The sequence below is a fragment of the Salipiger bermudensis HTCC2601 genome, assembly GCF_000153725.1.
GTDB classification, from domain to species: Bacteria; Pseudomonadota; Alphaproteobacteria; order Rhodobacterales; family Rhodobacteraceae; genus Salipiger; species Salipiger bermudensis.
Window position 1 is genome coordinate 480587 of record NZ_DS022276.1, and the last position, 51046, is coordinate 531632.

The following is a 51046-nucleotide window of genomic DNA, read 5'->3' on the forward strand; positions in this document are numbered from 1 at the left end:
GCTCCCGCGAAACGCACAACGCAGTAGACGGGGCGAACAAAGGCGCGCCCCCTCCGCCCCGCCGAACGCCCCTGGCTTCTCTTCGTCAAAAATACTCCCGCCGGAGGCATCCGCCGCGGACACGCGCGCAGCGCCGGGTCGAAACGCCCCGCCCCACCAAACCGACGAGACCAAGCGCGCTGCCCGCGGCTCAGCCGCAGATCGGGCAGCCCTCGCGCCGTTTCAACCCGATCTTCCGGGTCTCGCCCCAGAGCGCGTCATAGATCAGCATCTCGCACAGCAGCGGCTGGCCCGCCCCGGCGATCAGCTTGACCGTCTCCACCGCCATCATCGCGCCCACCACGCCCGGCAGGGGCCCCAGCACACCGGCCTCGGCGCAGGAGGGCGCCAGCCCCGGCGCCGGGGCCTCGGGGAACAGGCACTGGTAGCAAGGCGTGCCCCTGGCGGGATCAAAGACCGAAAGCTGCCCCTCCCACTGGCTCAGCGCGCCCGAGACCAGAGGCTTGCCCGCCGCGACCGCTGCCCGGTTGCTGAGGTAGCGGGTCTCGAAATTGTCGGTGCCGTCGAGGATCACGTCATACTCGGCAAAAAGCAGCGCGGCGCTCTCCGCGTCGAGCCGCCGGTGATAGGGCCGCACCTCGACGTAGGGGTTCTGCGCCTCCATCGCCGCCTGCGCCGAGAACACCTTGGGCATGCCGATCCGGTCATCGGTGTGGATCACCTGCCGCTGCAGGTTGGCGTTCTCGACGACGTCGTCATCGACCACCCCGATGGTGCCGACCCCGGCGGCCGCGAGGTATTGCAGCGCCGGCGCGCCGAGGCCCCCGGCCCCGATCACCAGCACCTTGGCCTCGCGCAACGCCTTCTGCCCGGGTCCACCCAGCTCGCGCAGCACGATATGGCGGGCGTAGCGCTCGAGCTCCGCCTCGCCGAACCGCCCCCGCTTCTCCGGCACAGCGGGTGCCCGCTCCTCCTCCTGCGCCACGGCCCGCGCCTTGACCCGGCGCAGCACCTGCGCATAGGCCAGCGCCAGCGCCACGAAGCCTCCGAGAATGGCCCAGAGCGCCGGGCTCTCACCGGTGGCCATGCGCAGCGGGTGGCCGTCAGGCAGCACGAGGTGCAGTGCCAGAAGCGCCACGTAGAGCAGCCCCAACATATAGAGCCGCGCCTGCCGCGAGGCGCCCATCAGCCGCCCCAGCCCCCAGATCGCCGCGGCGATGACGAGGACCAGAAGCATCAGGAGACGCCCGTCGAGCCGAAGCCGCCAGCGCCGCGCGCGGTCTCGGGCAGGGTCTCGACCAGATCGAAGCCCGCCTGCACCACCGGCGCCGCCACCATCTGCGCGATGCGGTCGCCATGGGCGATGGTAAAGGGCGCCTCGCCCGCATTCATCACAATCACCCCGAGCGGGCCGCGATAGTCGCTGTCGATGGTGCCAGGGCTGTTGGGCAGGGTGATGCCATGCTTCAGCGCCAGCCCCGAGCGTGGCCGGATCTGCACCTCCCAGCCTTCGGGGATCGCCAGCCGAAGTCCGGTGGGCACCAGCGCCCGCGCCCCCGGCGCCAGTTTGATCTCGCCCCGGTCGGGCAGGTTGGCGCGCAGATCCGCGCCCGCCGCCCCCGAGGTCTCATAGCCCGGCAGACCCAGCGCCCGGTCGGCGCCCTCGTCCCACATCACTGCAATCGTCACCACGTCCGCATGTCCTCTTGGTCGTTCTGTCCCCGCGGGGACGTGTTCAGGATCGGTTCCGCCCCCGCGGGGACAGGGTCAGGCGCCCAGCGCCTCGGCAATGCGCGCCGCCAGCCGCTCGGCCACCGCGCGCTTGCCCATGCGCGGCCACGCCTCGGCGCCCGCGTCCGAGATCAGCACCACGGCGTTCTCGCTGCCGCCCATGATGCCCGTCGCCGGGCTGACGTCATTGGCGACGATCCAGTCGCAGCCCTTGCGCTGCCGCTTGGCGGTGGCATGGGCCACCACGTCGTCGGTCTCGGCGGCAAAGCCCACAACAAGGCCGGGCCGTTCCTCGCCCAGTCCCGAGACCTCGGCAAGGATGTCGGGGTTCTCGGAGAACTCGAGCACCGGCAGCCGGCCCGCCTGTTTCTTGATCTTCGAGCTAGATGCCTGCGCCACCCGCCAATCCGCCACCGCGGCGGCGAACACGGCCGCCGCGACCGGCAGCGCGCCCAGCACCGCGGCGCGCATCTCGAGCGCGCTTTCGACCTCGATGACCTCGACCCCGGTGGGCCGGGCTTTCTCGGCCGGGCCGGTGACGAAGACCACCTCGGCACCGAGATCGCGCAGCGCCTCGGCGATCGCCGTGCCCTGCGCGCCCGAGGAGCGGTTGGCGATATAGCGCACCGGGTCGATGGGCTCATGGGTGGGGCCGGAGGTGACCAGCACCCGCCGGCCCTTCAACGGGCCGTCCGCCAGCGCCCGCTCCACCGCCGCCACGATCTGCGGCACCTCGACCAGACGCCCTGGCCCGTATTCGCCGCAGGCCATGTCGCCCGCGTCGGGGCCGACCACGGTGACGCCGTCGCCCCTCAAGGTCGCGAGATTGCGCTGCGTGGCCGGGTGCTCCCACATCCGCACGTTCATGGCGGGGGCGATCATCACCGGCGTGTCGGTGGCCAAGAGCAGCGTCGACGCGAGATCGCCCGCAAAGCCGTGTGCCATCTTGGCCATCAGGTCCGCCGTGGCAGGTGCGACCAGCACCAGATCGGCCACGCGCGAGAGCTGGATATGGCCCATCTCGGCCTCGTCGGTCAAATCGAAGAGATCGGTATAGACCTTCTCGCCGGCCAGCGCGCTTACCGAAAGCGGGGTGACGAACTCCCGCGCCGACGGCGTCAGCACCGGCGTGACCGCGGAACCGCGCTCGCGCAGGCGGCGGATCAGCTCGAGCGCCTTGTAGGCCGCAATGCCGCCGCTGATGATGAGAAGAATTCGCTTGCCCGACAGCATCCCGCGCCACTCCCTTGCCCGTCACCTCTCCTGTTAAGGCGCGGGCGGGGAAAACTCAATTGGCCGGAGGCTCGGGGCTCTCGAAGGCCGCGCAGGGGTCGTCGCGCTCGACCGCCTCGGTTTCTTCCAGCAGATCGAAACGGCCATCTGGCGCATCGCGCCCGGCCTCGCCCTGCCCGAGCGCAGCTACAGGCACTTCGGGGGCGGCCATGGCAATGAGCGCAGGCGCGCCCCAGTCGGTGCGGGCATGGCCATTCCCGGTGATAACGACCACCGGCGCGCCATGCATCGACAGTGCCTCGAGCGCGGTCTCGGCAAGCCGCGCGTCGCGCAGGCGCTGGATGCCGACCATCACCGGCAGCATGTCGGCCGGCAGCGCATCACAATGTGCTGCCATCTGCATCGCCTCGCGCTCGGCCTGCTGCTCCGGCGGCAAGCCTTCATCAAGCCCGTAGAACCCGGCACTCGGGCCGAAGACGCGGTCGAGCGGCTCGTTGCGGGCACGACGGGCTTCCTCGCGGGGCATCGCGGCACCAAAAATGGCGGCCTCGCCGGCCGCCTGGAAAATCGGGTAATACATCGAGAAGTCCGGCCAACCGGACTCGTCCCACGCGAGCCGATCGGCCAGCGCGGCTTCATCTGCCAGGTATTCCGGTTGAATCGACGCCGCCTGTTCGTTGGTCAGCATCTCGAACACCACGGCCACCGGCCGGATCTCGGCCACGAGCTCTGCCTGGCGGGCATGATGAGCGGGGTTGTCATGCACCTCGCCCAGAAACACCACCTGCGCTTCCTCCAGCCTCTGAGCGTCAGCCTCGCTCTCCTGCGACAGAGCCGCGGAGGCAACCAGGGTCAGGGAGAGAAGCGGGGCGCAGAGCTGGACAGATCGCATCATGCGAGGAACTGTGCCACCTCACGCGACTGGGCTTCAAGCGACTTCCGCATTTTCACGAAGGCGGCGGCCTCAAGTTGCCGGACCCGCTCTTTCGACAGGCCAAGCTCCTGCCCAAGGCTCTCGAGCGTGCGGGTCTCGTCGCGCAGCTTGCGCTCGCGCACGATGAAGCGTTCCCGGTCATTCAGCCCGGTCAACGCCACCACCAGCCACTCGCGCAGCTGATCGTTGTCGAGCTTGCCCTCGACCAGAGATGCGCTCTGCTCGCCGTCATCCTCAAGCGTGTCGATCCATTCGCGGCCATCCTCGTCGGTCGACTGCGTCGCGTTGAGCGAAAAGTCCGAGCCCGAGAGGCGCCCGTCCATCATCTCGACATCGTGCAGCGGCACGCCCACTTCCTTGGCGATGGCAGCGTGCAGCGAGTGCCGCTCCAGCGCGCGACCCTCGGCCGCCGCCTCGCGCTCGAGCCGAGCCTGGACCCGGCGCATGTTGAAGAACAGCGATTTCTGAGAGGAGGTCGAGCCGGTGCGCACCATCGACCAGTTTCGCATCACATAGTCCTGGATGCTGGCCTTGATCCACCAGACCGCGTAGGTCGAGAAGCGCACGCCCCGATCGGGATCGAACTTGTCGGCGGCCTTCATCAGGCCAAGACCGGCCTCTTGGATCAGGTCGCCCATCGGCGCGCCGTATCGCTTGAACTTCGCCGCCATCGAGATCGCGAGCCGCATGTAGGCGTTGATCAGCCGATGCAATGCCGCCTCGTCTCGATGGTCGCGCCAGGCATAAGCAAGCTGCAACTCGGTTTCGGCGTCCAGAAGCTCGGCCTTCATCGCCTTGCGGGAGAGGGTCTGATCGTTGAAAGACTCGACTGCCATTCGGGTTCCCCATCGGTTTCTTGGACGGGCTGCCCCGCCGTCTCGCACACGCTTGTTCCTTAAGAACGCGACAAATCGGCAAATGGTTGCTGAGGCAGACAGGATTTTTTGCCCGGCACGGGAACCGAGGCGCAACATGGGGGGCCATGCGACGGTTCACGAGCTGCCGTGGCGCGCCCCGGCCGCTGACGCAACCTTGACGTTCATCGTAGGATTTAGTCTTCCCGGACGCGCTGTCCAGACAATCCAAGCTATTGAAAAATAGTATCTTCACCCCAAACTCCAGTCGCCCAGCGCGAAGGGCGAAGCGTGTTGGTCAGAACCTTGCCTGCCTCAAGGCATCGAGCCTGCAACCCTAGAGAGAACCGACCATCACGTTTTTGCGAGCCCCGCGCGGGATCGCCTCGTATGAGCCCACCGAAAGGCCGCGCCTCGAGCGGCGAAATGCCAAGAGCCTTTCAACACCAGTGGCTGCGTTAACCTCTTGCTAACCAACTTTGCCCCATCTTCTCCCGATCTCAGAGGAAGGACCGCGCGTGACCGCCCATGCCTACACGGTGGCTTTCGAGGGCGTCGAGGCCCGCCCGGTAGAGGTGCAATGCGCGGTGAGCGCCGGCGTGCCGGCCTTTGCCATCGTGGGGCTGCCGGACAAGGCCGTCTCGGAAGCGCGTGAGCGGGTGCGCGCCGCGCTCACCGCCATGGCGATTGCCCTCCCCTCGAAGCGGATCACCGTGAACCTCTCGCCCGCCGACCTGCCCAAGGAGGGCTCGCATTTCGATCTTCCCATCGCGCTCGCCCTGCTCGCCGCGCTGGAAATTCTGCCCCGGGACGAGGTCGCGCGGACCATGGCGCTCGGGGAACTTGCGCTCGACGGCACGCTGGTGGCTGTGCCGGGCGCACTGCCCGCCGCGATGACCGCCGCCGAGGAAGAGCGCTCCCTGCTTTGCCCGCTCGCGTCCGGCCCCGAGGCCGCCTGGGTGGGAGCCTGCCGGGTGCTCGCCGCACGCAGCCTGACCGAGGTGGTGCGTCATTACAGCGGTGCCGCCCCCATGGCCCCCGCAGAGCCGGGCGAACGCCCCGCCGTCACCGGCCACCGCGACCTGCGTGACGTCAAGGGACAGGAGCGCGCCAAGCGCGCGCTCGAGATCGCCGCCGCCGGTCGGCACCACCTGATCCTCGTCGGCACGCCGGGCTCAGGCAAATCGATGCTGGCCTCGCGCATGGCAGGCATCCTGCCGCCGCTCACCGCCCCGGAGGCGCTCGAGACCTCTATGATTCATTCGCTTGCCGGGCTGCTCGACGAAGGCGGCATCTCGCGGGCGCGCCCCTACCGCGCGCCGCATCACACCGCCTCGATGGCGGCGATCATCGGCGGCGGGCGGCGGGCCAGCCCCGGCGAGGTCAGCCTCGCTCATAACGGCGTGCTCTTCATGGACGAATTCCCAGAGTTCCCCCGCACCGTGCTCGAGACCCTGCGCCAGCCGATCGAGAGCGGCGAGGTCATGGTGTCGCGGGCGAACGCCCATGTGAGCTACCCCTGCCGCTTCCTGCTGGTCGCCGCCGCCAACCCCTGCCGCTGCGGCCACCTCACCGATCCGGCCCGCGCCTGCTCGCGCGCGCCGGCCTGTGGCGAGGATTATCTCGGGCGCAGCTCGGGGCCGCTGATGGATCGCTTCGACCTGCGCATCGAGGTGCCCCCCGTCGCCTTCACCGATCTCGACCTGCCTGCCTCGGGCGACAGTTCGGCCATCGTGGCAGCGCGGGTCGAAGCGGCGCGTGCGCGACAGGCCGAGCGCTTTGCCGACCACCCCGGGCTGCGCACCAATGCCGATGCCGAGGGACAACTGCTCGAAGAGATCGCCGCGCCGGATGAAGAGAGCCGTGCGCTGCTGCTGCGCGCCTCCGACCGCTTCGGCCTCTCGGCGCGGGGCTATCATCGCATCCTGCGCGTGGCGCGCACCATCGCCGATCTCGCCGGCGACGACACGCTGCGCCGGCCGCACGTGGCCGAGGCCCTGAGCTACCGGCTCGTTGCCGCGAGGCAGGACTGAGCGAAGCGGGCCGCGAGCCGCAGCGTGGCGCGCGCCTCGGGGATCCAGCCGTCGAAGACCGGCCACGCATGGGGCGCGTCGGGGGCTTCGTGCAGCGTGACCGCGCCACCCTGTTCGCGCAGGCGGGCCGCCATGCTGCGGGCGTCATCGGCGAGGATCTCGGTCGCGGAGTGGCAGATCAGCACCGGCGGGCAGCCGGGAAAAGTGCCGTAGAGCGGCGAAATGCGCGGATCCTTCGGATCGGTCCCGGCCAGCACGATCTCGCAGAGTTCCTCGATGCGGGCGACCGGCAGGAAGGGGTCAGCGGCTGCATTGTCGCGCAGGCTCGCGCCGGTCATGTCGAGATCGGTCCAGGGCGAGAAGGCAACGACGCCCGCCGGCGGCGTGCCCTCGGCGCAGAGCCGCGCCAGCAGCGCCAGCGCCAGCCCGCCCCCGGCGGAATCGCCAGCGAGGAGGATGCGTTCCGGCAGGTAGCCCAGCGCGAGACAGCGCCGCCACGCCGCGAGGGCCGCCTCGAAGGCGGCTGGAACCGGGGCGTGCTGTGCAAGAGGGTAGTCAGGCGCGCAGATCTCGATCCGCGCCAGTTTCGACAGCCGCGCGATCAGCCCCTGATGGGTGGCGGGGCTGCCCGAGATATAGCCGCCGCCATGGAAGTAAAGGATCAGCTTGCCAGGCAGGCAGGGGCCGGCGCTGATCCAGTGCAGCCCGCCCGGGCGCTCGATCCGGCGCAGGTAGGGCGGCTGGCGCAGCACCTGCGCCCCGAGACGGCGAAATTCGCGCTCCGCCGCGCCCGGACCCGCTGTCCGCGCCAGCCGCGGTTTGACCGCGAGGCGCAGAAAGAGGTTGAGCGCGGAGAGCCGCCGGCTCATCCGCGCTTGGCTTCGATCGCCTGCCAGATCTTCCCGGCGACGTTGACGCCGTCGAACCGCTCGAGTTCCTGGATGCCCGTGGGCGAGGTCACGTTGATCTCGGTCAGCCAGTCGCCGATCACGTCGATGCCGACGAAAACCTGCCCCTTCTCACGCAGGACCGGGCCAATCGCAGCGCAGATCTCGCGGTCCCGCTCTGTCAGCTCGACCTTCTCGGGACGGCCACCCACATGCATGTTCGAGCGCACCTCGTTGGCCGCCGGCACGCGGTTGATCGCGCCCACCGGCTCGCCATCGACGAGGATCACCCGCTTGTCGCCCTTGGTCACCGCCGGCAGGTATTTCTGCACGATCAGCGGCTCGCGCGAGAAGCCGGTGAAGAGCTCGTAGAGCGAGCTCAGATTGCGGTCGTTCTCATCGAGGCGGAACACGCCCGCGCCGCCATTGCCGTAGAGCGGCTTGAGGATGATGTCGCCGTGCTTGGCCTTGAACTCGCGGATGGTCTCGAGGTCGCGGGCGACGGTGGTGGGCGGCGTCAGCTCGGGGAAGTTGAGCACCAGCAGCTTTTCCGGCGAGTTGCGCACCCAGAACGGATCGTTGACCACCAGTGTGTCGGGCACCAGCCGCTCGAGCAGGTGCGTGGTGGTGATGTAATGCATGTCGAAGGGCGGGTCTTGCCGCAGCCAGACCACATCGACCTCGGAGAGGTCGATCAGCTGCAGCGGCCCGAGCTCGGCATGCTCGCCCTGCACGCGCTTGACCTTGAGCGTACGCGCCCGCGCCATGATCCGCCCCTCCTGGAAGGAGAGGTGATCCGGCAGATAGTAATACAGTTCGTGCCCGCGCGCCTGAGCTTCCTCGGCCAGTCGAAACGTGCTGTCTGCGTTGATGTCGATCGGACCGATCGGGTCCATCTGAAAGGCGATCTTCATGGGCTCTCCCGCTCTGGCTTTCGCCATACATGGCCCAGAGACCGGGGACTGGCAATGCCCCCTCAGGGGCCGAGGGCGTTCTCGACGATGCGGATCATGCCCTGCTCGTTCATCAGCGCCACGTCGAAGCGCATCTCGATGAGCGAGCCGCGCGGCTGGGTCCCTGCGAATTCTTCGCCGGCGCGCAGCAGGCGCGCAATCTGGCGGGAGGACAGGTGTTGCATCGCATGATCGAAGCTGCGGCTTTTCTTGACCTCGACAAAGATCAGCCCGTCGCCATCGTGCAGGATCAGGTCAATCTCGCCAGAGCGGCCTCGCCAGCGCTGTCCTGCCACCCGGTAGCCGCGGCGCCGGTAGTCCTGCGCCACCTGCGCTTCGGCCGACAGTCCAGCGCGATGGCCCAGCGCACCGCGTTCAACGCGCCTGCGACGGCCCTGCCCATGGATTTGCTGCGCGTGTCGCTCTGGCAGCGCAGGCACCGGAGTGTGGAAATCGAAACTGAGCTGTTGGCCCATCACCGACATGGACGCCCCCTTCCCGGGGATCAATCCCCGCCTTCTGCCCGTTCCTTCGCGAGCGCCATGGCACGCTGGTAGACCGGGCGCCGTTTCACGCCGTACATGCCCGAGACCGCATCGGCGGCATCGCGCACAGACATCGTCAGCAGCGCCTCGGACAGCGAGTGGTCTAGATCAGATTCGCTAATTTCCTCTGAATTCCCCTTGCCGATCAGCACCACGATCTCGCCCTTGGGCGTCGTCTCGGCATAGCTCTCGGCAAGTTCGGCAAGGCTGCCCTCGCGGCATTCCTCGAACCGTTTGGTGAGTTCGCGGCAGACCGCGGCGGGGCGGTCCGGTCCGAGCGCCGCGGCCGCGTCCGCCAGCATCGCCCCCAGCCGCTTGGGCGACTCGTAGAAGGCCAGCGTCGCGGGCACGGCGCGCAGCTCCTCAAGCGCCTTGCGACGCGCGCCGGAGGCGTTGGGAAGAAAGCCGCCGAACAGGAAACGGTCGGTCGGAAGACCCGCGATGGTCAGCGCAGCGATCACCGCCGAGGCGCCGGGCGCCGTGGTCACCGGCAGCCCCTCCTCGCGGGCCGCGCGCACCAGATCGAAGCCCGGATCAGAAATCATCGGCGTGCCGGCCTCGGAGGCATAGGCCACCGAGCGGCCCTCGGTCAGCGCCCCGAGCAGCTTCGGTCGCACCTTGCCACCGTTGTGATCGTGGTAGGCGAGCACCGTGCGATCCCCCAGCGGCACGCCGTGAATCTCGAGCAGCCGACGCAGGCTGCGGGTGTCCTCGGCTGCCAGCACGTCGGCCTCGCGCAGAATGTCGAGCGCGCGCAACGTGATGTCGCGCGCGTTGCCGATCGGGACCGCCACCATGTACAGTCCCGGCGCCAATCCGCGCCTTTCCGGATTCATCTCTGGACCCATCCCCTTGCTGGACTATGATCCCCCGTAAACCCACGCGGGCTTCAACCCGCGCCTATGATCGAGGGAGTTCACCACCATGTTCGCCGTTTTGTCCCGCGCCCGCAAGGCGCTCTGCACCGCTGCCGTCGTGGCGGGCGCAGGCCTCGTCACCGCCTGCGACGTCTCCACGATGACCGATCTCGGTGCGTCAAACAGCGGCGGCCCGCGAATCAACCCCAACGAGAGCGTGCGCGTGGCGCTGCTGGTGCCGCAGAGCGATTCCGGCGCCGCCAGCATCGCCCGCGATCTCGAGAACGCCGCGCGCCTCGCCATTGCCGATCTCGACGGGGTCAATATCGACCTCGCGGTCTATGACACCGCCGGCTCCGGCGCCACCGCCGCGGCGCAGGCTCAGCGCGCGGTCGACGAAGGGGCCAAGATCATCCTCGGCCCGCTGCGCGGGGAGGTCGCCGTCGAGGCCAGCAAGGTGGTCGCCGACGAGGGCGTCAACGTGCTGGCCTTCTCGAACAACCCGTCGATCGCCGGCGGCAACCTCTTCGTGCTCGGACCGACCTTCGAGAACACCGCCGACCGGCTGATGCAGTACGGACGCGGCAATGGCCTGTCGAGCATCGCGATCCTGCATTCCGAGGACGTGCCCGGCCAGTTCGGCCGCAACGCCATCCAGCAGGCCGCCTCGCAGAACGGCGTCCGCGTCGCGACGGTGCAGCCCTACCCGCTCAGCGTCGAGGGCGTGACCAGCACCGCGCAGTCGATGGGTGACGTCGCCCGCAACTCGGGCGCGGATTCGGTCTTCATCACCACCGACGCCACCAACGCCGCCATGCCGCTTCTGCTGCAGGTGATGCCCGAGAACGGGCTCGATCCGGCGGAATTCCAGTATGTCGGTCTGACGCGCTGGGACGTGAAGCCAGAGCTCTTCGCCTATCCGGGCGCCAACGGCGCTTGGTTCGCCCTGCCGAACCAGTCGATGCAGCGCAACTTCACCTCGCGCTACAGCGCCGCCTATGGCGAGAACCCGCACCCTCTCGCCGGTCTGGCCTTCGACGGCATCGCCGCCATCGGCGCGCTGGTGAAACAGGGCCGCGGTGACGCCCTCACCGGGCGCGCCCTGACGCAATCCGCTGGTTTCCAAGGCACGGGCGGTGTATTCCGCCTGAAAAGCGATGGCACCAACGAACGTGGTCTGGCCGTCGCGACCGTGCGCAACAACCAGATGGTGATCCTTGACCCTGCCCCCTCCAGCTTCTCCGGCGCAGGTTTCTGAAGACCTCATGCAAGCCCCGATGCCGGACGACCTGATCGCACCGGCATCGGAGATCTTCGACCTTCCCGCCCTTCGCGCCGAGCTCTTCACTCAGGTCGCCGAGGCCGAAACCGAAGCACAGGTGCGCGCCATCGCGGTGAAGCTCCTGTCCGAGGCCCGCGATCATGGCCGCGCCGTCATCGCCGATGCCTTCGCCGCCAAGCCACGCGCCGCCTTCCCCACCACCGAAGCCTATGCATGGCTGACCGACGGCATCGTCCGGCTGGTCTTCGAGCTGGCGACCGTGCGGCTGCACCCGCTCAACACCCCCACCGAGGGCGAACGCCTGACGGTGATGGCGGTGGGCGGCTACGGCCGCGGCGAGATGGCGCCGGATTCCGATGTCGACCTTCTGTTCCTGACACCGTGGAAGATCACGCCCTGGGCCGAAAGCGTCATCGAGTCGATGCTCTACGTGCTGTGGGACCTGAAGCTCAAGGTGGGCCACGCCTCGCGCACGGTGAAGGACTGCCTGCGCCTTGGCGGCGAGGATTTCACCATCCGCACCGCGATGCTCGAGACCCGGTTCATCATCGGCCACGAACCGCTGGCCCGCGAGCTCGAGACCCGGCTCTGGGAAGACCTCTTCAAGGGCTCCGAGCGCGCCTTCGTGGCCGCCAAGCTCGAGGAGCGCGGCAATCGTCATCGCAAGCAGGGCCTGCGCTACGTGGTCGAGCCCAACGTCAAGGAAGGCAAGGGCGGGCTGCGCGACCTGCAGTCGCTCTACTGGATCACCAAGTACATCCATCACACCGACGACGCCGAGGAGCTGGTGCGCATCGGCGTCTTCCGGCGCGAGGAATACAATCTCTTCATGCGCGCCGAGGAGTTCCTCTGGGCAGTGCGCTGCCACCTGCATCTCGCTGCCGGGCGCGCGGTCGAGCAGCTGACCTTCGACATGCAGGTCGAAGTGGCGGAGCGCATGGGCTATGCCGACCGTGCCGGACGACGCGGTGTCGAGCTGTTCATGCAGGACTATTTCCGCCACGCCACCGCGGTGGGCGATCTGACGCGGATCTTCCTGACCGCGCTCGAGTCCGAGCATCAGAAGGACGCGCCGCTGCTGCTGCGCCTGTTCAAGCGTGGCCCGCAGGTCAAGGACGGCTACGAGGTGGTCAACAACCGCCTCGCCATCGCCGATGACGAGGCCTTCCTCGCCGACAAGCTGAACCTGCTGCGCTATTTCGAGGAAGGGCTGCGCACCGGCCTTCTGCTCCACCCGCACGGCATGCGGCTGATCAAGGCCAACCTGCACCTGATCGACGACGAGCTGCGCGGCGACAAGGAGGCGCGGCGGCTGTTCCTCGACCTGCTGCTCAAGCACGGCAATCCCGAGCGATCGCTGCGCCGGATGAACGAGCTTGGCGTCATCGGCGCCTTCATCCCCGAGTTCGAGCCCATCGTGGCGATGATGCAGTTCAACATGTATCACGCCTACACGGTCGACGAGCACACCATCCAGTGCATCGCGAATCTCAGCGAGATCGAGCATGGCGACCTTGTCGAGGAGCTGCCCGTCGCCTCGACGATCCTGCAGGAGGGCGTAAACCGCAAGGTGCTGTACGTGGCGCTGCTGCTGCATGACATCGGCAAGGGACGCGACGAGGATCACTCGGTGGTCGGGGCGCGCATCGCCCGCAAGGTGGCGCCACGGCTGGGCCTGACCAAGGCGGAGTGCGCCACCGTCGAGTGGCTGGTGCGCTACCACCTGCTGATGTCGGACATGGCGCAGAAGCGCGACATCGCCGATCCGCGCACCGTGCGTGATTTTGCCAAGGCGGTGCAGACCAAGGAGCGGCTCGACCTGCTGACCGTGCTGACGGTCTGCGACATCCGCGGCGTCGGCCCGGGCGTGTGGAACAACTGGAAGGCGGCTCTCCTGCGGGCGCTCTACCGGCAGACCCGCCGCGCGCTCGAGGATGGCATGGAGGCGCTCAACCGTGAGAACCGCGGCGCCGAGGCCAAGAAAGCCCTGCGCGAAGAGCTCGCCGACTGGGACGCCAAGGATCTGCGGGCCGAGACCGCGCGGCATTACGATCCCTACTGGCAGGGGCTGCACGTCACAGCCCACAAGGTCTTTGCCGAGCTGCTGCGCGACATCGGCGACACCGAGATCCGCATCGACATCCATCCCGACGAGGATCGCGACGCGACGCGGGTCTGCTTTGCGCTGGCCGATCACCCGGGCATCTTCGCCCGGCTCGCGGGCGCACTGTCCCTGGTGGGCGCGAACGTGGTCGATGCGCGCACCTTCACATCGAAGGACGGCTATGCCACGGCGGCCTTCTGGATCCAGGATTCAGAGGGCTCGCCCTACGAGGAAAGCCGCATCCCGCGCCTGCGCGACACCATTCGCAAGACGCTGATGGGCGAGGTCAAGCCGCGCGAGGCGATCCTGTCGCGGGGCAAGCTCAAGAAGCGCGAGAAGGCCTTCAACGTGCCGACCTCGATCGCCTTCGACAACGAGGGCTCGGAGATCTACACCATCATCGAGGTCGACACCCGCGACCGGCCCGGCCTGCTCTACGATCTGGCGCGGACCCTGTCGGAGAGCAATGTCTACATCTCCTCGGCAGTGATCGCGACCTATGGTGAGCAGGTGGTCGACACGTTCTACGTAAAGGACATGTTCGGCCTGAAGTTCTACACCCCTTCGAAGCAGAAGACCCTCGAGCGTCGGCTACGCGCCGCGATGGAAGACGGCGCCGCGCGGATCGCCGGGAACTGATCCCGGGATCGAGGAAAATTCGTCCGAATTTTCCTCCGCCTTGCGCGCCCTGCCCGACCGGCCCCCGCCCAAGAAAATTCGGACGAATTTTCTTGGGCCCCCGCGACGCAGGTTTCACGACTGCGACAGTGGTGCACGTCGAAAACCTAGGAAGCGTCCTCGTCTCCGACGAACGCACAAGACGCACCTACCATTGGCGCGTTCTCGGTGCCGATGGTGGCTGCTCGTCACCCGTGGCCGGAGTAGGCTTGTGGGCAAAAACACATCGAAAATACTGACTTTTGCGCTACCATCGCGGTCTCTTTGGGAGGAGACAGAGATGAGAAAGACGATTGCGCTTGCCGCCACGCTGGCGGTCGCGCCGCTATCAGCGTGGGCCGAAGGCAAGACCCACCATGTGGCGTTCCACGTGGATCAAAACGATCCCCACGTGCTGAACATGGCCCTCAACAATGCCAAGAACCTGACCCAGTATTACGCCGAGCAGGGCGACGAGGTGGTGATCGAGATGGTCACCTACGGGCCCGGGCTGCACATGCTGATCGAGGGCAAAACCCCGGTGAAGGACCGGATCGAGACACTTTCCCTCGAATTGCCGATCACCTTTTCGGCCTGTGGCAACACCATCGCCAATATCGAGAAGAAGACCGGCGCACCGGTGACCCTGCTCGAAGAGGCGCAGGTCGTGTCCTCCGGGGCCGCGCGGCTCGTCGAGCTGCAGGAAGAGGGGTATTCGTACCTCCGGCCCTGAGGCTTTGCCCAGGAAAGCCGCCCGCCGCGTTCCGGCGCGGCGGGCTCATCGCTCCAGCAGATGAAGCAGTTGCGCTTCCGCCCGGCGTAGCCCGCTGACCTCCGGTGCCTCGCGCGACAATGTCGCCCGTGCGTCCGCCTCGCTCTCGGACAATGCGATCACGTCCGGATGGATGTAGGACTTGCGCGCGATGGCGGGCGTGTTGTGAAGACGCTCCGAGGCGGCCTCGGACATCGCCTTGATCGTCACGCGCTCGGCCTCCAGCGCGCATTTCAGCGCCGCCGCCGTGCCGTTCCAGGTGCGGAAGGTCTTGGCCGTAAGCGCGCTGTTGCCCGTGCGGTCGGCCAGAAAGGCATTCACCTCTTCCGAGCGCACCGAATGCGGTGTCCCGTCCTCGTCGAGCCACGTGATCAGCTCGCGACCCGGCAGGTCGTGCAGCCCGGTCATCACACGCTCAAGCGTGCGGTCGCGCAAGGTGCTTTCAACCTTGTTGCCGCCCTTGCCGGTGAAGTTCAGCCTCAGCACACCCCCCTCGAGCGTCATATGCGTGCCGCGCAGCGTGGTCGCGCCGTAGCTGCGGTTCTGCTTGGCATAATCGGCGTTGCCGACGCGGATGCCGGCCCGGTCGAGCAGCGCCAGCACCGCGGCCAGCGCAAAGGCCCGGTCGCCCGGGTCTCGGCCGCGCAGGTCCTCGAGGATGCGCCGCCGCAGCCCGGGCAGCGCATGGCCGAACTCGGCCAGATGCTCGAATTTCTGCCGTGCGCGATGCTCGGTCCAGTCGGGATGGTAGCGGTATTGCTTGCGCGCCCGCGCATCGCGGCCAGTGGCTTGGAGGTGGCCGTTCTCACGCGGGCAGATCCACACCTTTTCGTAGGCTGGCGGCACCGCAAGCGCCTCGATCCGGCGCCGCTCGGGACCACGCTCGATGCGGGTGCCGTCCGGCGCGATGTAGGAGAAGCCACGCCCGCAGCGTCGGCGCGCAATGCCGGGGCGGTCATCAGGGTAGTAGACGAGATCGGGCGCGGTGGTCATGCGCCGAGAACGCCCCGCGGCCAGCGCCGGTTCCCCGACACCGCCGTGGCGCGGCTCACGTCACCGCGATGCGCTCCACCTCGCGGTCGGCGGGCTCACGCTGGGACGCATCGCGCCGCGCCCAGGGCACGTCGATGACGCAATGCAACCCGGTCGGGGTAAGCTCGCGCACGAGCTTGCCCTCGAGCTGCAGCTCGATCATCAGCCGCAGCAGGCTCGAGCCGAAGCCCGGTACGTCGAACCCTTCGCGATCCAGCGGACCGGCAACCGTCTCGATCCAGTCCAGATGCAGGCGGCCGTCGGTGACATCCCAGCTCACGTCGAGCGCCCCGCCCGCGTCCTTCAGCGCACCGTGCTTCGAGGCATTGGTCACCAGCTCGTGCACCACCATGCCGAGCATCTGGCATTCCTCCGAGCTCAGCACCACCGCAGGGCCGCTCATGCTCACCCTGATCTCGCCCCCGCCGGCATAAGGCGCAAGCTCCTGCGACAGCAGGCGGGAGAGGGCCACCGGCTCCCAGCGCTGATCGGCAAGCAACGAGTGGTTCTGCGCCAGCGCGCTCAGCCGGTCGATCAACTTGGCGCGCATCACTTCGGGCTCTTCGGGCCGCGCCAGCCGCACGATGCCCTGTACCACCGCCAGCAGGTTGCGCGAGCGGTGATTGATCTCGTCCGACATCAGCCGTTCGCGTTCGGCGGCGCGGGCGCGGTCCATCAACGCCTTCATCCGCGACAGCACCTGCTCGACCGTCTCGAGCTCGAGATCCGTCCAGTGCCGCGCCTTGCAGGAATGCACGAAGAGGATCGCCTCGGTGCGCCCGTCCTCGACCCATGGCACCGCCAGCGCGGCCTCGCAGTTCAGGCTGTCGAGCACCGTCCGGTCGATGGCGGCGCGGGTCGGATCGGTGCCGTCGAGCCGGATCACGCGACCGTCGAGCAACTGCTGCCAGGCCGCGTCGAGGATCGGCGCGCGCGCCATCCCGGACGGCACAGGCGGCACACCTTCGGCCGCCCACTGCTCGATCACGGGCATCTTGGCGCGCAGCCCGTCCTGCACCCTTTCTCGCAGACCGACCCGGTCGACACCAAGATGCGCGCCCAGCATGGCGATCGAGCACCGCCGAAGCTCGGCAAGGTCCGTCACGTTGCGGAACACATCGCTCAGCTCGAGCAGGAAACGGGTGTTTTCCTGCTGAAGAACCTGCCGCGTGGTCTCGTTGCCGGAGTTGAAGACGCCGCCGATGGAACCGTCATCGTCGCGGATCGGGGTGAAATTGTAGGTCCAGTAGGTCTCTTCCTCGACCCCGAAGCGGCGCATCGGCAGCATCTGGTCCCGGAAATAGACGCCTTCCCCGGTGCTGATCGCCTGGGCGAACTGCGGCTCGATGATATGCCAGATGTCCGACCAGACCTCGGCGGCGGGTTCACCGAGACAGCCGGGGTGGCGCGGGCCGGGAATGTGCGACCAGCTGTCATTGTAGAGCAGGCGCAGCTCCGGCCCCCAGTAGATACAGGTCGGAAAGGCCGAGTTCAGCGCGATACCCAGCGCCGAGCGCAGCGCCGCTGGCCAGTCTTCGGACGGGCCAAGCGGATGCTCTGACCAGTCGAACTCGCGAATGCGGCGGGCCATCTCGCTGGGCCCGGAAAGGAAGGAATTCTTGTCAAAGTTCGGAGACTGACGGCGTAGCAACAAGTTCTCCAGTGTGAGGTCCGATGCCAGACCCATGCCGCCACGCGGCGGCATGGCTGGACTGAAACGATAGGGACAAGCGCATGTGCTTGCAAACGGTATCACTGTTCAGATCCAAGAAGTGAGCCACCTGCCCTGACGTGACGCACAGCCGGGTCTGATGCTCCGAGTACAACGAGATTACCTGCGACGCCCGAAACTTGGACGGCCTCCATATAGATTGAATTGCAAATCAATTTAAATATGCTAGATCGCGTGCATGACCACGCCCCCCTCCTCCCCTCGCTACCGGCTCGGAATCCGGTTCTCGCTGCTCGCCCGACGCTGGCGCCGAGCGCTCGACGCCCATCTTGCCGGCAACGGCCTGACCGATGCCACTTGGGTGCCGCTCGTGCATCTGGCCGAGACCGGCGGCGGCATTCCGCAAAAGGCGCTCGCCGCGCTGGTCGGCGTCGACGGCTCCAGCCTCGTGCGGGTGCTCGACATCCATGTGCGCGACGGCCTGATCGAGCGCCGCCCAGACCCCGATGACGGCCGCGCACGCCTGATCCACCTTACCGCCGCCGGAACGCAGCGGGTCGCCGAGATCCGCGCCGAGCTTGCCCGCGCCGAGGAAGAGCTGCTCGCCGATCTCAGCGATGCCGAGATCGAGACCATGCTGGCGCAGTTCGCCCGCATCGAGGCAAGGCTCGCGGCCCGGCAGGGGACCGACAGACAGGAGACCGACAGATGAGCACCACCGATCCCGCGCTTGACCGCCCCCGCCGCATCGACGTCGCCCGCCACCTGCTGTGCGCGGACGCGCTGCGCGGCAGCCTGGCCTTTCAGGCACAGCCGTCCCTACGCAACTCCTGCCTCGCCGGGTTCCAGGCCGCGCTCACCGTGGCCATCGCCCTGCCGCTGTTTCACCTCTCGGCCTTCGCGCACCTGATCGGCTTTGCCGCGCTCGGGGCGCTGGTGGCACTGTTCGGCCGGTTCGAGGCCACCAAGGGGCGCAACCGCGTCGTGCTGCTGGCGGCGCTCTGCCAGGTCTCGGCAGTGCTGGCGATGTCGACCGCGAGCTGGCTCGGCGTGCCGCCGCTGCTTGAACTCTTGCTGCTGGCACTGGCCTGCGGGCTCTATTTCTTCATCGCCGTGACCGGGCGCTTCGGCCCGCCGGGCGCACTGATCTTCGTCTTCGCTGCGGGCGCCGCTCTGGCCCCTGTCGGATCGGGCGCCGAGGTGCTGGCGCGCGGCGCGGCCACCGGCGCCGTGGCGCTTCTCGCCTGGGCGATCTGCGGGCTGACCGAGTGGTTGCGCCACCTGCCCGACGAGACCCGCCGCTTCCCCAGCGAGGCCGCGCGCCCGATGGGCCATCGCCTGACCGCATCGCTGCGCATCGTTCTGGGCGCCCTTATCGCGCTTCTGGTCAGCCATGCGCTCGGGGCCGATCACCCGGTCTGGGCCGCCATGGGCGCGTTGGCGGTGCTTCAGGGACCGCAGCTGCACATCAATTTCCACCGGGCGCTGCAACGCATGGCCGGCGCCGTGGTCGGCGCGACCTTCGCCTGGCTGATCCTGGTGCAGGAGCCTTCCGTCTGGACCATCATCGCCCTGCTATTCACCCTGCAATTCGCAACCGAGCTGGTGATCGGCTCGAACTACGGGTTAGGGCAAATCTTCGTCACACCGATGGCGCTGCTGATGAGCCATCTCGCCGCACCGGCAGCGGCCGGAGCCGCCATGGCCCCCGAGCGGGTGCTCGATACGCTGCTCGGCGCCAGCGTCGGCATCGTCCTCGCGATCCTGCTCTCGACACTGGACGACCGCCACCACGTCGCGGCCCGGCGCCGGCCCGGCTGATCCGCGACCAAGGGCCAAGATTTTTCGTACGAAAAATCTTGCGCGCCCCGCGCTCAGAACAGCACCGGCGTTTCCTTGAGACAGGAGCCTGTCCTGGCCGCCACCACGGCCGGTGTCTTGCGGGCAGCGCCGGGCTCCAGCTCTCCCCGGAGCGCCATCAGGAGCCGGTGATGATCGCCCTTGTAGTCCACGATCTTTGCAAAACGGATATCAGCATCGCGCAGATAGGCCTTCCACGAGCCCGCCCGGACCTCGCGCGGCGTGTTCAGCCGCTCGGCCCCGTAGCCATTTTCATAGCATCGCTTCCCGAAAAGCACGGTCTGGTAAGTGTCATGCGTGAAGAGCTGCGCGCTTTCGAGGTCGTGCTGCGTCGGCAGCTGATATTGCCAGAGCTCGAGATTCTCCGCCAGCCGGTCGGTGATCTTCAGTTCTGTCCGGGCGTCGATCCAGTAGGCGCTGTCCTCGCGGTTGCCCATCCGGTAGTGCAGGCAAATGAAATCCCGCACCTCTCCGTAAAGGTCATCGACGAGGCGGTTGAAGCGACGCCGGACGGGCGCCTCGTAATCCGTGCTCGGCATGTTGAAGAGCAGCATCCGGATGCTCTGGTCGATCATGTGGATCGCCGTCGATTCCAGCGGCTCGATGAAACCTCCCGACAGGCCCATCGCGATGCAGTTCTTTACCCAGGCCCGGCGCGAGCGCCCGATGCGCATCGGGATCACCCGCGGCTCCGAGCCGGGCGGGGCGGCAGCGCCGAGATGGGCGAGGAACTCGTCCCGGGCCTCGTCGTCGGTGCGGTGCGCCGACGAGAACACGTAGCCCGTGCCCACCCGGTTGAAGAGCGGCACGCTCCATGACCAGCCGGCGCCAAGCGCGGTGGAGCTGGTGAAGGGGGGAAGCTTCTCAGGGTTCGTGTGCGGAATCTGCAGCGCCATGGCGCGGTCGTTGCCAAGATAGTCGCTGTAATCCTCGAACGGCTCGTCCAGCGCCTCGCGGATGATCCGACCGCGAAAGCCGGTGCAGTCGATCACCAGTTCGACCGGATGCCGCCCGCGCTCGCGCAGCTGCAAAGCCGCGACGTAGCCGCGCTCGTCAAGCTCGACATCATCGACATCGTCGAGGACGTGCTCGATGCCACGCTCGGTGCCGACCTCTGCCAGCAGCTTTGCGAAGGCCACGGCGTTGAGGTGATACGCGTAAGCCGGCTTGGGCATCGGGTCGGCCTTGGGGTCCTTGAACGAAAATGGCCCCTTGAAGGCCTTCGCCATGTGAGCATAGGGCGAGTAGCAACTGACATAGTCGCGTTTGCCCGCGCCGAAGGCATGGAAATGGTTGCCGATGCTCACCCCGTCGAGCGACGGCGCGTTGGAGAACGGGTTAAGGTAAGAGACGAGCTTTCCTTTGCGGTCGGTGTTCCAGTTCCGGAACATCACCCCGGTCTTGAAGGTCGCGTCGCAGCGGCGAAAGAAGGTGCGCTCGTCGAGCCCGATCTGGCGCAGCGTAAATGGCATCTGCGGCACCGTCGCCTCTCCCACGCCGACGGTCGGAATATTCGGAGACTCGATCAGCGTGATGCGGATCCGCTCGGCGCAGGCGCGCCTGAGATAGACCGCGGCCAGCCAGCCGGCGGTGCCTCCTCCCACGATGGTGATCGAACTCAGCGGTTGTCCCATGTCATGCTCCCCTGCACCCCGAGCGCCCCTCCTACGGCCGCTCCGTCCGTATCAGGATGGCATGGGACATCGCTCCGGGTCACGCGTCATGTTCCCGATCCCGACACTGGCACGAAAAACGCGCCCCGGCAGGACCGAGACGCGTGCACTGGCGGCGGGGACATGGCCCCGATCATCGCGCGCCCAAGATTTTTCGTACGAAAAATCTTGGGCTGGCCCGCTCACTCGGCGACGCAATCGGCGAAGTACCGGGTCTGACCGTCCTCGCCCGCTTCCGCAACAAGGCCGTGGATATCGGTCTCGAAGCCCGGGCACTCACGTGCAAACTCGCGGTTGAAGCGCAGGTAGTCGACGATCTTGGCGTTGAACACCTCGCCCGGGATCAGCAGCGGGATGCCCGGCGGGTAGGGCGTCACGAGGCTGGTGGTGATGCGCCCCTCGAGCTCGTCGATGCCCACCCGGTCGGTCTTGCGACGCGCGATATGCGAGAACGCCTCCGAGGGCGTCATCGCCGGGCGGTGATCGCTGAGATAGATCTCGGTCGAGAGCCGCGCCACGTCGTACTTGGCATACATCTGGTGCACATGCTGGCAGAGATCGCGCAGCCCCATTTTCTCGTAGCGGGGCTGCTTGGCGCAAAACTCCGGCATCACCCGCCACAGCGGCTGGTTCTTGTCGAAATCATCCTTGAACTGCTGCAGCGCCGCGAGAAGCGTGTTCCAGCGACCCTTGGTGATGCCGATGGTGAACATGATGAAGAAGCTGTAGAGGCCGGTCTTCTCGACCACCACGCCATGCTCCGTGAGGTATTTCGACACGATCGACGCCGGGATGCCGCTGTCGCCGAAATTGCCGTCGATATCGAGGCCGGGGGTGATGATCGTCGCCTTGATCGGGTCAAGCATGTTGAAGCCCGGCGCCATGTCGCCGAAGCCGTGCCAGCTGTCGCCGCCACCGGTCTCGAGCCCCTCGGCATCGGTCTTCTTGAGTTCCCAGTCGCGGGTGCGGCCGATGCCCTCCTCGGCAAGATCGTCCGGCCCCCAGACCTTGAACCACCATTCGTCGTCGCCGTACTCCTCGTCGACCTTGCGCATGGCACGGCGGAAATCGAGCGCCTCGTCGAGGCTCTCCTCGACCAACGCAGTGCCGCCCGGCGGCTCCATCATCGCCGCCGCCACGTCGCAGCTCGCGATGATCGAGTATTGCGGGCTGGTGGAGGTGTGCATCAGGTAGCTCTCGTTGAAGAGATGCCGGTCGAGCTTCGTGGTCTGGGAATCCTGCACCAGCACGTGGCTGGCCTGACTGATGCCGGCAAGCAGCTTGTGCACCGACTGGGTGGCATAGGTCACCGATTTCTCGGTCCGCCCGCGCTTGCGGCCCATGGCGTGATAGGTGCCGTAGAACGGATGGAAGGCGGCATGCGGCAGCCAGGCCTCGTCGAAATGCAGGTTCTCGACCCAGCCGTCGAGCAGGCGCTTGATCTCTTCGGTGTTGTAGAGCACGCCGTCATAGGTCGACTGGGTCAGCGTCATGATGCGCGGCTGCACCGCCTCGGCGTCGTAGCCCTCGAGCAGCGGGTTGTCGCGGATCTTGGCCTTGATCGACTCGGGCTCGAACTCGGCGCGCGGGATCGGCCCGATGATGCCCCAATGGTTGCGGGTCGGGCGCAGGAAGACCGGGATCGCGCCGGTCATGATGATCGAGTGCAGGATCGACTTGTGGCAGTTGCGGTCGACCACCACCACGTCGCCCGGCGCAACACTGTGATGCCAGACCATCTTGTTGCTGGTCGAGGTACCGTTGGTCACGAAGAAGCAGTGATCGGCGTTGAAGATCCGCGCCGCGTTGCGCTCGGAAGCGCCGATGGCGCCGTTGTGATCGAGCAGCTGGCCCAGTTCCTCGACGGCGTTGCACACGTCGGCGCGCAGCATGTTCTCACCGTAGAACTGGTGGTACATTTGCCCGATCGGCGATTTCAGGAAGGCCACGCCCCCCGAGTGGCCGGGGCAGTGCCACGAGTAGGAGCCATCCTCGGCATAATCGAGCAGCTCCTTGAAGAAGGGCGGCTGGATGCCTTCGAGATAGCTCTTCGCCTCGCGGATGATGTGGCGGGCGACGAATTCCGGCGTATCCTCGAACATGTGGATGAAGCCGTGCAGCTCGCGTAGGATGTCGTTGGGCAGGTGGCGCGAGGTCTTGGTCTCGCCATAGACATAGATCGGCACGTCGGCGTTCTTCCAGCGCACTTCCTCGATGAAGGTCCGCAAGTTGAGCACCGCCGGGTCGAGATCCGGGCCCGGGGTGAATTCCTCGTCGTCGATCGACAGCACGAAGGCGCTGGCCCGGCTCTGCTGCTGGGCGAACTGGCTCAGGTCGCTGTAGCCGGTGACGCCCAGCACCTCGAAGCCCTCGCTTTCGATGGCGTCGGCCAGGGCCCGGATGCCCAGGCCCGAGGTGTTCTCGGAGCGGAAATCCTCATCGATGATGACGATGGGAAAACGGAATTTCATCTGCCTCTCCTCTCGGCCGGCATGACACTTGCCAACGTTGTTTCCGGCCCGGCCCGCCCCGTCAAGGGCCTGCGCGGGCTGCCTCCATACGGGGACGGCAGCAGGACAGGCACGAGAGACCCGCTCGGCGGAAGTTCTGATTTTCTGGGAACAAGTGGCAGCCCGTAGGGGAATCGAACCCCTCTTTCCAGGTTGAAAACCTGGCGTCCTAACCGATAGACGAACGGGCCACTCTGCGACGATCAGGTCGTCGACTTGCGCTTCGGTGGCAGCCCGTAGGGGAATCGAACCCCTCTTTCCAGGTTGAAAACCTGGCGTCCTAACCGATAGACGAACGGGCCAGAGCCGAAGCGTGACGCGGGTTTTAGGGAATTGCGTGCGCAGCCGCAAGCCCAATTTTCATATTTTTCTCTCATGCCTTCCGCCCCACCACGAGCGGAATATATGACTATTTTTCAAGCTCTTAGGCCGAATTTCCTCAACCCTCCGCCGGCGCCGCATCCTCCAGTCGCATCTGCACCGAGCGCCGCCCGTTCCACTCGTTGATCTCGAGCCGACCGGCGACGTGGAATCGCCGCCCCCGGTGGTCGCAGAGCGCCTGCCCCAGCGGGCCGTCGAAGGCGCCGAAGCAGATCGCGTCGATCTTTGCCCCGAGCCCATCACCGAACGAAACCTTGAGATGCCCCGAGCCCACCTGCTTGGCAAAGCCCACCTGCACGTCGGGCATGGCAAAGCGCGGCGCCGGCGCGCCGGCTCCGAACGGGCCGGCCTGCTCCATCTGCTCGCAGAGCTCGATATTGGCCGCGCCCGGCATCAGCAGTCCGTCGAGCTTCAGGTCGGCTGCCCCGCCCTGCCCCGCGCCCTGCTTCGCCAGAAGCTCGGAGAGCCGCTCCATCGCGGCCTCGAGCCCGTCCCGCGCCACCGTCAGGCCCGCGGCCATCTTGTGCCCTCCGCCCTTCAGCAGCAGACCGTCCGCCGCCAGACGCTGAATGCTGGCGCCCAGATCGACGCCCGAGACCGAGCGGCCCGAGCCCTTGCCCTCGTCGCCGTCGAGGCCGATCACCACCGCCGGACGGTTGGTTAGCTCCTTCAAGCGCGAGGCGACGATGCCGACGACGCCCGGGTGCCAGCCCTCGCCCGCCGCCCAGACCAGCGGCGCGTCGAGCCCGCGCGCCTCGGCCTGCGCCAGCGCCGCGGCGCGCACTGCCTCCTCGACCTCGCGGCGCTCGGTGTTGAGCTGGTCGAGCCGCGCCGCCAGCGCCTCGCTCTCGTGCCGGTCGCGGCTGGCCAGCAGCCGGGCGCCAATGTCGGCCTGCCCGATGCGACCGCCGGCATTGACCCGCGGCCCCAGCACGTAGCCCAGATGATACGAAGACGGCGCCGTGTCGAGCCGCGCCACGTCCGACAGCGCGACAAGCCCCGGCCGCGCGCGCCGCGCCATCACCGCAAGGCCCTGCCGCACCAGCGCCCGGTTGACGCCCTTGAGCGGCGCGACATCCGCCACCGTGGCCAGCGCCACGAGATCCAGCATCGCCATCAGGTCGGGCCCGCGCTGGCCTGCCTCGCGCATCTGCCGGCCGCACTCCACCAGCATCAGGAAGACCACGGCGGCCGCGCAAAGATGCGCCAGCGCGCCGTCCTCGTCCTGCCGGTTGGGGTTCACCACCGCCACGCAATCGGGCAGCGTCTCGCCGCCGAGGTGGTGGTCGAGCACCACCACGTCCGCCCCCTTCGCCGCGGCGATCGGCCCGTGCGAGAGCGTGCCGCAATCGACGCAGATGATCAGGTCATGCCCCGAGGCCAGCTTTTCCATCGCCGGCTCGTTCGGGCCGTAGCCCTCGTCGATGCGGTCGGGAATATAAAGCGTCGCGCCGAGCCCAAGCTGATGCAGCCAGTCGAGCAGCAGCGCCGCCGAGGTCCCGCCATCTACGTCGTAATCGGCGAACACCGCGATGCGCTCGCGCCGCTTCACAGCCGCCAGAACCCGCGTGGCAGCGGTCTCCATGTCACGAAGCGAGCGCGGATCCGGCAGCAGGTCACGCAGCGTCGGCGCGAGATAGCCGGCCACCTCCGGCGCCTCGACCCCGAGGCGCGCCAGCACCTGGCACAGCCCGCGCGGCAGGTTGCTCTGCTGCGCCAGCGCCTCTGCCTGCCGTTCCTGCTCGACCCCCGGCCCGACCCAGCGGCGCCCGGTCAGCGATGCCTCGACCCCGAGATAGCTCATGCCCAATCGTTCCCCTCTGCCTGTCTCACGCCTGCCATAAAGCGAAAAAGCAGGGAACGGAACGCCGCCCCCTGCTTCTTCACGTTGGCAAATACTCACGTCACGGCATCAAAGCCGGGCGTGGCGTCATTCGAACGGGTTGCGATAGATCACCCGGCGGACCGAGCCGGTCTTCGAGCGCATCAGGATGGTCTCGGTGGTGATCCAGCCCGGCTCGCGCTTGATGCCCGACAGGATCGAGCCGTTGGTGACGCCGGTGGCGGCGAAGATCACGTCGGCGGTGACCATCTCGTCGCGCTTGTAGATCTTGTCGAGATCGGTGATCCCGGCCTTGGCGGCGCGACCGCGCTCGTCGTCGTTGCGGAACATCAGCTTGCCGTACATCTGGCCGCCCATGCACTTGAGCGCCGCCGCCGCCAGAACGCCTTCCGGCGCGCCACCCGAGCCCATGTACATGTCGATGCCGGTCAGGTGCGCCTCGGCGCAGTGCATGACCCCGGCCACGTCGCCGTCGGTGATCAGGCGGATCGCCGCACCGGTGGCGCGGATCTCGGCGATCATCTCCTCGTGGCGCGGGCGCTCGAGCACGCAGCAGGTGATGTCGGTGGTCTTGCAGCCCTTGGCCGCGGCCAGCGCCTCGACGCGCTGGGTCGGGGTCATGTCGAGGGTGACGACATCCTCGTCAAAGCCCGGGCCGATGGCCAGCTTGTCCATGTAGACGTCGGGGGCGTGCAGCATCGAGCCGCGCGGCCCCATGGCGATCACGGTGAGCGCGTTCGGCATATCCTTGGCGGTCAGGGTGGTGCCTTCGAGCGGGTCGAGCGCGATGTCCACGCCCGGGCCCTCGCCGGTGCCGACCTCTTCGCCGATGTAGAGCATCGGCGCCTCGTCGCGCTCGCCCTCGCCGATCACCACGACGCCCTTGATGTCGAGCTTGTTGAGCTGGTCGCGCATCGCGTTCACGGCCGCCTGGTCGGCGGCCTTCTCGTCGCCATGGCCGATCAGCTTGGCTGACGCGATCGCGGCCTGTTCGGCCACGCGGGCCAGGCCCAGAGACAACATGCGGTCATTGAAATCCGTGGGGATCGACATGGAGAGGTCCTTTGAAATGACTGTCGCAAGGGGTGTAGCGCGCAGGCGAGACGAGTGGCAAGCCCGCAGGCGCTAACAGGGCCGGCGGCGCACCGCTCGGGTCAGTGTCGGGTCTTCACGGCAACGGATGGCGCCTCGAGCCTTGCGATGACGGCGCGGCTGCGCCACATGGGGCGGCATGAGCGATGTCTATTCCCCGCCCGAGGGCGAGATCCCAATCCTGCATGAGGACAGCGACCTTCTGGTCGTCGACAAGCCCGCGGGCCTGCTCTCGGTGCCCGGCAAGGGGCCGGAGCTGGCCGATTGCCTGATCGCGCGGCTCGAGCGCGCCTTCCCGACGGTACGGCTGGTGCACCGGCTCGACCGCGACACCTCGGGTGTCATGGTTTTCGCGCTCACCGCCCACGCGCAGCGCCACCTCGGCCAGCAGTTCGAGACCCGCAAGACCCGCAAGACATATATCGCCCGCGTCGCCGGCAGGCTCGAACCGAAGACCGGCAGTGTGGATCTGCCGCTGATCGTCGACTGGCCGAACCGGCCGCTGCAGAAAGTCTGCCACGAGACCGGCAAGCCCGCGCTGACCGAGTACAAGGTGACCAAGGCCAGCGACGCCGAAAGCCGCGTCCGGCTGCACCCGCTCACCGGGCGCAGCCACCAGCTGCGGGTGCACATGCTGGCGCTCGGACATCCGATCATTGGCGACCCGCTCTACGCCCCCGAGACCGCAGCGGAGTATCCGCGCATGATGCTGCACGCCGAGGAACTGCGGCTGCACCACCCCGAAAGCGGCATCGGGGTGAAGTTCCGCGCCAAGGCCCCGTTCTGAGACGGCGCGCCCGGCGGTGCGGTTCGGGCTGTGAGTATTTATTGACGTAGAGAAGATCAGGGCAGTCCCGGAGGGGTGCCCTCGTCTGAGAGGTGCGACCCGACGGGGAGGTCGGGCCGTGAGTATTTGTCAACGTAGAGAAGATAGGGGCTGCGCGGGGAGTCCGGAGGGGCGGACTGCGTGGCGGCGTGAGTGGCTTGGTCCGAAGAGATGATCAGGGCAGGCCCGGAGGGGGTGCCTTTTTCTGGGAGGCGAGGCCCGGCGGTGAAGCCGGGCCGTGAGTATTTTGGAACGTAGAGAAGATCAGGGCGCGGTGCGGGGCGGCGGCGGTGTGCTGCCGCCCCGAGCGAGGCTTATTCCGCGGCCCAGCCGCTGACCGCCTTGATCTCGAGGAAGTCGTGGATGCCGAGGAGGCCACCCTCGCGACCATTGCCCGACTGCTTCATGCCGCCGAAGGGCGCGCCGGGGGCACGGCTCTTGCCGTTCATCTCGACCATGCCCGACCGGAGCTGCCGCGCCAGACGGTGGCGGCGGTCGACATCCTGGCTCTGAACATAGTTCGTCAGGCCATAGGGCGTGTCATTGGCGACCTCGACCGCCTCGGCCTCGGTCTCGAACTTCATGATCGAGAGCACCGGGCCGAAGATCTCTTCGTTGGCGATGGTCATGTCCGGTGTCACGTCGGCGAACACCGTGGGGCGCACATAGAAGCCCTTGTTGAAGCCCTCGGGACGGCCCGGGCCGCCGGCGACGAGCCGCGCGCCTTCCTTGACCCCGGTCTCGATCAGGCCCTGGATCTTCTCGTACTGGGTGGCGTTCACCACCGGACCGATATGCTTGCCATCCTCGGAGGGCGCGCCAACCTTGACGGTCTGCGCGACGGCGGCCGCCTCTTCGACCACGCGGTCGTAGATCGGCGCCTCGACCATCATCCGCGAAGGCGCGTTGCAGCTCTGGCCCGAGTTCTGCATCATGTGCATCACGCCGCGCTTCACCGCGGTGTCGTCGGCATCGGCGAAGATCAGGTTGGCGCCCTTGCCCCCCAATTCCAGATGCACGCGCTTGAGCGTCTCGGCGGCGGTCCTGGAGATCGCACGCCCCGCACGCGTCGAACCGGTGAAGCTCACCATGTCGACATCCGGATGCCCCGAGAGCTGCGTGCCGACGCCCGCGCCGTCACCGTTGACGAGGTTGAACACGCCCTTCGGGAAACCGGCCTCGTCCATGAACTCGGCGAAGAGCAGCGCCGAGAGCGGGCTCTCCTCGGAGGGTTTCAGCACCATGGTGCAGCCGGCAATCGCCGCCGCGCCGACCTTCAGCGTGATCTGGTTCATCGGCCAGTTCCACGGCGTGATCAGCGCGCAGACGCCGATTGCCTCGTGGATCATGTGGGTATCGGCATGCGCCTCCGAGAACGGCGCCTCGAAGTCGAATTCCTTGGCGGCGTTGACGAAGTTCTGCAGGTGAAACAGCCCGGCGCCGACCTGGTTGGCGCGCGCCAGCGCGATCGGGGCGCCCATCTCGAGGCTCATGGCCTGCGCCAGCTCCTCGGCGCGGGACTTGTAGACTGCCAGCAGCTTCTCGACGAGCGCGATACGCTCGGCGGCGGGTGTCGCCATCCAGCCGGGCAGCGCGCGCTTGGCAGCGGCCACGGCAGCGTCGGTATCGGCCTGACCGCCGAGCGCGATGATCGCGCAGGGCTCTTCGGTCGCCGGATCGATCACCTCGTGGTCGCGCCCGTCAAGCGCCTCGGTCCACGCGCCGTCGATGTAGAACTGACGCTTCTCGATCATGGGAGTCTTCCTTCGTTGAGATTTGATCAAATTTCCCCGTAGCGGCACTCTGTCACGCGGCCCGGCCCGCCGCAAGCGGGGGTCTTTACATCAAGCATCGAGGTAGTACGTAGAATGGAGACAGACCGTCCGAACCGGACGTCATGCGAAAGGAGAGTCCCATGGCACTGCGCATCAACGACGAGATTCCCAACCTCCACGTCGTCACCGACCTTGGCGAGTACGACCTGCACGACTGGATCGGCGACAGCTGGGCGATCCTGTTCTCGCACCCGAAGGACTTCACGCCGGTCTGCACCACCGAGTTCGGTGCCGTGGCGCAGCTGGCCGACGAATGGGCCAAGCGCGGCACCAAGGTGATGGGCATCTCGGTCGACGGCGTCGAGGAGCACAAGAAATGGAAGGGCGACATCGAGTCCACCTCCGGCGCCTCGGCGGGTTTCCCGATCGTGGCCGACGATGACCTGAAGCTGGCCAAGGCGCTCGACATGCTGCCCGCCGATGCCTACCTGCCCGACGGCCGCACCCCCGCCGACAGCGCCACCGTGCGCTCGGTCTTCATCATTGCGCCCAACAAGAAGGTGCAGCTGATGATGACCTACCCGATGTCGGTGGGCCGCAACTTCGCCGAGGTGCTGCGCGCCCTCGACGGCCTGCAGCGCACCTACGAGCAGCCGCTCGCCGTGCCCGCCAACTGGGAGACAGGCCAGGACGTGATCGTTGCGCTGTCGCTCGATGACGCGGCGGCGGCCGACAAATACGGCGAGCTGGACATCAAGCTGCCCTACCTGCGCTACGCCAAGAACCCGGCCTGAGCCACACGAATACGCTACCGCGGCACATGCGTCGCGGTAGCACCCTGCAGCGCGCATCGCGGGATCTGACATTCCGGCAACACCTTGCGCGCTGCGTTACGGCCCCCTCGGGCCTTTTCCCGATCTGCGATGATAGCCTTCCGTCACCCCGCCCGGCGCGCCACCTCGATCGTCAGAAGGCGGGCGGTTCAGGCAGTCAGCAAGGTCAGGAAGGCACGGTCGGGATGCCTCTTCCCCGCAAGTTCCGCAGGGCGGCAATCGAGGCCACGGCGACATCCGGCGGCTTCTTTCGCGACTTCGACCGTCATTCCGCGGTGCATTTCCAACGCGGCAGCACCCTGGTCGTCACCTTCGACAACATGAAGAGCCGCGACATGCCGGTGCCGCGCTACCCGTGGGCATATCAGTTCGTCGCGAAACAGGGCCATTCGCATCTCGGCATCATGATGAAGCGGCGCAACGACTGGTTCCGCCACCGTCAGCTCTGCGATTTCTTCGACGAGCTGCGCGACAGCGGCTTCTTTGACCGCTTCGACAACGTGGTGTTCTACGGCAGCTCGATGGGCGGCTACGGCGCGCTCACCTATGCCAGCGCCTGCCCGCGCGCCCGGGCCATCGCGTTTTCGCCGCAGACCACGCTGTCGCCGGCGCTGGTGCCGTGGGAGCGCCGCTACGAAAATGCGAGGCTACGGGGCGACTGGGACGAGCCGCGCTACGCCGACGCCGCCGTGACCTCGCACCACCTGTGCGAGGCGCTGGTGTTCTACGACCCGTGCATGCCAGAGGACCGCCGCCATGCGGACCGGCTCACGGCGCGGGGCGTCGTCCACCTCCGCTGCCCGTTCGTCGGCCACAAGATCCCGCGCTATCTTGCATTCTGGGGGTTGCTCGGGACGGTGGTGCGAGAGGCGATCGACGGCACGCTGACCGACGCAGAGTTCTTCCGCATGATCCGGGTACGTCGGAACCACAAGAGCTATGTCCGGAGCGTGCTGGCCCGCGCGGTGGCGGCAGGCCACGTCCCGCTGGCGCGGCATGCGCTCGAGGGCTTTGCCTCGCGGAGACCCGATCTCCCCGCCGAGCGGCTGGCGCGACAGGTCGGCTTGGGGGCGGAGCTGCCGCGCTCGGGCGGGCGCGACACCACGACCTTGGATCACCGCCAGCGGGGTCGCGACCGGCGGGACTGACCGCCGCGGTACCATCAAAGGAAAACGCCCCCGAGGAGATCCGCGAGGGCGCTTTCGATGTCATCCCGGCCGACAGAGCGACCGGACATTCAGTCTCAGAGCGTCGGGTAGATCGGGAAGCTCTTGAGGAACTCGGTCACTTCACCGCGCACCTTGGCCTCGACCTCGGCATTGCCCTCTTCGCCATTGGCGGCGAGACCGTCGACCACCTCGATGATCCAGTCGGCGATCTGGCGGAACTCGTCCTCGCCGAAGCCGCGGGTGGTGCCTGCCGGCGACCCAAGACGGATGCCCGAGGTCACGGTAGGCTTTTCCGGATCGAACGGCACGCCGTTCTTGTTGCAGGTGATGTGCGCCCGGCCCAGAGCCTTCTCGGTGGCGTTGCCCTTCACGCCCTTAGGGCGCAGGTCGACCAGCACCACGTGGGTGTCGGTGCCGTGGGTCACGGTGTCGAGACCGCCCTTGATCAGCTGGTCCGACAGCGCCTGCGCGTTGGCGATGACCTGCTTGGCATAGGTCTTGAACTCGGGCTTCAGCGCTTCGCCAAAGGCCACGGCCTTGCCGGCGATGACATGCATCAGCGGACCGCCCTGGATGCCCGGGAAGATCGCCGAGTTGACCTTCTTGGCGATGGCCTCGTCATTGGTGAGGATCATGCCGCCACGGGGACCGCGCAGGGTCTTGTGGGTGGTGGTGGTCACCACGTGCGCGTGCGGGAACGGCGAGGGATGCTCGCCCGCCGCCACGAGGCCGGCGAAGTGCGCCATGTCGACATGCAGGTAGGCGCCCACGCTGTCGGCGATCTCGCGCATCTTGGCGAAGTCGATCTGGCGCGGGATGGCCGAGCCGCCGGCGATGATCAGCTTGGGCTTGTGCTCGTTGGCCAGTTCCTGAACCTGGTCATAGTCGAGCATGTTGTCCTGCTGACGCACGCCGTATTGCACGGCGTTGAACCACTTGCCCGACTGGTTCGGCTTTGCGCCGTGGGTCAGGTGGCCACCGGCGTCGAGCGACATGCCGAGGATGGTGTCGCCGGGCTGGATCAGCGCGGTGAACACGCCCTGGTTGGCCTGGCTGCCGGAGTTCGGCTGCACGTTGGCAAACTCGCAGCCGAAGAGCTCTTTGGCGCGGTGGATGGCGAGGTTTTCGGCCACGTCGACCCAGTCACAGCCACCGTAGTAGCGGCGTCCGGGGTAACCTTCGGCGTATTTGTTGGTCATCACCGAGCCCTGCGCTTCCATAACGGCGCGGGAGACGATGTTCTCGGATGCGATCAGTTCGATCTCGTCGCGCTGACGGCCGAGTTCGCCGGTGATGGAGGCGAAAAGCTCGGGGTCGCGGTCGGAAAGCGACTGGGTGAAGAAGCCGTCATCGCGGTGCGGGGCGTTCATGAGGCAGGTCTCCGGTGTCATGGATTCGTCACGTGGCGCCTACGTAAAGGAAAGCGGCGCGCGCGCAAAGGGATCAAAGCGGCATTGTTCCGGTAGAGGGGCGACGGTACTGGCGGGTTCCGGGAAGTTGTGATTGTTTCGGAACGGCGTGACAGTCCAAGGAAACCCATGTCGCTGAAAATTGCCTTCTGCGCGTCCAACGCGCCCATCGCACAGGCCGCGCTGGCCGGGCTGACACGCCGCTACGGGAACCACGCCGAGGACGGCGCCGACGTGATCGTGGCGCTTGGCGGCGACGGCTTCATGCTGCACACGCTGCACCGCACCGAGGCGCTCGCGGTCCCGGTCTACGGCATGAACCGCGGCACCGTGGGCTTCCTGATGAACGAATATTCCGAGCACGCCTTCGAAGAGCGACTGGCCGCCGCCGAGGAGGCGGTGATCAACCCGCTCTCGATGCGCGCCCACCGCGCCGACGGCAGCGAGCACCGGGCGCTGGCGATCAACGAGGTGTCGCTGCTGCGCGCCGGCCCGCAGGCGGCGCGGCTGGCGATCTACGTCGATGGCAGGCTGCGCATGCCCGAGCTGGTCTGCGATGGCGCCCTGCTGGCAACCCCCGCCGGCTCCACGGCCTACAACTACTCGGCCCACGGCCCCATCCTGCCGATCGGCGCCGACGTTCTGGCGCTCACCGCCGTCGCCGCCTTCCGCCCCCGCCGCTGGCGCGGCGCCCTGCTGCCCAAGACCGCCGACGTGACCTTCGAAGTGCTCGAGCCCGAGAAGCGCCCGGTGATGGCCGAGGCCGACAGCCAGTCGGTGCGCGACGTGTTGCGGGTCGAGATCCGCTCGGAACCCAAGGTCGCGCACCGGGTGCTGTTCGATCCGGGCCACGGGCTCGAGGAGCGCCTGATCCGCGAACAATTTGTCTGATCGCTCGGAACTCCGGCCGCGCTAACGGCGTTTCTTGTCCGAACCCCGCGACGAGGCGGGACCAAGCCGAGACAAAGGAGAAACCCGATGAACTGGGATGTGATCCAAGGCAAATGGAAACAGCTGAAAGGTGAGGCGAAGTCCAAGTGGGGCGAGCTCACCGATGACGATCTCGACCGCGCCGAAGGCGACCGCGACAAGCTCGTGGGTGTTGTCCAAGAGCGCTACGGTCTGGCGAAGGACGAAGCAGAGCGCGAGGTCGACGAGTTCTACCACAAGCACGCCGCCTGATCCCTCTCAGGCGAGGCACGTAAGAAGGCCCCGGGGTTTCCCTCCCCCGGGGTCTTTCTTTTGTCGGGCGCTCTGGTAGCTGTTGCAGGCAGGTCGCGGACGGGAGGCACAGGACCATGCTCACAGGCTTTCACCACGTGGCGGTGATCTGCGGCGACTACGCCCGCAGCAAGGCGTTCTACACCGAGCTGCTTGGGCTCGAGATCATCGCCGAGACCTATCGCGAGGCTCGCGACAGCTGGAAGCTTGACCTTGCCCTGCCCGGTGGCGGCCAGATCGAGCTGTTCAGCTTCCCCAACCCGCCCGACCGTATTAGCCATCCCGAGGCCAAGGGGCTGCGCCACCTCGCCTTCTCGGTCGCGGATGTGGAGAACGCGGCGCATCGGCTCGAGGCACAGGGCGTGGCGGTCGAACCAATCCGCACGGACGAGCTGACCGGCAAGCGCTTCACCTTTTTCGCCGATCCCGACGGGCTGCCCCTGGAGCTCTACGAGAGCTGAGACAAAAAACGCCCGCTGCGGGACAGCGGGCGTCTTGGTCGCCTGGTCAGGCGCAGAGCCAGATCACGCGGGTACCTTTTTGGCGTAACCCATGCCCTCGAGCGCCGTGCGGATTTCGTCGAGAATGACCGGATCGTCGATCGTCGCCGGCATCTTGAACTCTTCGCCATCGGCGATCTTGACCATGGTGGCGCGCAGGATCTTGCCCGAGCGGGTCTTGGGCAGGCGATCCACAACGGTGCAGAGCTTGAAGGCAGCAACCGGGCCGATCTGGTCACGCACCAGCTTGACGCATTCCTTGCAGACCTCTGCCTCGTCGCGATCCACACCGGAGCTGAGGCAGAGGAAGCCCATCGGCATCTGCCCCTTGAGCGCGTCCGAGACGCCGATCACCGCGCATTCGGCCACGTCCGGGTGCGAGGCCAGAACCTCCTCCATGGCGCCGGTCGACAGCCGGTGCCCCGCCACGTTGATGACGTCATCGGTGCGCGACATGATGTAGAGATAGCCATCCTCGTCCTTCATCCCCGCATCGCCGGTCTCGTAATAGCCGGGGAACTGGGTGAGGTAGGATTTCTTGAACCGCGCCTCGGCCTGCCACAGCGTCTGCAGCGTGCCCGGCGGCAGCGGCAGCTTGATGGCGATGGCGCCAAGCTCGCCCGCCGGCATCTCGTGGCCGCCCTCATCGAGGATGCGCACGTCATAGCCCGGCATCGCGACCGACGGAGAGCCCAGCTTGACCGGAAGCTCCTCGATGCCGATCGGGTTGGCGGCGATGCCCCAGCCGGTCTCGGTCTGCCACCAGTGGTCGATGACCGGCACGTTCAGGTGTTTCTGCGCCCATTCAATGGTGCTCGGGTCCGCCCGCTCGCCGGCGAGGAACAGCGCCTGCAGGTCGTGCAGCTTGTAGCGCTTGATCCATTCACCATCGGGATCGGCGCGACGGATGGCGCGCAGCGCGGTCGGTGCAGTGAAGAAGCTCTTAACCCGGTGGTTCTGGATGATGCGCCAGAACACACCGGCGTGCGGCGTCCCGATGGGCTTGCCCTCGAAGACGATGGTCTGCGCGCCGGTGATCAGCGGGCCATAGCAGATGTAGCTGTGCCCCACGACCCAACCCACGTCCGAGGCGGCCCAGAAACGATCGCCCGCCTCGATGTTGTAGATGTTCTTCATCGTCCATTGCAGCGCGACGAGATGCCCCGCGGTTGAACGCACGACACCCTTGGGCTGGCCCGTGGTGCCGGAGGTGTAGAGGATATAGGCCGGATGATTGCCCTCGACCGGCACGCACTCGGCCGGCTTCACGCCATACTGGAAGCCATGCCACGAGAAGTCGCGCCCTTCGATCAGCTTGGCCACCTCCTGCTCGCGCTGGAACACCACGCAGAATTCCGGCTTGTGGGTCGATTGCTCGATCGCCTCGTCGAGCAGCGGCTTGTAATGCACCACACGGCCCGGCTCGAGACCGCAGCTCGACGCGATGATCGCCTTGGGCGTGCAATCGTCGATACGCACCGCCAATTCATGCGCGGCAAAGCCGCCGAACACCACCGAGTGCACCGCGCCGAGACGCGCGCAGGCCAGCATCGCCTCGAGCGCCTCGGGGATCATCGGCATGTAGATGATGACCCGGTCGCCCTTTTCGACGCCGCGCATCTTCAGCGCACCGGCCAGCGAGGCAACGCGGTCGCGCAGCTCGGAATAGGTGATGCCCTTGCTCGAGTGGGTGATCGGGCTTTCATGCATGATGGCGATCTCGTCGCCGCGCCCGGCCTCGACATGGCGGTCCACCGCGTTCCAGCAGGTGTTGACCATGCCGTCCGAGAACCACTCGTACATGTCGCCGCCCTTGTCGAAGAGCGCCTTCGACGGCGGCTTGTCCCAGTCGATCGCCTCAGCGGCCTCCATCCAGAACCCCTCGGGGTCGGATTTCCAGGCCTCGTACACGTCCTTGTAGCCCATGGGGAAAGCTCCTCCTCTCGCCTTTGGGTATTTTGATTAGGCACGCGATATGCATGGAGCAAGTATGTTACCGCCAAGCATGACACAAAACCGCAGGTGATTTGCAAAAAACCGCCCTCGGGAGGGCGGACAATTTGCAAATATGCAAATTTTGAGGACTGCGCTGCGAAGTCAGGGCGCTTTTGCAAACTCCATTCGCAGCAAAACGTTTGCAGGCCAATAAATATCAAACATAAATATTTGTCAGCGCTTATGACCTTTTCAGAATCGCCTAAACCATAAGAACTGCCTCATTTCAGCCTCAATTCACTATTTCCAAGGGCGAAACATACATTCGAAACACTTCATTAACTTCGAAAAAACGCTGAAGATCAAAAAATATCATTTTAAAACAACCTCCTCTCTCAAAATGCGAGTTTCCTTACTCGAATATCAAATTGATAGCACAATTGAGTCGCTCAATAGTGGATGAGAGATCTCCAGAGCGGCAAAACCCGCCATGCATCTCCCGCAGTAACGAGGTCCGGCCCTCCGCGACAAGGGTTGGAAACAGGAGAGTAAAACATGGCGCAGAGCGCTCTTATACAGGCCTCCCTCCCCGGCACACCACTTACGGCGGGGGCTCATCCCGGCCCCCGCCAGCCCAAGGGACACTCGACACCGCAACGGCCGGCACCCGAGCGCCGGACCGACAAGACTAGTGGGGTCTGAGCGCCATGGCCCTGCTCTCTGTCGACCTGCTCACCAATTCGACCTTCACCTATGACGATGGCAACGCCAATGACGGCGACACCGTCCAGATCACGGCGCTTGGCGACAGCCTGCTGATCGTCGATGGCGTAACCCTCACGATCACTTCGATCGCAGGCGTCAACGCCGGGGCCTCTCCGACCTTCCGGGCGATCAACGGCGGCGACCTGACCATCGATAACGGCCTACTCGACGCCTCGCTGCTCAACGGCTTCACATTCGAGGTCTTCGACAACAGCGCCATGACCCTGGACGCCTCGACACTGAGCCTCGGCATCGTCAACGGCCTGCTGAACAGCTACGACGTCGCCTATTCGGGCCCCTTCGGCACCGGCACCTTCACCTACGATCCGCCGACCTTGTCGGTTCTCGGCATCCAGCCGGTGAATTTCAACACCACCGGGATGCAGGCCACCGACCAGTTCATTGTCGATGGCCGCACCATCGAACTTGACGAATCGAGCCCCGGCGATCCGAGCAGCGCCTATGACGGCAGTGTCCTGCACCTGACGGTCGATGGCGGGCTGCTGAGCCAGAGCGTCAATATCGATGTCCCGATGACTGCGGCCGAGGCCTCGGAGTTCTTCACGAACCAGGCCACGCTGCTCAACGGCGATACCTTCACCTTCCCGGGCGTGGCTCTGGCCTGCCTGACCACCGGAACACCCGTTGCCACGCTGGCGGGCGATGTTGCGGTGGAAAACCTCCGCGCAGGGCACCGCGTCCTGACGATGGACAACGGCTACCAGCCGATCCGCTGGATCGGATGCCGCCATCTCGAGGAGGAGGATCTGGAACGCAATCCCGAACTGCGCCCCATCCGGATCCGTGCAAATGCCCTGGGAAAGGGGCGGCCCGAACGCGACATCGTGGTCTCGCCCCAGCACCGTGTGCTTGTCTCCAATGCGGTCGCCGAACGCATGTTCGGCCAGAAGGAGGTTCTGATCGCCGCAAAGCACCTGCTGTCTCTCGACGGCATCAACATCGCCGAGGAAATCACCGCGGTGACCTACTGGCACTTCTTCTTCGATCAGCACCAGATCGTCTTCTCGAACGGGGCCGCGACGGAAAGCCTCTATCTCGGGAGTGAATCGATCAAGGCGCTGCCGGCGGAGGCGCGCCGGGAGATCCTGACCCTGTTCCCCGACATAGACCAGTATCTCTCGGCCCGCCCCCTGGTCTCAGGCCGGCGCGCCCGCAAGCTCTCGGAGCGGATCTCGAAGAACCGCAAGCTGCTGGTAGACCACTGAGCGCGCGCCCCGGCCCCCACCGGGGCGCGCGTTTCAGCCTCAGCCGTAGCTGGCGACCGGCGTGCCGGCGATGGCCGCCATGTTCAGCAGGCCGCGCGAGGTGATCGATGGCGTCACGATATGCGCCCGGTTGCCGAGCCCCATGAGGATCGGCCCCACCTCCAGACCACCCGCCTTGAGACGCAGGATGTTGCGCACGCCGCTGGCCGCATCCGCCTGCGCGAAGATCAGCACGTTGGCCGCGCCCTCGAGCCGGTTTTCCGGCATCAGGCGGTCGCGCAGCTCGGGGTCGAGCGCGCTGTCCACGTGCATCTCGCCCTCGTACATGAAATCACGCGGCTGGCTGTCGAGGATATCGAGCGCGGCGCGGATGCGCGGACCGGAGCCGTCGGACTGGTTGCCGAACTGCGAGCGCGAGCACAGCGCGATCTTGGGCGTCAGGCCGAAGCGGCGCACGTGGCGCGCGGCGCCGATCACCGTCTGGGCAATCTGCTCGGGAGAGGGCTCGGTCCAGACCTGCGTGTCGCCAAGGAAGAGCGGGCCGTCCTCGAGGATCATCATCGACAGCGCGCCCTGAGGCATGTGACCTTCGTTGCCCAGCACCTGGCTGATGTAGTTCAGGTGCCAGCGATACTCGCCGAAGGTGCCGCAGATCATGCTGTCTGCCTCGCCGCGATGCACCATGATGGCGGCGATTGCGGTGGTGTTGGTGCGCAGGATGGCGCGGGCCAGATCCGGCGTCACCCCGCGGCGCGCCATGAGCCGGTGATAGGTCTCCCAGTATTCGCGGTAGCGCGGGTCGTTGTTCGGGTCGACGACGTGGAAGTCGCGGCCCGGACGGATCTCGAGGCCCATGCGCTCACAGCGGGTCTCGAGCACCTCGGGACGCCCGATCAGGATCGGCTGCTCGGTGGTCTCCTCGAGAATGGCCTGCGCGGCGCGCAGCACGCGCTCGTCCTCTCCTTCCGAGAACACGATGGAGCGCGAGGCGGTGCGGGCGGCCTCGAAGACCGGACGCATGAGCAGCGCCGACTTGAACACCGATGCGTTGAGATGATCCTTGTAGGCCTGCAGATCCTCGAGCGGGCGCGTCGCCACGCCCGACTCCATCGCGGCCTTGGCCACAGCCGAGGACACCACGCCCGACAGCCGCGGGTCGAAGGGCTTGGGGATCAGGTAATCGCGTCCGAACGTGAGTTGCTCGCCGTGATAGGCCGCCGCCGCCTCGGCCGAGGTGGTGGCCCGCGCCAGCGCCGCGATACCCTCGACGCAGGCCACGGCCATGTCGTCGTTGATCTCGGTCGCGCCGACGTCGAGTGCGCCGCGGAAGATGAACGGGAAACACAGGACGTTGTTGACCTGGTTCGGGAAGTCGCTGCGCCCGGTGGCGATGATCGCGTCCGGTGCCACCGCGCGCACCGCGTCCGGCATAATCTCGGGCGTCGGGTTGGCGAGGCCGAAGACGATGGGCTGCGTGGTCATGCGCTGCACATGCTCGGGCTTGAGCACGCCGGGACCGGAGAGGCCGAGGAACATGTCGGCGCCGTCGATCACCTCGTCGAGGGTGCGCTTGTCGCTCTTCTGCGCAAACGCCGCCTTCTGCGGGTTCATGTCCTCTTCGCGCCCCTCGTAGACGAGGCCGTGGATGTCGCAGAGCCAGACATTCTCGCGCTTCACCCCGAGCTTGAGCAGCATGTTGAGACAGGCAATGCCCGCCGCGCCGCCGCCGGTGGAGACGATCTTGATATCCTCGAAATTCTTGCCCGCCACGTGCAGCGCGTTGAACGCCGCGGCGCCGACGACGATGGCCGTGCCATGCTGATCGTCATGGAAGACGGGGATGTTCATGCGCTCGCGGCAGATCTTCTCGACGATGAAGCAGTCCGGCGCCTTGATATCTTCGAGGTTGATCGCGCCGAAGGTCGGCTCCATGGCGCAGACGATCTCGGCCAGCTTCTCGGGATCGGGCTGGTTCAGCTCGATGTCGAAGCAGTCGATATTGGCGAATTTCTTGAACAGGACGGCCTTGCCCTCCATCACCGGCTTGGAGGCCAGCGGGCCGATATTGCCGAGCCCCAGCACCGCGGTGCCGTTCGACACCACCGCCACGAGGTTGCCACGGGCGGTGTAGCGCGCGGCGTTGGCCGGGTCGGCCTTGATCTCGAGGCAGGCCTCGGCAACGCCGGGAGAATAGGCGCGGCTCAGGTCGCGACCGTTGGCCAGAGGCTTGGTCGCCCTGATCTCGAGTTTCCCGGGCTTGGGGTTCTCGTGATAGAACAGCGCCGCCTGGCGCAGACTTTCCTGTGTGGTGTCCGACATGACCCGCCTTCCTCCCGAAAAGTAGTTTAACACTGAACAATCAGTCGCCAGCGGGATAGCAGGAGTAGCGCGAGGCGTAAACGAAAATCGCCTCCGGGTCCGCGCGGCCCCGGGCAAAGAGGCGCGCCCACAGGATGGAAAAACAGCCCCTCAGAGCCGGTGGGTCACAGCCCTGAACAGGGATGACGACATCCCAGAGCCGTGGCTGACCTGACCGGTAAAGGCCTATGTAGGGGGAGAATTCCGCTCAGTACACCACGGCTTCGAGCAGCTCGATCCGGTGCTCGGCCTGCTGCACCGTCAGGTCGGTATGCACAGGCTCACCGGCCCGTTCCGAAAGTTCGCGCAGACGCTCTTCCTGGGTGGCGCTCATCGGCTGGCGCGGGTCCGGCGGCACGTCAAGGGCGGCGTCGATCTGGGCGGGGCGGGTCATCGCGTTCATTTGATCATATCCTCTCGTTTGCGTGACCAACGCGACCTCCCGCGCACAGGTTCCACTGGTTGCGCAAACGCTTGCGCCACCTTTGCAGGCGCGGCATTTCCGCAGGTGACAAGACGGCGCTCGCCACCTATAACCCGCGCCAAATTCCGATCCGCACCCAAGGAGCTAATTTTCCATGACCACTCTGGTTTTCGGCCACAAATCCCCCGACACCGACAGCACCGGCAGCCCGATCATCTGGTCGTGGTACCTCAACGAGGTGAAGGGCGAGAGCGCCAAGCCCGTGCTTCTGGGCGAGCCCAACACCGAAGCGGCCTTCATGCTCGAGCACTGGGGCCTCGACAAGCCCGAGATCATCGCGGATGTCGAAGCCGACGCGCCGGTCGTGATCGTCGACACCAACAACCCCGCCGAGCTGCCCGCCTCGATCAACGATGCGGACATTCGCGGCATCATCGACCACCACAAGCTGGTCGGCGGCCTCGAGACCAAGGGTCCGATCGACATCACCGTGCGCCCGCTGGCCTGCACCGCAACCATCATGGTCGACCTGATGGGCGGCGACGTGGCCAAGATGCCCGATGCCATCAAGGGCGCCGCGCTGACCTGCATCCTGTCGGACACTCTGGAATTCCGCTCGCCGACCACCACCGCGCATGACCGCGCCGTGGCCGAGACGCTGGCCGCCGATCTCGACCTCGACATCTCCGAGTTTGCAGCCCAGATGTTCGCCGCAAAGTCCGACGTCTCGGCCTTCTCCGATGCCGAGCTGATCCGCATGGACAGCAAGGAATATGCCGTCGACGGCACCAAGTTCCGCGTCTCCGTGCTCGAGACCACCGCGCCCGAGATCCCGCTCGACCGCAAGGCCAGCCTGATGGAGAGCTTCAAGACCGTCGCCGCCGAGGATGGCGTCGACGAGGTGCTGCTCTTTGTGGTCGACATCATCAAGGAAGAGGCCACGCTGCTGGTTCCCAACGATCTGGTCAAGACCGTGGCCGAGAAGAGCTTCGGCGCCACCGTCGAGGGCGACACCGTGGTGCTGCCGGGCGTGATGAGCCGCAAGAAGCAGATCATCCCGAACCTCAAGGTCTGATCCCTTCCCTTGTGACGCGATCAGAGGGGCGCCCTTGCCGGGGCGCCCCTTTTTCGTGCCCTGTCATCGGCTTGCCATGCAACCCTGCCACAGGCTCTGGTCAATCGGGTCACGCTGAGACAAGCTCGCCCGACAATGAGAGCGCCCCAGACGAGCCCGACATGACCAGCGACACGATCCAGATCGCCAGCGACGCCCTGACCGCCACCATCGCGCCGCTTGGCGCCGAGATGCAGAGCCTGCGGACAAGCGCCGGCGCCGACCTGCTCTGGCATGGCGACCCGACCTGGTGGAGCGGCCGCGCCCCGATCCTCTTCCCCATCGTCGGCAAGGCAGCCGATGACCGCATCGCCGTTGGCGCTCACGAGGCCGAGATGCGCCAGCACGGGTTTGCCCGCCGCAGCACTTTCGCGCTCGAAAGCCGTTCCGACACCGCCTGCCGCCATCTGCTGCAGGACAGCGACGAGACCCGCGCGCTCTACCCTTTCGCCTTCGAGATCGCCGTCACGCACGCGCTCGCGAGCGCCACGCTCTCCGTCAGTGTCGAGATCACCAATCGCGACAGCCGCCCCATGCCCTTCGGCTTCGGCTTCCACCCGGCTTTTGTCTGGCCCCTGCCCGGCGCCGAGAGCCGCCCCCACGAGATCCGGCTCGACAATGGCGCCGAGCCCGCCATAGCCCGGCTGCGCGATGGCCTGCTGCCGCCCGAGCGCCTGCCCTCACCCTTCACCGCCGGACAGCTGACGCTCGACCCCGCGCAGTTCGAGGCTGACGCGATGATCTTCCCCGAAGGCGCGGGCCGCGGCCTCACCTACGGCGTGCTGGGCGGCCCCGAGCTGGCCTTCGCCTTCGACAACCTGCCCAACCTCGCGCTCTGGCAGCCGCCCGGCGCGCCCTTCCTCTGCGTCGAGCCCTGGCACGGCATGGCCGCCGCGCACGGCGCTACGACGCAGATCGCCGACCGCCCCTTCAGCCTGAGCCTGCCGCCGCAGGAGACCGCCCGCTTCGGCTACAGTCTCACCGCCCGGCTCTGACAGGGCATCGGGACTGGCCAAGTCCGCCCCCGCAGCCTACCTAGGGCGCGACCCGAGCACATGCATATAAGGTGACCCATGTCCCAGATCATCGAAGCCCTGTCCGACGTCTCGCAGAACTACGAGGCGCTGTTCGTCGACCTCTGGGGCTGCGTCCATAACGGCGTCACCGCCTATCCCGAGGCCTGCGCCGCGCTGCAGGCCTACCGCAAGGCGGGCGGCATCGTCGTGCTGGTGACCAACTCGCCGCGCACCCGCGTCGAGGTCGCCAAGCAGCTGGTGAAGTTCGGCGTGCCCGACGACGCCTGGGACACCATCGCCACCTCCGGCGACAGCGCCCGCGCCGCGATGTTCCAGGGCACGGTGGGCGAGAAGGTCTATTTCATCGGCATAGAGGAGGAGAAGACCTTCTTCGAGCCGCTGCACCTGATCAAGGAGCCGATCAAGGTCACCTGCGTGCCGCTCGAAGAGGCCGAGGGCATCGTCTGCACCGGGCCGTTCGACTCCAGCGCCGATCCTGCCGAGATGCGGCCGCAGTTTCTCTACGCCAAGCAGAAGGGGCTCAAGCTGCTCTGCGCCAACCCCGACATCGTCGTGGATCGCGGCCACCGCCGCGAGTGGTGCGCCGGCGCACTGGCGGCGCTCTACACCGAGATGGGCGGCGAGAGCCTCTATTTCGGCAAGCCCCACCCGCCGATCTACGATCTCGCCCGCCGCCGCCTGCACGAGATCGCCCCCGAGATCGGCGACAGCGCCATCCTCGCCATCGGCGACGGCGTGCGCACCGACATCCAGGGCGCGCTGGGCGAGGACATCGATTCGCTGTTCATCACCGGCGGGCTCGCCGCCGAGGAAACCCGCACCGAAGCCCAACCCCACGCCGAGGCGCTTCTCGACTTCCTCGCCAGGGAAGGCATGACCCCGACCTACTCGATCGGCTTCCTGCGCTGAGGCGCCCTCTCTTTCTGGCCCGAGACACAAGGGCGCGCCGCGATCGGACGGCGCGCCCTTTTTGCCGTGTGCAACGTCGCGCCGCACGGTTCTTTGGTCGAAACCGGGCGAAACGCGCTTGATTTTCTGCGCCCGCGAAGTAATAAAGTTACTCAAGCGGCGTTTTTGCCGCAGCTTTGTTACCGGGCCGAAGATCATGGAGGCTGAGATGTTCGATAACTTCCCGCGTGGAACCATCTGCATCGAGGATATCGAGATGGGGATGACCCGCCACCTGCGCAAACAGGTGACCGACCGCGACATCGAGCTCTTTGCCGAGGTCTCGACCGACCGCAACCCGGTGCATCTCGACGACGCCTATGCCCATGACACGATCTTTGAGGGCCGCATCGCCCATGGCATGCTGACCGCCGGGCTGATTTCGGCGGTGATCGGCGAGCAGCTTCCCGGCCACGGCACGATCTATCTCGGCCAGACTCTCAAGTTCCTCGGCCCCGTGCGGCCGGGCGACACGGTCTATGCCGAGGTCAAGGTGGTCGATATCGACCATTCGAAGCGCCGCGTCACGCTCGACTGCCACTGCTCCGTCGATGGCAAGAAGGTGCTCGCCGGCGAGGCCAAGGTGCTCGCCCCCTCGCGCAAGTTCGACTGAGGCCCCCCGCGCGACGACGGTCGCGCGCCTCCCCTTCCTGGCTGGCCCCGCTTCGACCTTCCGACCGCGGACACTCCCACCTTCTCTGGCCAACCTTCTCTGGTTCGACAAATACCTCGGGGGTGAATTCGCCGCAGGCCAAGAGGGGGCAGAGCCCCCTCTCCTCCTACCACTCCCCCACGCCGGGACAACGCTCAGCCCGCGTCGTCCTCCGCCGCCAGCAGCGCCGCGAGCCCGGCGCGGTAATCCGGGTAATAGAGCCTCACACCAAGCTCTTCCTTGATGCGGCGGTTCGAGACCCGCTTGCTCTCGGCATAGAAACTGCGCGCCATGGCGCCCATCTCGGCACTCTCGAAGGGTTCTTCCGGCGGCGGCGTGACGCCGAGCAGCTCCGCGGCGTGTAAGATGACCTCCTGAGGCGGCGCCGGATCATCGTCGCAGAGGTTGTAGATTGCGCCGGGATCGGGCAGGCGGATCGAGGCCTCGAGCACCTGCGCGATGTCCTCCACGTGAATGCGCGAGAACACCTGCCCCGGCTTCACGATGCGCCGCGCGGTGCCGGCGCGCACCTTGGCGAAGGGGCCGCGGCCGGGGCCGTAGATGCCGGCAAGGCGAAAGATGTGCAGCGGAAGATCGGGAATGGCCCGCCAGGCATCCTCGGCGGCCAGCCGCATCGCCCCGCGCCGCGTGCCGGGCGTCAGCGGGGTGTCCTCGTCGACCCAACCGCCACCATGGTCGCCATAGACACCGGTCGTGGAGAGGTATGCGACCCAGTCGAGCTGTGCCGCGCGTTCGGCCATGGCCGGGCCGCAAAGGCGCAAGGACGGGTCGCCGTCACTGTCCGGCCCGGCGGAGATCAGCACATGGCTCACCCGCCCCAGCGCCTCTTCCACGGCCATGCGATCCCAGAGCAGCGGCACGACGCCCTCTGCCCGGAACCGCTCCGCCTTGGCCGGGTCGCGGGTGGTGCCGATCACCGTCCAGCCCTGCGGCAGCAATTGCCGCGCCAGCGCCTGCGCCGAGTAGCCATGTCCGAGCGAGAGAAGTCTCTTTGTCATGCATCCAAGGTGAGATCTGCCGGCACAATATGCAAGCGCTCAGCGTTGAGCGGCGCGCCGCGCATCGTCTGCCCCGAGGATGGGCAAGGCCGCCGCAAAGCGCTAATCACACATCAGCCCGTACAAGAGAGGTGTCCCATGCCGAGTCTGTCCCGCCGTGCCATGATGGTGCTGCTGTTCGGCGGGCTTGCCGGCTGCGGCGCCCGCCGCGATGAGCCTGTGTCCCGCAACCACAACCCGCCGCTCTATCCCAACGAGACGCCGCAGCTGCGCACCCAGATCAACCGCTGGTCCGATCATTACGAGGTCCCGCGCGCGCTCGTGCACCGGTTGGCCATCCGCGAGAGTACCCATAACCCGGCCGCCCGCAATGGCCCCTATTACGGGTTGCTGCAAATCCTGCCGCAGACGGCCCGCACCATGGGCTTCCGCGGCGCGCCGTCGGACCTGCTGAACGCGGATACCAACCTGCAATACGGGGTGAAGTACCTGCGTGGAGCATGGCTTCTGTCTGACGGCAGCCATGATGCGGCGATCGGGTGGTACGCGCGGGGCTACTACTACGAGGCCAAGCGCCGCGGTATGCTGGTCGAGACCGGGCTGCGGCCTGCCTGATCCCCCCACCCACCGCCGTCATGTGACCGCCCGCAGCATCGCGGTGTTGGACTGGATGATGGTGTTCAGCTCGACGATCCGGGCCAGCCGCGCTTCGATCTCGTCCTGCCCGGCATCCAGCTGATCGACGATCCCCGACAACGAATCGCCCGAGCCGTTGAGCGCCGCGCTCTCGATCTTGCACATCATCCGGGTCGAGCTGAGTCCGGTCACGTAGCGCTTCATGTCGAGCACACTGCGGCCCAGTCGGGTCGCCTCGCTCTCGACCACCTTGAGCGCCTCTCCGGCGCTCTTGCGGAACATCTTGGCCTCGGCCTGCAGGGTGTCGCGATCCTCGATCAGTGCCGTGATGTCCGGCGCGCTCTTCATGTCTTCCTCGAAGAGTGACGACATCTCGCGCTGCATGATTGCCGCGCAGACGAGGAACTGGCCACGCTCGATGGTCTCTCGCATGCGGACATAGGTGCTGTCCTTACCCTCGACGAATCCCTTCACCCAGCTTGCCATCTCGTCGAGCATGGAGCCGTAATTGACCGAAATCGCGCTGATCGGGCCGCCGGCATTCTCCAGCCGCGAGGCGAGGATACGCATGTTCATGGGCACCGTCCGGATCATCTTGATGATCTCGGTCATGCGGTCGGTCTCTTCCCGGATCTGCGCGATTGTGCGGACCATGGTAAGGAAACGCTGCTGCTGCGGATCCAGCGTCAGCCCGCTGCGCTTGGCGCGATCCTCGAGCTCGAGCGAGAGCGCCGCCGACATGTAGGCATCGTAATCCTCGTAGCCGAGCTCGGGCAGACGGGCGAGCAGCGTCTCCGCGCTGCGTGCGGCAGAAACGCCCTCCTCGAGTTCCGCGTGGCGCAGATCGGCATAAAGCTCCTTCACCGTGGAGAACAACTCTGTATGCGGCTTGATCCGCACCGAGAGATAGCCCCCCGGGATCGGCCAGGCCACCGCGAGCACCCAGTAATAGCGCCCGTCCTTGGACTTGTTCTTGACGTAGGCGGCGACCTCCTTGCCGGATTTCAGCCGATCCCAGTAGAGGTGAAACACGCCCTTGGGCATGTCGGGATGGCGCACGAGCTTGTGTGGCGCACCTTTCAGTTCCTCCCAGCCAAAGCCCGAGATACGCCGGAAGATGCTGTTGCCCTCGATGATGATCCCGCGCTCGTCGGTGCGGGAATAGAACATGCACGATGCCTCGAACGGGACCTCGCCCATGCCGCTGCGGCTTTGGGTGACGAGCTGGGAATCATGCTGGGTCATCGGTGCCTCGTGCCTCAGGACGCAATCGCCCCGACCATGCACGCAGCACCCTTTCCAAAAGCTGAACGCGGGCGCTTTTGACGCCCGCGTTCCGCATTTTTCGTCGCTGGTGCCCGGGTCAGCCCGGGCTCATGCCACGCAGCCGTTCGGAGCGGCGGCGCAGCAGCTCGACCGTGCTCAGCAACAGGATCGAGATGCCCACGAGGATCGTCGCCGCGGCGAGGATGGTGGGCGAGATCTGCTCGCGCAGGCCGGTGAACATCTGCCACGGCAGGGTCTGCAGCTCGGCCGAACCGATGAACAGCACCACCACGACCTCGTCGAAGGAGGTGATGAAGGCGAACAGACCGCCCGAGATCACGCCGGGCAGGATCAGCGGCATCTGCACCCGGAAGAAGGTGGTGACCGGATCGGCGCCCATGTTGGCCGCGGCACGGGTCAGCGAGCGGTCGAAGCCCACCAGCGTCGCGGTCACGGTGATGATCACGAAGGGAATGCCCAGCACCGCATGCGCCAGCACGACGCCCCAGTAGGTGCCGACGATGCCGATCTTCGAGTAGAAGAAGTACATGCCGGTGGCCGAGATGATCAGCGGCACGATCATCGGCGAGATCAGGATCGCCATGATGGCGCGCTTGCCGGGCACGTGGCTCTGGCTCAGGCCGATGGCCGCCAGCGTGCCGAGCGAGACCGAGATCAGCGTGGCCACGGGCGCGATCAGAAGCGAGTTCTTCACCGCGCGGGTCCATTCCGGGTTGGTCAGGAAGTCGCGGTAGTGCTTCAGCGAGTAGCCTTCCGGATCGAAGCGCAGCATCTCCGGGGTGAAGGTGAAGAAGTCCTCGGCGTTGAACGACAGCGGCATCACCACGAGGATCGGCGTGATGAGGAACACGAAGATGGCGCCGCAGATCACCCGGAAGGAATAGTGCCACAGCACTTGCCCGGGGGTGAGATAGGGCACCAGCTTCTCGCGGTAGCGGCCAAAGCCGACCCAGTAGGAGAACCAGCCGAAGAACCACGCGAAGAGCGCGCCGACCACAAGGCCGGGCAGACCGCCAAGACCGTAGCCGACCGCCGCGAAGATTGCGATCAGCCCCCAGCGCGCGGGCTTTTCCTTGCTCTCGCCAAGAACCGAGACCGCAAGGAAGCCGATCGCAGCCATGATGATCGCGCCGGCCACGATGCCCAGAAGGCTCGAGCCGTTGGCCGCGCCGACGAAGATGCCGGCGAAGGCCCCTGCCGCCGCGAGCACCGGCAGGGTGAAGGAGAGAGGTTTCTCTTCCACGGGTGTGAGGATCACGTCGTTCATTGCCTTACCCCAGCTTCACGTTGTCGATGCCGACGATGCGGTCGTAGGCCCAGTAGAGCAGCAGGACCACTGCCAGCAGAATCGTACCCAGCGCGGCCGCGAGGCCCCAGTTGAGCGAGGACGAGATGTGGTAGGCGATCCGGTTCGAAATGAACGTACCGGTGGTGCCGCCGACGATCTCGGGGGTGATGTAGTAGCCGATCGACAGGATGAAGACGAGGATCGAGCCCGCCCCGATACCCGGGATCGACTGCGGGAAGTAGACCCGCCAGAAGGTCGTCCAGTTGGTCGCGCCGAGCGATTTCGCGGCCCGGACGTAGGACGGCGGGATCGTCGACATCACCGAGTACATCGGCAGGATCATGAACGGCAGCAGGATGTGGGTCATGGCCACGATGGTGCCGAACTGGTTGTTGATCATGGTCAGGCGCTGCTCGTCGGCCACCAGTCCGATCCAGACCAGCACGTCGTTGATCACACCCTGCTGCTGAAGCATCACCTTCCAGGCCGAGGTCCGTACCAGCAGCGACGTCCAGAACGGCAGCAGCACGAGGATCATCAGAAGGTTGGCGGTGCGCATCGGCAGGTTCGACAGGATGTAGGCCACCGGGTAGCCCAGCAGGATGCAGCTGAGGGTGATGACCAGCGACATGAACAGCGTGCGCTTGAACAGCAGCATGTAGATCTGCTCGTTCTCGGGCCGCGCCTCGGCGCCGTCCGGCGTCAGCTGCATGTCGATCGAATTGAGGAAGTAGCCCGAGGTATAGTTGGGGCTATAGAGCTTGATGGTGCGCCAGATTGGCGGCTCGATCCAGTCCTCGTCGATCTCCTCGAACCCGTCAATGAAGGCGACGGTCTCGAACTCGGGGCTGGCCACAAGCGCGGCCGCGGCCTGAAGCATGTCTGCGCGCGGACCGGAATAGGACGACACGTCGCCGGATGCGAGATCTTGGTAGAGGGCGGTGTGTACCGCCGACCAGGGTTCTTCCTCGAGCAGGTTGTCCTCTTCCACGCGCTGGGTGAAGTCGGCGAAGATGGCATATTGCGCGGCGCTGCGCGGCAGGATCTCGTCGATGCCCTCGCGCAGCTCGAAACGCGGCTGCCTGCCCTCTTCGTCCGCCGCCCATTCCTGCTGTTCGGCAAGCCAGTCGGGATCGCCCATCAACTCGATCCAGGGCATCGGCTCGTCCCAGTTCTCGTCGAGATCCTCGAACTGGTCCTGGTAGACCTCGCCGATGTCGTCGAGCCCGCGGCCCGACTTGCGGAACAGCGAGGAGGCGCCGGTCAGCTCGTAGTTCAAACGCGAGCCGAGGCGGGTGTGGATGCGCTGCTCGGCAGCGATATACAGGTCGTAATAGGCGGCCTCGAAAGCCTCCTCGGGGGGCAGGTCCTGCCCGTCCCACGCGCCCAGCACCTCGGTGGTGCGCGGCATCGTGTCCGAGACGATCTGGTTCTCGACCGAGCGGAACAGCATGTCTGCGATCGGCGCGATGAAGGACACCAGCACGAAGATCAGCAGCGGCGCGATCAGCATCAACGCCCGCAGCTTCTGTCTCCGCAGCGCCCGCGACAGGCTCTTCTTAAGCGGTTTTCCGTCGGCGGCCAGCATCGGGCCGGAGGTCTTGTTGGCCTGACGCAGCGCATTGTCTGGCGTCGGCCCGTCGAATTTGTCTGGCCCTGTGGCGTCGCTCATGCGGATGTGGTCCCCGTTGGATCTGCGTCTTTGATGCGCATTTGATT

At 66.5% G+C, this 51046-nt stretch carries 42 protein-coding genes and 2 tRNA genes; 18 read left to right on the forward strand and 26 right to left on the reverse strand.

Annotated elements, in window-relative coordinates:
* Positions 1–190: 190 nt before the first annotated feature.
* From R2601_RS02315 to R2601_RS02335, 5 genes are all read right to left on the reverse strand, one after another.
* Entirely contained in the window at positions 191–1237 is a 1047-nt protein-coding gene (locus tag R2601_RS02315) for a HesA/MoeB/ThiF family protein (RefSeq protein ID WP_007792943.1), read from the reverse strand.
* Positions 1237–1674, reverse strand: a complete 438-nt coding sequence (gene dut / locus R2601_RS02320; RefSeq protein ID WP_007792945.1) for a dUTP diphosphatase — start codon at positions 1672–1674, stop codon at positions 1237–1239. Before dut ends, R2601_RS02315 begins: the two co-directional genes overlap by 1 nt.
* 93 nt (positions 1675–1767) lie before the next feature.
* Complete coding sequence (gene coaBC / locus R2601_RS02325; protein WP_007792947.1) at positions 1768–2964, reverse strand: bifunctional phosphopantothenoylcysteine decarboxylase/phosphopantothenate--cysteine ligase CoaBC; 1197 nt, start codon at positions 2962–2964, stop codon at positions 1768–1770.
* A 55-nt stretch (positions 2965–3019) separates the two neighbouring features.
* Positions 3020–3859 (reverse strand): ChaN family lipoprotein, encoded by an 840-nt coding sequence (locus R2601_RS02330; RefSeq protein ID WP_007792949.1) that lies wholly within the window; start codon positions 3857–3859, stop codon positions 3020–3022.
* Positions 3856–4734: an RNA polymerase factor sigma-32 gene (locus tag R2601_RS02335; protein WP_007792951.1), complete on the reverse strand. Its 879-nt coding sequence runs from the start codon at positions 4732–4734 to the stop codon at positions 3856–3858. Before R2601_RS02335 ends, R2601_RS02330 begins: the two co-directional genes overlap by 4 nt.
* 536 nt (positions 4735–5270) lie before the next feature.
* Between R2601_RS02335 and R2601_RS02340 the strand changes: the two genes are divergently transcribed.
* Entirely contained in the window at positions 5271–6785 is a 1515-nt protein-coding gene (locus tag R2601_RS02340; protein ID WP_007792952.1) for a YifB family Mg chelatase-like AAA ATPase, read from the forward strand.
* Here R2601_RS02340 and R2601_RS02345 read toward each other — a convergent pair.
* The 4 genes from R2601_RS02345 to rsmI form a co-directional block, all read right to left on the reverse strand.
* Positions 6755–7654: an alpha/beta hydrolase fold domain-containing protein gene (locus R2601_RS02345; RefSeq protein WP_007792955.1), complete on the reverse strand. Its 900-nt coding sequence runs from the start codon at positions 7652–7654 to the stop codon at positions 6755–6757. The two genes, R2601_RS02340 and R2601_RS02345, sit on opposite strands and share 31 nt — an antisense overlap.
* The gene (gene gshB, locus R2601_RS02350; RefSeq protein WP_007792958.1) at positions 7651–8586 is read right to left on the reverse strand and encodes a glutathione synthase; all 936 of its coding nucleotides are present in this window, start codon (positions 8584–8586) and stop codon (positions 7651–7653) included. Before gshB ends, R2601_RS02345 begins: the two co-directional genes overlap by 4 nt.
* Positions 8587–8648: 62 nt before the next feature.
* Positions 8649–9110: a YraN family protein gene (locus R2601_RS02355; RefSeq protein WP_007792961.1), complete on the reverse strand. Its 462-nt coding sequence runs from the start codon at positions 9108–9110 to the stop codon at positions 8649–8651.
* Between the two features lie 20 nt (positions 9111–9130).
* Complete coding sequence (gene rsmI, locus R2601_RS02360; protein ID WP_040544299.1) at positions 9131–10006, reverse strand: 16S rRNA (cytidine(1402)-2'-O)-methyltransferase; 876 nt, start codon at positions 10004–10006, stop codon at positions 9131–9133.
* Between the two features lie 88 nt (positions 10007–10094).
* Here rsmI and R2601_RS02365 point away from each other — a divergent pair, with 88 nt between their 5' ends.
* The 3 genes from R2601_RS02365 to R2601_RS02375 all read left to right on the forward strand — a co-directional run bounded on the left by R2601_RS02365 (position 10095) and on the right by R2601_RS02375 (position 14803).
* Complete coding sequence (locus tag R2601_RS02365) at positions 10095–11285, forward strand: penicillin-binding protein activator (RefSeq protein ID WP_007792967.1); 1191 nt, start codon at positions 10095–10097, stop codon at positions 11283–11285.
* Positions 11286–11292: 7 nt separating this feature from the next.
* Complete coding sequence (locus R2601_RS02370; protein ID WP_195903835.1) at positions 11293–14052, forward strand: [protein-PII] uridylyltransferase; 2760 nt, start codon at positions 11293–11295, stop codon at positions 14050–14052.
* A 319-nt stretch (positions 14053–14371) separates the two neighbouring features.
* On the forward strand, positions 14372–14803 hold the full coding sequence (locus tag R2601_RS02375) for a DsrE family protein (RefSeq protein ID WP_007792973.1): 432 nt from the start codon (positions 14372–14374) through the stop codon (positions 14801–14803).
* A 45-nt stretch (positions 14804–14848) separates the two neighbouring features.
* Here the strand turns inward: R2601_RS02375 and R2601_RS02380 are convergent, their stop codons facing one another.
* Positions 14849–15835, reverse strand: coding sequence for a DNA topoisomerase IB (locus R2601_RS02380; protein ID WP_007792977.1), 987 nt, complete (start codon positions 15833–15835; stop codon positions 14849–14851).
* A gap of 55 nt (positions 15836–15890) precedes the next feature.
* On the reverse strand, positions 15891–17465 hold the full coding sequence (locus R2601_RS02385) for a sensor histidine kinase (protein WP_007792980.1): 1575 nt from the start codon (positions 17463–17465) through the stop codon (positions 15891–15893).
* A gap of 319 nt (positions 17466–17784) precedes the next feature.
* On the opposite strand from R2601_RS02385, the gene R2601_RS02390 reads away from it, so the two are divergent.
* Both R2601_RS02390 and R2601_RS02395 read left to right on the forward strand, forming a co-directional pair.
* Positions 17785–18258: a MarR family winged helix-turn-helix transcriptional regulator gene (locus R2601_RS02390; RefSeq protein ID WP_007792983.1), complete on the forward strand. Its 474-nt coding sequence runs from the start codon at positions 17785–17787 to the stop codon at positions 18256–18258.
* Complete coding sequence (locus R2601_RS02395) at positions 18255–19367, forward strand: FUSC family protein (RefSeq protein ID WP_007792985.1); 1113 nt, start codon at positions 18255–18257, stop codon at positions 19365–19367. Before R2601_RS02390 ends, R2601_RS02395 begins: the two co-directional genes overlap by 4 nt.
* 53 nt (positions 19368–19420) lie before the next feature.
* Here R2601_RS02395 and R2601_RS02400 read toward each other — a convergent pair whose 3' ends face one another.
* The 6 genes from R2601_RS02400 to glpX all read right to left on the reverse strand — a co-directional run bounded on the left by R2601_RS02400 (position 19421) and on the right by glpX (position 26866).
* Positions 19421–21040, reverse strand: coding sequence for a tryptophan halogenase family protein (locus R2601_RS02400; protein WP_007792987.1), 1620 nt, complete (start codon positions 21038–21040; stop codon positions 19421–19423).
* A gap of 221 nt (positions 21041–21261) precedes the next feature.
* Positions 21262–23550 (reverse strand): arginine/lysine/ornithine decarboxylase, encoded by a 2289-nt coding sequence (locus R2601_RS02405; RefSeq protein ID WP_007792990.1) that lies wholly within the window; start codon positions 23548–23550, stop codon positions 21262–21264.
* Between the two features lie 155 nt (positions 23551–23705).
* Positions 23706–23780 (reverse strand) — tRNA-Glu (locus tag R2601_RS02410).
* Positions 23781–23816: 36 nt separating this feature from the next.
* A tRNA-Glu gene (locus tag R2601_RS02415) sits at positions 23817–23891 on the reverse strand.
* 137 nt (positions 23892–24028) lie between these two features.
* Positions 24029–25774: a single-stranded-DNA-specific exonuclease RecJ gene (gene recJ, locus R2601_RS02420; protein ID WP_007792993.1), complete on the reverse strand. Its 1746-nt coding sequence runs from the start codon at positions 25772–25774 to the stop codon at positions 24029–24031.
* A 126-nt stretch (positions 25775–25900) separates the two neighbouring features.
* On the reverse strand, positions 25901–26866 hold the full coding sequence (gene glpX, locus R2601_RS02425; protein ID WP_007792994.1) for a class II fructose-bisphosphatase: 966 nt from the start codon (positions 26864–26866) through the stop codon (positions 25901–25903).
* A 178-nt stretch (positions 26867–27044) separates the two neighbouring features.
* On the opposite strand from glpX, the gene R2601_RS02430 reads away from it, so the two are divergent.
* Positions 27045–27692, forward strand: a complete 648-nt coding sequence (locus R2601_RS02430) for an RluA family pseudouridine synthase (RefSeq protein WP_007792997.1) — start codon at positions 27045–27047, stop codon at positions 27690–27692.
* Positions 27693–28045: 353 nt separating this feature from the next.
* Here the strand turns inward: R2601_RS02430 and R2601_RS02435 are convergent, their stop codons facing one another.
* Positions 28046–29485: an aldehyde dehydrogenase family protein gene (locus tag R2601_RS02435; protein WP_007793000.1), complete on the reverse strand. Its 1440-nt coding sequence runs from the start codon at positions 29483–29485 to the stop codon at positions 28046–28048.
* Between the two features lie 161 nt (positions 29486–29646).
* Between R2601_RS02435 and R2601_RS02440 the strand changes: the two genes are divergently transcribed.
* Both R2601_RS02440 and R2601_RS02445 read left to right on the forward strand, forming a co-directional pair.
* Complete coding sequence (locus R2601_RS02440) at positions 29647–30300, forward strand: peroxiredoxin (RefSeq protein ID WP_007793003.1); 654 nt, start codon at positions 29647–29649, stop codon at positions 30298–30300.
* Between the two features lie 224 nt (positions 30301–30524).
* Positions 30525–31487, forward strand: a complete 963-nt coding sequence (locus R2601_RS02445; RefSeq protein WP_007793008.1) for an alpha/beta hydrolase-fold protein — start codon at positions 30525–30527, stop codon at positions 31485–31487.
* A gap of 95 nt (positions 31488–31582) precedes the next feature.
* On the opposite strand, the gene glyA is transcribed toward R2601_RS02445, so the two are convergent.
* Positions 31583–32878: a serine hydroxymethyltransferase gene (gene glyA / locus R2601_RS02450; RefSeq protein WP_007793010.1), complete on the reverse strand. Its 1296-nt coding sequence runs from the start codon at positions 32876–32878 to the stop codon at positions 31583–31585.
* A 168-nt stretch (positions 32879–33046) separates the two neighbouring features.
* Here glyA and R2601_RS02455 point away from each other — a divergent pair, with 168 nt between their 5' ends.
* From R2601_RS02455 to gloA2, 3 genes are all read left to right on the forward strand, one after another.
* A complete protein-coding gene (locus tag R2601_RS02455) occupies positions 33047–33808 on the forward strand; it encodes an NAD kinase (RefSeq protein ID WP_007793013.1) in 762 nt (253 codons plus the stop codon).
* Between the two features lie 87 nt (positions 33809–33895).
* Positions 33896–34099 carry a CsbD family protein gene (locus R2601_RS02460; RefSeq protein WP_007793017.1) on the forward strand — a complete coding sequence of 68 codons (204 nt, stop codon included), beginning with the start codon at positions 33896–33898 and terminating at the stop codon, positions 34097–34099.
* 116 nt (positions 34100–34215) lie between these two features.
* Positions 34216–34599, forward strand: a complete 384-nt coding sequence (gloA2, locus tag R2601_RS02465) for an SMU1112c/YaeR family gloxylase I-like metalloprotein (RefSeq protein ID WP_007793020.1) — start codon at positions 34216–34218, stop codon at positions 34597–34599.
* A gap of 63 nt (positions 34600–34662) precedes the next feature.
* On the opposite strand, the gene R2601_RS02470 is transcribed toward gloA2, so the two are convergent.
* The gene (locus R2601_RS02470) at positions 34663–36564 is read right to left on the reverse strand and encodes a propionyl-CoA synthetase (protein ID WP_007793023.1); all 1902 of its coding nucleotides are present in this window, start codon (positions 36562–36564) and stop codon (positions 34663–34665) included.
* A gap of 716 nt (positions 36565–37280) precedes the next feature.
* Between R2601_RS02470 and R2601_RS27215 the strand changes: the two genes are divergently transcribed.
* The gene (locus tag R2601_RS27215; RefSeq protein ID WP_007793026.1) at positions 37281–38564 is read left to right on the forward strand and encodes a Hint domain-containing protein; all 1284 of its coding nucleotides are present in this window, start codon (positions 37281–37283) and stop codon (positions 38562–38564) included.
* A 39-nt stretch (positions 38565–38603) separates the two neighbouring features.
* Here R2601_RS27215 and R2601_RS02480 read toward each other — a convergent pair whose 3' ends face one another.
* Positions 38604–40883, reverse strand: coding sequence for an NADP-dependent malic enzyme (locus R2601_RS02480; protein WP_007793029.1), 2280 nt, complete (start codon positions 40881–40883; stop codon positions 38604–38606).
* Between the two features lie 247 nt (positions 40884–41130).
* Positions 41131–41325 (reverse strand): DUF3072 domain-containing protein, encoded by a 195-nt coding sequence (locus tag R2601_RS02485; RefSeq protein ID WP_007793032.1) that lies wholly within the window; start codon positions 41323–41325, stop codon positions 41131–41133.
* A gap of 175 nt (positions 41326–41500) precedes the next feature.
* Between R2601_RS02485 and R2601_RS02490 the strand changes: the two genes are divergently transcribed.
* From R2601_RS02490 to R2601_RS02505, 4 genes are all read left to right on the forward strand, one after another.
* Positions 41501–42421 carry a manganese-dependent inorganic pyrophosphatase gene (locus R2601_RS02490; protein ID WP_007793035.1) on the forward strand — a complete coding sequence of 307 codons (921 nt, stop codon included), beginning with the start codon at positions 41501–41503 and terminating at the stop codon, positions 42419–42421.
* A 161-nt stretch (positions 42422–42582) separates the two neighbouring features.
* Positions 42583–43455, forward strand: coding sequence for an aldose 1-epimerase family protein (locus R2601_RS02495; RefSeq protein ID WP_007793038.1), 873 nt, complete (start codon positions 42583–42585; stop codon positions 43453–43455).
* A 78-nt stretch (positions 43456–43533) separates the two neighbouring features.
* Positions 43534–44406 carry a TIGR01459 family HAD-type hydrolase gene (locus R2601_RS02500; RefSeq protein WP_007793040.1) on the forward strand — a complete coding sequence of 291 codons (873 nt, stop codon included), beginning with the start codon at positions 43534–43536 and terminating at the stop codon, positions 44404–44406.
* Between the two features lie 208 nt (positions 44407–44614).
* The gene (locus tag R2601_RS02505; RefSeq protein ID WP_040545045.1) at positions 44615–45058 is read left to right on the forward strand and encodes a MaoC family dehydratase; all 444 of its coding nucleotides are present in this window, start codon (positions 44615–44617) and stop codon (positions 45056–45058) included.
* A 194-nt stretch (positions 45059–45252) separates the two neighbouring features.
* On the opposite strand, the gene R2601_RS02510 is transcribed toward R2601_RS02505, so the two are convergent.
* Positions 45253–46116: an SDR family oxidoreductase gene (locus tag R2601_RS02510; protein ID WP_007793044.1), complete on the reverse strand. Its 864-nt coding sequence runs from the start codon at positions 46114–46116 to the stop codon at positions 45253–45255.
* 138 nt (positions 46117–46254) lie between these two features.
* Between R2601_RS02510 and R2601_RS02515 the strand changes: the two genes are divergently transcribed.
* Complete coding sequence (locus R2601_RS02515) at positions 46255–46731, forward strand: lytic transglycosylase domain-containing protein (protein ID WP_007793048.1); 477 nt, start codon at positions 46255–46257, stop codon at positions 46729–46731.
* Positions 46732–46749: 18 nt separating this feature from the next.
* Here R2601_RS02515 and R2601_RS02520 read toward each other — a convergent pair whose 3' ends face one another.
* From R2601_RS02520 to R2601_RS02530, 3 genes are all read right to left on the reverse strand, one after another.
* Positions 46750–47997 (reverse strand): PAS domain-containing protein, encoded by a 1248-nt coding sequence (locus tag R2601_RS02520; RefSeq protein WP_007793050.1) that lies wholly within the window; start codon positions 47995–47997, stop codon positions 46750–46752.
* Positions 47998–48115: 118 nt separating this feature from the next.
* A complete protein-coding gene (locus tag R2601_RS02525) occupies positions 48116–49306 on the reverse strand; it encodes an ABC transporter permease (RefSeq protein ID WP_007793052.1) in 1191 nt (396 codons plus the stop codon).
* A gap of 4 nt (positions 49307–49310) precedes the next feature.
* A complete protein-coding gene (locus tag R2601_RS02530) occupies positions 49311–50999 on the reverse strand; it encodes an ABC transporter permease (protein WP_007793056.1) in 1689 nt (562 codons plus the stop codon).
* Positions 51000–51046 lie beyond the last annotated feature (47 nt).

Excerpts from the sequence above, each read along its gene's own strand:
- dut (WP_007792945.1), bottom strand. The coding sequence starts at position 1,674 with ATGTGGGACGAGGGCGCCGACCGGGCGCTGGGTCTGCCGGGCTATGAG.
- R2601_RS27215 (WP_007793026.1), top strand. The coding sequence starts at position 37,281 with ATGGCCCTGCTCTCTGTCGACCTGCTCACCAATTCGACCTTCACCTAT.
- R2601_RS02470 (WP_007793023.1), bottom strand. The coding sequence starts at position 36,564 with ATGGGCTACAAGGACGTGTACGAGGCCTGGAAATCCGACCCCGAGGGG.
- R2601_RS02460 (WP_007793017.1), top strand. The coding sequence starts at position 33,896 with ATGAACTGGGATGTGATCCAAGGCAAATGGAAACAGCTGAAAGGTGAG.
- R2601_RS02490 (WP_007793035.1), top strand. The coding sequence starts at position 41,501 with ATGACCACTCTGGTTTTCGGCCACAAATCCCCCGACACCGACAGCACC.
- R2601_RS02525 (WP_007793052.1), bottom strand. The coding sequence starts at position 49,306 with ATGAACGACGTGATCCTCACACCCGTGGAAGAGAAACCTCTCTCCTTC.
- rsmI (WP_040544299.1), bottom strand. The coding sequence starts at position 10,006 with ATGAATCCGGAAAGGCGCGGATTGGCGCCGGGACTGTACATGGTGGCG.
- R2601_RS02330 (WP_007792949.1), bottom strand. The coding sequence starts at position 3,859 with ATGATGCGATCTGTCCAGCTCTGCGCCCCGCTTCTCTCCCTGACCCTG.
- R2601_RS02390 (WP_007792983.1), top strand. The coding sequence starts at position 17,785 with ATGACCACGCCCCCCTCCTCCCCTCGCTACCGGCTCGGAATCCGGTTC.
- R2601_RS02405 (WP_007792990.1), bottom strand. The coding sequence starts at position 23,550 with ATGAAATTCCGTTTTCCCATCGTCATCATCGATGAGGATTTCCGCTCC.
- R2601_RS02375 (WP_007792973.1), top strand. The coding sequence starts at position 14,372 with ATGAGAAAGACGATTGCGCTTGCCGCCACGCTGGCGGTCGCGCCGCTA.
- recJ (WP_007792993.1), bottom strand. The coding sequence starts at position 25,774 with ATGAGCTATCTCGGGGTCGAGGCATCGCTGACCGGGCGCCGCTGGGTC.
- R2601_RS02495 (WP_007793038.1), top strand. The coding sequence starts at position 42,583 with ATGACCAGCGACACGATCCAGATCGCCAGCGACGCCCTGACCGCCACC.
- glpX (WP_007792994.1), bottom strand. The coding sequence starts at position 26,866 with ATGTCGATCCCCACGGATTTCAATGACCGCATGTTGTCTCTGGGCCTG.
- coaBC (WP_007792947.1), bottom strand. The coding sequence starts at position 2,964 with ATGCTGTCGGGCAAGCGAATTCTTCTCATCATCAGCGGCGGCATTGCG.
- R2601_RS02315 (WP_007792943.1), bottom strand. The coding sequence starts at position 1,237 with ATGCTTCTGGTCCTCGTCATCGCCGCGGCGATCTGGGGGCTGGGGCGG.
- R2601_RS02395 (WP_007792985.1), top strand. The coding sequence starts at position 18,255 with ATGAGCACCACCGATCCCGCGCTTGACCGCCCCCGCCGCATCGACGTC.
- glyA (WP_007793010.1), bottom strand. The coding sequence starts at position 32,878 with ATGAACGCCCCGCACCGCGATGACGGCTTCTTCACCCAGTCGCTTTCC.
- R2601_RS02345 (WP_007792955.1), bottom strand. The coding sequence starts at position 7,654 with ATGAGCCGGCGGCTCTCCGCGCTCAACCTCTTTCTGCGCCTCGCGGTC.
- R2601_RS02500 (WP_007793040.1), top strand. The coding sequence starts at position 43,534 with ATGTCCCAGATCATCGAAGCCCTGTCCGACGTCTCGCAGAACTACGAG.
- R2601_RS02455 (WP_007793013.1), top strand. The coding sequence starts at position 33,047 with ATGTCGCTGAAAATTGCCTTCTGCGCGTCCAACGCGCCCATCGCACAG.
- R2601_RS02485 (WP_007793032.1), bottom strand. The coding sequence starts at position 41,325 with ATGAACGCGATGACCCGCCCCGCCCAGATCGACGCCGCCCTTGACGTG.
- R2601_RS02385 (WP_007792980.1), bottom strand. The coding sequence starts at position 17,465 with ATGGCCCGCCGCATTCGCGAGTTCGACTGGTCAGAGCATCCGCTTGGC.
- R2601_RS02380 (WP_007792977.1), bottom strand. The coding sequence starts at position 15,835 with ATGACCACCGCGCCCGATCTCGTCTACTACCCTGATGACCGCCCCGGC.
- R2601_RS02430 (WP_007792997.1), top strand. The coding sequence starts at position 27,045 with ATGAGCGATGTCTATTCCCCGCCCGAGGGCGAGATCCCAATCCTGCAT.
- R2601_RS02510 (WP_007793044.1), bottom strand. The coding sequence starts at position 46,116 with ATGACAAAGAGACTTCTCTCGCTCGGACATGGCTACTCGGCGCAGGCG.
- R2601_RS02515 (WP_007793048.1), top strand. The coding sequence starts at position 46,255 with ATGCCGAGTCTGTCCCGCCGTGCCATGATGGTGCTGCTGTTCGGCGGG.
- R2601_RS02355 (WP_007792961.1), bottom strand. The coding sequence starts at position 9,110 with ATGTCGGTGATGGGCCAACAGCTCAGTTTCGATTTCCACACTCCGGTG.
- gshB (WP_007792958.1), bottom strand. The coding sequence starts at position 8,586 with ATGAAGATCGCCTTTCAGATGGACCCGATCGGTCCGATCGACATCAAC.
- R2601_RS02370 (WP_195903835.1), top strand. The coding sequence starts at position 11,293 with ATGCAAGCCCCGATGCCGGACGACCTGATCGCACCGGCATCGGAGATC.
- R2601_RS02335 (WP_007792951.1), bottom strand. The coding sequence starts at position 4,734 with ATGGCAGTCGAGTCTTTCAACGATCAGACCCTCTCCCGCAAGGCGATG.
- R2601_RS02480 (WP_007793029.1), bottom strand. The coding sequence starts at position 40,883 with ATGTCGGACACCACACAGGAAAGTCTGCGCCAGGCGGCGCTGTTCTAT.
- R2601_RS02530 (WP_007793056.1), bottom strand. The coding sequence starts at position 50,999 with ATGAGCGACGCCACAGGGCCAGACAAATTCGACGGGCCGACGCCAGAC.
- R2601_RS02365 (WP_007792967.1), top strand. The coding sequence starts at position 10,095 with ATGTTCGCCGTTTTGTCCCGCGCCCGCAAGGCGCTCTGCACCGCTGCC.
- R2601_RS02435 (WP_007793000.1), bottom strand. The coding sequence starts at position 29,485 with ATGATCGAGAAGCGTCAGTTCTACATCGACGGCGCGTGGACCGAGGCG.
- R2601_RS02505 (WP_040545045.1), top strand. The coding sequence starts at position 44,615 with ATGTTCGATAACTTCCCGCGTGGAACCATCTGCATCGAGGATATCGAG.
- R2601_RS02520 (WP_007793050.1), bottom strand. The coding sequence starts at position 47,997 with ATGACCCAGCATGATTCCCAGCTCGTCACCCAAAGCCGCAGCGGCATG.
- R2601_RS02440 (WP_007793003.1), top strand. The coding sequence starts at position 29,647 with ATGGCACTGCGCATCAACGACGAGATTCCCAACCTCCACGTCGTCACC.
- R2601_RS02445 (WP_007793008.1), top strand. The coding sequence starts at position 30,525 with ATGCCTCTTCCCCGCAAGTTCCGCAGGGCGGCAATCGAGGCCACGGCG.
- gloA2 (WP_007793020.1), top strand. The coding sequence starts at position 34,216 with ATGCTCACAGGCTTTCACCACGTGGCGGTGATCTGCGGCGACTACGCC.
- R2601_RS02400 (WP_007792987.1), bottom strand. The coding sequence starts at position 21,040 with ATGGGACAACCGCTGAGTTCGATCACCATCGTGGGAGGAGGCACCGCC.